General features: G+C 64.7%; 50 protein-coding genes (2 of these 50 only partly in view). 33 read left to right on the forward strand and 17 right to left on the reverse strand.

Annotated features, from left to right (window positions below; translation table 11 throughout):
* Positions 1-664 carry the 5' portion of a LysR family transcriptional regulator gene (locus ABWW33_RS02915; RefSeq protein WP_353398662.1) on the reverse strand. 275 nt of this gene lie to the left of the window's left edge, so only the first 664 of its 939 coding nucleotides appear in the window; it begins with the start codon at positions 662-664; its stop codon lies beyond the left edge, outside the window.
* Between the two features lie 222 nt (positions 665-886).
* On the opposite strand from ABWW33_RS02915, the gene ABWW33_RS02920 reads away from it, so the two are divergent.
* From ABWW33_RS02920 to ABWW33_RS02935, 4 genes are all read left to right on the forward strand, one after another.
* Entirely contained in the window at positions 887-2,137 is a 1,251-nt protein-coding gene (locus ABWW33_RS02920) for a urate hydroxylase PuuD (protein ID WP_353398665.1), read from the forward strand.
* A gap of 14 nt (positions 2,138-2,151) precedes the next feature.
* A complete protein-coding gene (locus ABWW33_RS02925; RefSeq protein WP_176650786.1) occupies positions 2,152-3,777 on the forward strand; it encodes an HAL/PAL/TAL family ammonia-lyase in 1,626 nt (541 codons plus the stop codon).
* 211 nt (positions 3,778-3,988) lie between these two features.
* A complete protein-coding gene (locus ABWW33_RS02930) occupies positions 3,989-5,290 on the forward strand; it encodes an NCS2 family permease (protein WP_176650787.1) in 1,302 nt (433 codons plus the stop codon).
* A gap of 92 nt (positions 5,291-5,382) precedes the next feature.
* Positions 5,383-6,246: an outer envelope protein gene (locus ABWW33_RS02935; protein ID WP_353398668.1), complete on the forward strand. Its 864-nt coding sequence runs from the start codon at positions 5,383-5,385 to the stop codon at positions 6,244-6,246.
* Positions 6,247-6,252: 6 nt separating this feature from the next.
* Here ABWW33_RS02935 and ABWW33_RS02940 read toward each other — a convergent pair whose 3' ends face one another.
* A complete protein-coding gene (locus tag ABWW33_RS02940) occupies positions 6,253-7,065 on the reverse strand; it encodes a beta/gamma crystallin-related protein (protein ID WP_353398671.1) in 813 nt (270 codons plus the stop codon).
* A 160-nt stretch (positions 7,066-7,225) separates the two neighbouring features.
* Between ABWW33_RS02940 and ABWW33_RS02945 the strand changes: the two genes are divergently transcribed.
* Both ABWW33_RS02945 and ABWW33_RS02950 read left to right on the forward strand, forming a co-directional pair.
* A complete protein-coding gene (locus ABWW33_RS02945; protein WP_353398674.1) occupies positions 7,226-8,728 on the forward strand; it encodes an Lcl domain-containing protein in 1,503 nt (500 codons plus the stop codon).
* 110 nt (positions 8,729-8,838) lie between these two features.
* A complete protein-coding gene (locus ABWW33_RS02950) occupies positions 8,839-9,681 on the forward strand; it encodes a transposase (RefSeq protein WP_353398677.1) in 843 nt (280 codons plus the stop codon).
* A gap of 48 nt (positions 9,682-9,729) precedes the next feature.
* On the opposite strand, the gene ABWW33_RS02955 is transcribed toward ABWW33_RS02950, so the two are convergent.
* The gene (locus ABWW33_RS02955) at positions 9,730-10,188 is read right to left on the reverse strand and encodes an Lrp/AsnC family transcriptional regulator (RefSeq protein WP_176650792.1); all 459 of its coding nucleotides are present in this window, start codon (positions 10,186-10,188) and stop codon (positions 9,730-9,732) included.
* Between the two features lie 126 nt (positions 10,189-10,314).
* Between ABWW33_RS02955 and ABWW33_RS02960 the strand changes: the two genes are divergently transcribed.
* Positions 10,315-10,599: a hypothetical protein gene (locus ABWW33_RS02960; RefSeq protein WP_176650793.1), complete on the forward strand. Its 285-nt coding sequence runs from the start codon at positions 10,315-10,317 to the stop codon at positions 10,597-10,599.
* Here ABWW33_RS02960 and ABWW33_RS02965 read toward each other — a convergent pair.
* Positions 10,589-11,887, reverse strand: coding sequence for an NCS2 family permease (locus tag ABWW33_RS02965; RefSeq protein WP_176650794.1), 1,299 nt, complete (start codon positions 11,885-11,887; stop codon positions 10,589-10,591). The two genes, ABWW33_RS02960 and ABWW33_RS02965, sit on opposite strands and share 11 nt — an antisense overlap.
* A gap of 123 nt (positions 11,888-12,010) precedes the next feature.
* Between ABWW33_RS02965 and ABWW33_RS02970 the strand changes: the two genes are divergently transcribed.
* From ABWW33_RS02970 to ABWW33_RS02980, 3 genes are read left to right on the forward strand one after another with little or no spacing between them, the layout of a single operon-like run.
* The gene (locus tag ABWW33_RS02970; RefSeq protein ID WP_176650795.1) at positions 12,011-12,364 is read left to right on the forward strand and encodes an STAS domain-containing protein; all 354 of its coding nucleotides are present in this window, start codon (positions 12,011-12,013) and stop codon (positions 12,362-12,364) included.
* Positions 12,361-13,329 (forward strand): MBL fold metallo-hydrolase, encoded by a 969-nt coding sequence (locus tag ABWW33_RS02975; protein WP_176650796.1) that lies wholly within the window; start codon positions 12,361-12,363, stop codon positions 13,327-13,329. Before ABWW33_RS02970 ends, ABWW33_RS02975 begins: the two co-directional genes overlap by 4 nt.
* A gap of 8 nt (positions 13,330-13,337) precedes the next feature.
* Complete coding sequence (locus tag ABWW33_RS02980; RefSeq protein WP_353398683.1) at positions 13,338-15,464, forward strand: CHASE2 domain-containing protein; 2,127 nt, start codon at positions 13,338-13,340, stop codon at positions 15,462-15,464.
* Here ABWW33_RS02980 and ABWW33_RS02985 read toward each other — a convergent pair.
* The gene (locus tag ABWW33_RS02985; protein WP_353398686.1) at positions 15,461-16,048 is read right to left on the reverse strand and encodes an OmpA family protein; all 588 of its coding nucleotides are present in this window, start codon (positions 16,046-16,048) and stop codon (positions 15,461-15,463) included. The two genes, ABWW33_RS02980 and ABWW33_RS02985, sit on opposite strands and share 4 nt — an antisense overlap.
* A gap of 3 nt (positions 16,049-16,051) precedes the next feature.
* Positions 16,052-16,489 (reverse strand): FecR family protein, encoded by a 438-nt coding sequence (locus ABWW33_RS02990; protein ID WP_176650799.1) that lies wholly within the window; start codon positions 16,487-16,489, stop codon positions 16,052-16,054.
* A gap of 40 nt (positions 16,490-16,529) precedes the next feature.
* Here ABWW33_RS02990 and ABWW33_RS02995 point away from each other — a divergent pair, with 40 nt between their 5' ends.
* From ABWW33_RS02995 to ABWW33_RS03020, 6 genes are all read left to right on the forward strand, one after another.
* Complete coding sequence (locus ABWW33_RS02995; protein ID WP_176650800.1) at positions 16,530-16,949, forward strand: ATP-binding protein; 420 nt, start codon at positions 16,530-16,532, stop codon at positions 16,947-16,949.
* Between the two features lie 27 nt (positions 16,950-16,976).
* The gene (locus tag ABWW33_RS03000; RefSeq protein ID WP_353398688.1) at positions 16,977-17,618 is read left to right on the forward strand and encodes an FABP family protein; all 642 of its coding nucleotides are present in this window, start codon (positions 16,977-16,979) and stop codon (positions 17,616-17,618) included.
* A 5-nt stretch (positions 17,619-17,623) separates the two neighbouring features.
* Positions 17,624-18,280, forward strand: a complete 657-nt coding sequence (locus ABWW33_RS03005) for an HAD family hydrolase (protein WP_353399243.1) — start codon at positions 17,624-17,626, stop codon at positions 18,278-18,280.
* A 3-nt stretch (positions 18,281-18,283) separates the two neighbouring features.
* Positions 18,284-19,495 (forward strand): glycosyltransferase, encoded by a 1,212-nt coding sequence (locus ABWW33_RS03010; RefSeq protein ID WP_353398690.1) that lies wholly within the window; start codon positions 18,284-18,286, stop codon positions 19,493-19,495.
* 147 nt (positions 19,496-19,642) lie between these two features.
* A complete protein-coding gene (locus ABWW33_RS03015; RefSeq protein ID WP_353398692.1) occupies positions 19,643-27,133 on the forward strand; it encodes a two-partner secretion domain-containing protein in 7,491 nt (2,496 codons plus the stop codon).
* Between the two features lie 107 nt (positions 27,134-27,240).
* Complete coding sequence (locus ABWW33_RS03020; protein ID WP_353398694.1) at positions 27,241-27,477, forward strand: hypothetical protein; 237 nt, start codon at positions 27,241-27,243, stop codon at positions 27,475-27,477.
* Here ABWW33_RS03020 and ABWW33_RS03025 read toward each other — a convergent pair.
* The gene (locus tag ABWW33_RS03025; RefSeq protein WP_353398697.1) at positions 27,452-28,882 is read right to left on the reverse strand and encodes an aldehyde dehydrogenase family protein; all 1,431 of its coding nucleotides are present in this window, start codon (positions 28,880-28,882) and stop codon (positions 27,452-27,454) included. The two genes, ABWW33_RS03020 and ABWW33_RS03025, sit on opposite strands and share 26 nt — an antisense overlap.
* A gap of 188 nt (positions 28,883-29,070) precedes the next feature.
* Positions 29,071-29,706: a LysE family translocator gene (locus ABWW33_RS03030; protein ID WP_353398699.1), complete on the reverse strand. Its 636-nt coding sequence runs from the start codon at positions 29,704-29,706 to the stop codon at positions 29,071-29,073.
* Between the two features lie 83 nt (positions 29,707-29,789).
* On the opposite strand from ABWW33_RS03030, the gene ABWW33_RS03035 reads away from it, so the two are divergent.
* A complete protein-coding gene (locus ABWW33_RS03035; protein WP_353398701.1) occupies positions 29,790-30,752 on the forward strand; it encodes a helix-turn-helix transcriptional regulator in 963 nt (320 codons plus the stop codon).
* On the opposite strand, the gene ABWW33_RS03040 is transcribed toward ABWW33_RS03035, so the two are convergent.
* The gene (locus ABWW33_RS03040; RefSeq protein ID WP_353398703.1) at positions 30,749-31,165 is read right to left on the reverse strand and encodes a hypothetical protein; all 417 of its coding nucleotides are present in this window, start codon (positions 31,163-31,165) and stop codon (positions 30,749-30,751) included. The genes ABWW33_RS03035 and ABWW33_RS03040 overlap by 4 nt on opposite strands.
* 18 nt (positions 31,166-31,183) lie before the next feature.
* The gene (locus tag ABWW33_RS03045; protein WP_353398706.1) at positions 31,184-33,886 is read right to left on the reverse strand and encodes a 2-oxoglutarate dehydrogenase E1 component; all 2,703 of its coding nucleotides are present in this window, start codon (positions 33,884-33,886) and stop codon (positions 31,184-31,186) included.
* Between the two features lie 183 nt (positions 33,887-34,069).
* Between ABWW33_RS03045 and mug the strand changes: the two genes are divergently transcribed.
* From mug to ABWW33_RS03065, 4 genes are all read left to right on the forward strand, one after another.
* Positions 34,070-34,618 carry a G/U mismatch-specific DNA glycosylase gene (gene mug, locus ABWW33_RS03050; protein WP_353398709.1) on the forward strand — a complete coding sequence of 183 codons (549 nt, stop codon included), beginning with the start codon at positions 34,070-34,072 and terminating at the stop codon, positions 34,616-34,618.
* Positions 34,619-34,625: 7 nt separating this feature from the next.
* A complete protein-coding gene (locus tag ABWW33_RS03055; protein WP_353398712.1) occupies positions 34,626-35,411 on the forward strand; it encodes a DNA/RNA non-specific endonuclease in 786 nt (261 codons plus the stop codon).
* Complete coding sequence (locus ABWW33_RS03060; RefSeq protein ID WP_353398715.1) at positions 35,408-35,668, forward strand: hypothetical protein; 261 nt, start codon at positions 35,408-35,410, stop codon at positions 35,666-35,668. The genes ABWW33_RS03055 and ABWW33_RS03060 overlap by 4 nt, the downstream gene beginning before the upstream one ends.
* Positions 35,669-35,741: 73 nt before the next feature.
* Entirely contained in the window at positions 35,742-37,415 is a 1,674-nt protein-coding gene (locus tag ABWW33_RS03065) for a DUF4214 domain-containing protein (RefSeq protein WP_353398718.1), read from the forward strand.
* Positions 37,416-37,419: 4 nt separating this feature from the next.
* On the opposite strand, the gene ABWW33_RS03070 is transcribed toward ABWW33_RS03065, so the two are convergent.
* A complete protein-coding gene (locus tag ABWW33_RS03070; RefSeq protein ID WP_353398721.1) occupies positions 37,420-38,406 on the reverse strand; it encodes a sensor domain-containing diguanylate cyclase in 987 nt (328 codons plus the stop codon).
* Positions 38,407-38,435: 29 nt separating this feature from the next.
* The gene (locus ABWW33_RS03075) at positions 38,436-39,242 is read right to left on the reverse strand and encodes a sensor histidine kinase (protein ID WP_353398723.1); all 807 of its coding nucleotides are present in this window, start codon (positions 39,240-39,242) and stop codon (positions 38,436-38,438) included.
* A 165-nt stretch (positions 39,243-39,407) separates the two neighbouring features.
* Here ABWW33_RS03075 and queE point away from each other — a divergent pair, with 165 nt between their 5' ends.
* From queE to ldcA, 5 genes are all read left to right on the forward strand, one after another.
* On the forward strand, positions 39,408-40,043 hold the full coding sequence (gene queE / locus ABWW33_RS03080; protein WP_176650816.1) for a 7-carboxy-7-deazaguanine synthase: 636 nt from the start codon (positions 39,408-39,410) through the stop codon (positions 40,041-40,043).
* Between the two features lie 13 nt (positions 40,044-40,056).
* A complete protein-coding gene (gene queD, locus ABWW33_RS03085) occupies positions 40,057-40,503 on the forward strand; it encodes a 6-carboxytetrahydropterin synthase QueD (RefSeq protein WP_176650817.1) in 447 nt (148 codons plus the stop codon).
* Positions 40,496-40,981, forward strand: a complete 486-nt coding sequence (gene tadA / locus ABWW33_RS03090; RefSeq protein ID WP_353398727.1) for a tRNA adenosine(34) deaminase TadA — start codon at positions 40,496-40,498, stop codon at positions 40,979-40,981. The genes queD and tadA overlap by 8 nt, the downstream gene beginning before the upstream one ends.
* A gap of 74 nt (positions 40,982-41,055) precedes the next feature.
* Positions 41,056-42,000, forward strand: a complete 945-nt coding sequence (locus ABWW33_RS03095) for an alpha/beta fold hydrolase (protein ID WP_176650819.1) — start codon at positions 41,056-41,058, stop codon at positions 41,998-42,000.
* A gap of 10 nt (positions 42,001-42,010) precedes the next feature.
* Positions 42,011-42,931 carry a muramoyltetrapeptide carboxypeptidase gene (ldcA, locus tag ABWW33_RS03100; RefSeq protein WP_353398730.1) on the forward strand — a complete coding sequence of 307 codons (921 nt, stop codon included), beginning with the start codon at positions 42,011-42,013 and terminating at the stop codon, positions 42,929-42,931.
* An 11-nt stretch (positions 42,932-42,942) separates the two neighbouring features.
* Here ldcA and ABWW33_RS03105 read toward each other — a convergent pair whose 3' ends face one another.
* A complete protein-coding gene (locus tag ABWW33_RS03105) occupies positions 42,943-43,455 on the reverse strand; it encodes a hypothetical protein (protein WP_353398733.1) in 513 nt (170 codons plus the stop codon).
* Positions 43,456-43,687: 232 nt separating this feature from the next.
* Between ABWW33_RS03105 and ABWW33_RS03110 the strand changes: the two genes are divergently transcribed.
* The 4 genes from ABWW33_RS03110 to ABWW33_RS03125 all read left to right on the forward strand — a co-directional run bounded on the left by ABWW33_RS03110 (position 43,688) and on the right by ABWW33_RS03125 (position 48,290).
* Positions 43,688-45,289: an ABC-F family ATPase gene (locus ABWW33_RS03110; protein ID WP_176650822.1), complete on the forward strand. Its 1,602-nt coding sequence runs from the start codon at positions 43,688-43,690 to the stop codon at positions 45,287-45,289.
* 82 nt (positions 45,290-45,371) lie between these two features.
* The gene (gene nadA, locus ABWW33_RS03115; protein ID WP_353398736.1) at positions 45,372-46,517 is read left to right on the forward strand and encodes a quinolinate synthase NadA; all 1,146 of its coding nucleotides are present in this window, start codon (positions 45,372-45,374) and stop codon (positions 46,515-46,517) included.
* Entirely contained in the window at positions 46,514-47,380 is an 867-nt protein-coding gene (gene nadC / locus ABWW33_RS03120) for a carboxylating nicotinate-nucleotide diphosphorylase (protein WP_353398739.1), read from the forward strand. The genes nadA and nadC overlap by 4 nt, the downstream gene beginning before the upstream one ends.
* Before the next feature lie 115 nt (positions 47,381-47,495).
* Positions 47,496-48,290: a PEP-CTERM sorting domain-containing protein gene (locus ABWW33_RS03125; protein WP_353398742.1), complete on the forward strand. Its 795-nt coding sequence runs from the start codon at positions 47,496-47,498 to the stop codon at positions 48,288-48,290.
* Here the strand turns inward: ABWW33_RS03125 and ABWW33_RS03130 are convergent.
* Together ABWW33_RS03130 and nadB are read right to left on the reverse strand one after the other, a co-directional pair.
* Positions 48,287-48,826 (reverse strand): GNAT family N-acetyltransferase, encoded by a 540-nt coding sequence (locus ABWW33_RS03130; protein ID WP_353398745.1) that lies wholly within the window; start codon positions 48,824-48,826, stop codon positions 48,287-48,289. The two genes, ABWW33_RS03125 and ABWW33_RS03130, sit on opposite strands and share 4 nt — an antisense overlap.
* A 9-nt stretch (positions 48,827-48,835) precedes the next feature.
* Complete coding sequence (gene nadB, locus ABWW33_RS03135) at positions 48,836-50,449, reverse strand: L-aspartate oxidase (protein ID WP_353398748.1); 1,614 nt, start codon at positions 50,447-50,449, stop codon at positions 48,836-48,838.
* Positions 50,450-50,646: 197 nt separating this feature from the next.
* On the opposite strand from nadB, the gene ABWW33_RS03140 reads away from it, so the two are divergent.
* Genes ABWW33_RS03140 through prsR form a run of 3 tightly spaced genes read left to right on the forward strand, consistent with a single transcriptional unit; the run spans position 50,647 to position 55,380 of the window.
* A complete protein-coding gene (locus ABWW33_RS03140; protein WP_353398751.1) occupies positions 50,647-52,029 on the forward strand; it encodes a TIGR03013 family XrtA/PEP-CTERM system glycosyltransferase in 1,383 nt (460 codons plus the stop codon).
* The gene (prsK, locus tag ABWW33_RS03145; RefSeq protein ID WP_353398754.1) at positions 52,029-54,014 is read left to right on the forward strand and encodes an XrtA/PEP-CTERM system histidine kinase PrsK; all 1,986 of its coding nucleotides are present in this window, start codon (positions 52,029-52,031) and stop codon (positions 54,012-54,014) included. Before ABWW33_RS03140 ends, prsK begins: the two co-directional genes overlap by 1 nt.
* A 19-nt stretch (positions 54,015-54,033) precedes the next feature.
* Positions 54,034-55,380 (forward strand): PEP-CTERM-box response regulator transcription factor, encoded by a 1,347-nt coding sequence (gene prsR / locus ABWW33_RS03150; protein WP_176650829.1) that lies wholly within the window; start codon positions 54,034-54,036, stop codon positions 55,378-55,380.
* 2 nt (positions 55,381-55,382) lie between these two features.
* On the opposite strand, the gene ABWW33_RS03155 is transcribed toward prsR, so the two are convergent.
* Both ABWW33_RS03155 and ABWW33_RS03160 read right to left on the reverse strand, forming a co-directional pair.
* Entirely contained in the window at positions 55,383-56,012 is a 630-nt protein-coding gene (locus ABWW33_RS03155) for a tetratricopeptide repeat protein (protein WP_176650830.1), read from the reverse strand.
* Positions 56,009-56,904: the 3' portion of a glycosyltransferase gene (locus ABWW33_RS03160; RefSeq protein WP_353398759.1), read on the reverse strand. 355 nt of this gene lie beyond the right edge of the window; 896 of the gene's 1,251 nt are visible here — the last part of the coding sequence; its start codon lies off the right edge, out of view — the gene reads right to left on this strand; the stop codon is at positions 56,009-56,011. The genes ABWW33_RS03155 and ABWW33_RS03160 overlap by 4 nt, the downstream gene beginning before the upstream one ends.

Consider the following 56,904-nt stretch of genomic DNA (forward strand, 5'->3'; position numbering starts at 1 on the left):
CCAGGAAGCTGTCGATCACGCCGTGGAAGCCGGGCAGCGTGGGCGAGGGCGCCACGTGGGGCAGGCTCAGATAGTCGGCCAGTGTCATGTCGTCCGGGCCGGTGCGCTTGGCGTAGGGGGCGTCCGCGCGCATGGCGCAGATAATCGGGTCCTCGAACAGGCGTGACAGGTGCAGGTGCTCCGGCGGCTGCTCCCAGTTACCGATCAGCAGATCGAGCTCGCCGTCGGACAGCATGCGGATCGAGTCCACTTCCGCGCCCAGGCTGTGGATGATGATGCGGCTCTTGGGCGATTCGCGTCGCAAGCGCGCCACGACGTTGGGCAGGAACTGGATGTCCAGGTAGTCAGGCGCGCCGATGCGGAAGGTACGGCTTTCCTCCTTGGAGGCGAAGGGCGTCTTGTGCAGGAACAGCTGTCCCACTTCGTCGAGGATGCGCTTGGCCGGTTCCTTCAGGCTTTCGCCATGCTGGGTCGGCACCATGCCGCGGCCGCCGCGCACCAGCAGCGGATCGCCTGTGAGCTCGCGCAGTTTTTGCAGCGAGGCGGAGATAGAGGGTTGCGTCTGATCGAGCTTCATCGCCACGCGGGAGACGTTTTTCTCGCAGAGGAGCATGTACAGGATGCGGATCAGATGCAGGTCTAAGTGGTCGGGAAGTTGTGCCATATGGGTCTATCTATAACGGTGAGCCTATTTTTAATATACGGCTACTGCCATACGAAAAGCCAGAATTAGTTTTATCGTTCGTCTCACACCATGCGTGACCTGCGCGTGGTTTTCAATCGGTCGCAGCGGAGCTTTCAACAGTTCGCGGCCAAAAGGGAAATCATCCCAATCGTCTGGAGCGCCCGCGGTGGCAGACGAGCTTAATCCAATCATGGGGACAACATGGAATTGCTCGCTTACGGCGTGGACTGGCTCAATCTATTGGTGCGCTGGCTGCATCTGATCACGGGGATCGCGTGGATCGGCGCATCCTTCTACTTTGTTTGGCTGGATAACAGCATTCGTCCTCCGAAGCCGGGTTCCGACCTGGCCAGGAAGGGCGTGTCCGGCGAGTTGTGGGCCGTGCATGGTGGCGGTTTTTACAACCCGCAGAAATACCTGGTGTCGCCGGCCGAACTGCCGTCGGACCTGCACTGGTTCAAATGGGAGGCATACGCCACCTGGATCTCCGGCTTCTCGCTGCTGTTCATCGTCTACTACTTCAACGCCTCGGCGATGATGATCGATAAGTCGGTCGCGGACCTGACCCAGTTGCAGGCGATCGGCGTGGGCCTCGGCTCGCTGCTGGTGGGCTGGATCTTCTACGACACGCTGTGCCGCTCGCCGCTGGGCCAGAAGGACGGCCTGCTGGGCGTGATCATGTTCGTCTTCATCGTGGCCATGGCCTACGTGCTGACCAAGTTCCTGAGCGGCCGTGCAGCCTACATCCACGTCGGTGCCATGATCGGCACGATGATGGTCGGGAATGTGCTGATGCTGATCATCCCCGGCCAGCGCAAGCTGGTGGAAGCGATGGAGCAGGGCAAATCGCCGGATCCTATCCACGGCAAGAAGGCCAAGCAGCGCTCCGTGCACAACAACTACTTCACGCTGCCTGTGCTGCTGATCATGATCAGCAACCACTACGCGATGACCTACAGCCACGCCTACAGCTGGGCGCTGCTGGGCGCGATCATCGCAGCCGGCGTGCTGATACGTCACTTCTTCAACCTGCGCCACCATGGCAAGACCGCATGGCAGTTCCCGGCGGCGGGCGTCGCCATCCTGGCCGCGGTGGCGGTGGTGATCGCGCCGCGTCCGGCCGCTGCTCCTGTACCTGCGGCTTCGGCGGCGGTTGCCGGCGATGCCGCCGGCGAGGTACATGCCAGCGTCGCGGCTCCGGACTTTACTCGCGTGCAGGCCATCGTCAACCAGCGCTGCGTCAGCTGCCACGCCGCGCAGCCTACACAACCCGGCTTCGCCACCGCGCCTGCCGGCATCAAGTTCGACACGCCTGAACTGATCCGCCAGAACGCGGCCAAGATCAATCAACAGGCCGTCGTGCTGAAGGCCATGCCGATCGGGAATATGACCAACATCACGCCTGAAGAACGCTCCGAGCTCGGTGCGTGGTTCGCCGCCGGCGCCAACTGACAAGAAGACAGATCATGACTACTACCACCATCAATGGTTTCAACCTGACGGCCGCGCAGGTCGTCGCCGTCGCCCGCAACCCGGCCATCGAAGTCAACCTGGCCGCCTCGTCGCGCGCCGCGTTGAAGGAAAGCCGTGATTACATCGAGTCGACCTGGATGCACGACGAAGCGCCGATGATGTACAGCTTTAACACCGGTGTCGGCATGCTGAAGGACACCCGCGTCAAGGTGCAGGACATCGTCCTGTTCCAGACGCAGCTGATCAAGGCCCACGCCTGCGGCATGGGCGAGCCGTTCTCCGAAGAGGTGAGCCGCGCCACGATGCTGTTGCGCGCCAACGCCTTCGCCAGCAACTACTCGGCGCCGCGCGTCGAAGTGGTGGACCGCCTGCTGGCCTTCGTCAATGCCGGCATCCACCCGATCATGCCGCAGAAGGGCTCCGTCGGCGCCTCGGGCGATCTGGCGCCGCTAGCCTACCTGGCCGCCGCCATCGCCGGCTTCGACGAGGCGGAAGTGATGTACAAGGGACAGCGCATGTCGGCTCCCGACGCGATCCGCGCTTCCAACGTCGGTCCGGTCGTGTTCGAGCTGAAGGCCAAGGACGCGTCGGCGCTGATCAACGGCTGCACCGTCTCGCTGGCGGTGGCGCTGCTGGCTGCGGAAGACGCGCGCAACATGCTGTCCGACGCCTGCCTGTCGCTGGGCCTGACGCTGGAAGCGATGCGCGCCGAGATGTCGGCCTTCGATCCACGCATCCACGAAGCGCGTCCGCACGCCGGCCAGATCAAGACCGCCGCCATCATCCGCGACCTGCTGCAAGGGTCGACCCGCACCACACACGAAGCGCGCGCCGTGCAGTTCCCCGAAGAGCTGCGCCGCACCGATATCCCGTACACGGCCCGCATCCAGGACGTGTACTCGCTGCGTTGCGCGCCGCAGGTCTATGGCCCGGTGTTCGATGCGCTGGACTACATCGACACCATCCTCGACAAGGAAGTGAATTCCGCCACCGACAACCCGCTCATCTTCGGCAAGGACGGCGGCGGCTTCGAGATCATCTCGGGTGGTAATTTCCACGGCCAATACCTGGCGCAGGCGATGGACCTGCTGGCGATGGCCGTCGCGGACCTGGGTAGCATCGTCGAGCGCCGCGTCGCGCGCCTGATCGACCCGACCTTGTCGTGGGGCCTGCCGCGCAACCTGATGTCCGGCGTGCGCGGCGTGAACACCGGCTACCCGGTGATGCAATGCTCGCTCAGTTCCCTGGTGATGGAGAACCGCACGTTGTGCATGCCGGGCAGCGTCGACTCGATTCCGGCCAAGGGCAACAGCGAAGACCACGTATCCAACTCCACCTGGTGCGCGCGCAAGGCCGCCACTGTGGTGTCGAACACACAGTACATTGTCGGCGTTGAAATGTTGTTGGCCTCCCAGGCGCTGACGATGACGGAAAGTCTGCTGCCTGGCTTTGTGCTCGGCAAAGGCACCCAGGTGGCGTATGAGGCGGTGCGCAGCCAGATCCCGGCCTGCCTCGACGGCGACCGCTGGCTGCACAACGACCTTGAAGTGGCGCGTTCCTTCATCACCACCGGCTCGGTGCGCAAGGCGGTCGTCGCACAAATAGGTGAATTCGTCTAAACCGGAAGGACCTCTGACCAGAGGAGGGTAAACATAGGGCTACGCCGTAATGAAAATACGGCGCGCCCGACTGTTATAGGCCATAACAGATAGCAGGTATGCCACCACAGCGATTTCAAGAAGTGGCCCCTGAGATAAGGTCTATGCCGATTGTTCCCATGTTTAATCGGCGGACGACACATAAGTAGTCAAAATAGAACACGGAGACATCATGTTAATTCTAGAGAAGTTCTTTAAGCTGAAAGAGAACGGTACCGACGTGCGCACCGAATTGGTCGCAGGCCTGACTACCTTCCTGACGATGGCTTACATCATCTTCGTCAACCCCTCCATCCTCGGTGACGCCGGCATGCCCAAGGGCGCGGTCTTCGTCGCCACCTGTATCGCGGCAGCGCTGGGCTGTCTCATTATGGGCCTGTATGCAAACTATCCGATTGCCATGGCGCCGGGCATGGGGTTGAACGCCTACTTCGCTTACGTCGTGGTCAAGGGCATGGGCATGCCCTGGGAAATGGCGCTGGGAGCGGTCTTCATCTCCGGCTGCCTGTTCGTGTTCGTCAGCGTATTCAAGCTGCGCGAGATGATCGTCAACGGCATCCCCCATTCGATACGCACCGCCATCACCGTCGGCATCGGCCTGTTCCTCGGCCTGATCTCGCTGAAAAGCGCGGGCATCGTCGTCAGCAGCCCTGAGACGCTGGTGCGCGTGGGCGACCTGCACAAGGCGCCGACATTGCTGGCCATCGTCGGCTTCTTCATCATCGTCGCATTGGACCGCCTGAAGGTAAAGGGCGCGATCCTGATCGGCATCCTGGCCGTGACGGTGCTGAGTTTCTTCGTCGGCGGCAACCAGTTCAACGGCATCGTCGACACGCCGCCGTCGCTGGCGCCCACCTTGTTCAAGCTGGACCTGATGGGCGCGATCTCGGTCGGCCTGCTGAACGTGGTGCTGGTATTCTTCCTGGTCGAGCTGTTCGACGCCACCGGCACGCTGATGGGCGTGGCCAACCGCGCAGGCCTGCTGGTCAACGGCAAGATGGAACGCCTGAACAAGGCGCTGCTGGCCGACAGCTGCGCCATCGTCACCGGCTCGCTGCTGGGCACCTCCAGCACCACCGCCTACATCGAAAGCGCCGCCGGCGTGCAAGCGGGCGGCCGTACCGGCCTGACCGCCGTCGCCGTCGGTGTGCTGTTCCTGGCCTGCTTGTTCATCTCGCCGCTGGCCGGCGTGGTGCCGAGCTACGCAACGGCGCCCGCGCTGCTGTACGTGTCGTGCCTGATGCTGCGCGAATTGGTCGACATCGACTGGAGCGACACCACCGAATCCGTGCCCGCGGCAATCGCGGCACTGACCATGCCGTTCACGTACTCGATCGCGCTTGGCGTGGCTTTCGGCTTCATCTCCTACGCGGTGCTGAAGCTGTTGACCGGCCGGGTGCGCGAAGTGCGTCCAGTGATCTGGGCGATCGCTTGCGTGTTCACCTTCAAGTTCGTCTACCTCGGCGCTGGCTGAGGAACCAACTCTTCTTCTCCCGATTGATCTCTGTCCGGCGCCCGCAATGGCGCCGGCTGGGACGGTCACGTTCAAAAATATGGAAAACTAAAATGAAAACGAGACAAATTCCACAACTGCTGTGCATCGCCTTCCTGAGCCTGGCCGGTTCTGTCAACGCCGCCGACTGGAGCGACACCTCCGTCAGCTGGCGTTACGGCACCGACTACCGCGAGCCGTTCAACAGCCAGGACATCGCCAAGAACATCGTGGCGCTGACTCACGTCAGCGGCTACAAGTACGGCACCAACTTCTTCAACGCCGACTTCCTGATGTCGGATAAAAACGATCCGGCGTCGCTGACGCAAAAGTCCGGCGCCAACGAAGCCTATATCCTGTACCGGAACACCGTGGACCTGAGCAAGGTGACCGGCACCGAATACAAATTCGGCCCGGTGCGCGGCCTGGGGATCACCGGTGGTTTCGACGTCAACACCAAGAACGACGTAGGCTACAACTCGCGCAAGCGCATGTTCGTGCTGGGACCGACCTTCATGTGGGACGTGCCGGCCGGCCATTTCAACACCAGTCTGTTGCTGATCAACGAGAGCAACGCGCCGAGCGGCGCCTTCCCTCCGATCTCCACCGTCACTGGACGTTATACCTACAAGACGCATGCAATGCTGTCGTCGGAATGGGGGATTCCATTTGGTTCGTTGTGGGCGTTCGAAGGCTATGCGAACTTTATCGCGTCGAAGGGCAAGGACGAAGTGGGCAACGATACCGGCGCAGAGACCAATATCGACATGCAGGTGATGTTTGATGTGGGGGCCGCGATGGGCCACGCGAAGAACACCTTCCGAATCGGCGTCGAGTATCAATACTGGCGCAACAAGTTCGGCAACACCTCGGCCACCACCGGCGGTCAAGGCTATGTCGCCAAGACGCCGATGATACGGGCCGAGTACCACTTCTAGACTACATTAAATCCGGGGTTCGCCAGTGCTGCTGTTGACGGAGATGGAGTTCCCCGGTGGCGCGGTCATTTGCACGCGGTGCTCCTGGCCGCGATAGTTGTAGGTTACGTCCCAGTATTGCGGCTTCTGGTTTTCGACGTTTTCGCAGCGGCGCACATCGCGCTCGGAGGTCTGCGTGCTATTACGGTTGGCCACATTGTTGCCGATGGCCGCGCCGGCGATCGCGCCACCGGCGGTGGCGACATCGCGTCCCGTACCGCCGCCGACCTGGTGGCCGAGGATGCCGCCGATCAGCGCACCGGCGATGACGCCGCCGGCACTGGTGCCGCTGCGCGCGGGCTCGGTCACCTGCTGGCGCTCGACCCAGCAGCGTTGCTCAGGCGTGCCGACCACGGCGTGCACCGAGGTAATCGGCACTTCGATAATGCGCTCGCTCGGACGGCGGCGATATTCATTGGTAGGTTGCGGCAGCGGCTCCGGCGCTTCATTTTCATAGCGGTCGCGGCGGCCGAGCGGGCGTACCGACGAGATGCGGTCATTCATGCCCATGCCGCTCAGCGACTCGTAGCTGCCGCGACGCAGCACCATGCAGTGGCCGCGGAAGTTGGAGTCATCGCACACTTCCCACTGGCCGCGATCGACCACCACCGACGAGGCGCGATCGTTGAAACCGTTGCGGGTAAAGTCCCGCACTTGTTTGTTGGCGGTGAAGGCGCGGCCGCGCCAGCCGTCGTGTTCGTAGAAGGTGATTTGTGCAAAGGTTTGCGTGGTCATGCCCAGCGCTGCGAAGGCTATGGCGATTTTCAGTTTGTTATTCATTTTTCTTCTCCGTTGTGGATGGTCTTGAGGCGCTGCCAGCATGAGCCGTTTGTGACGTACGTTCTGTGCGCTTGTGCACATAAAGCATATTTCCAATATAAAAATTCTATTACCTGAAGGGAAAACTGGAGGATACTTGGCGTTAAAGGGGAGAGCGGCCATGATTCGTCATCGTTATTGGATGTTTGCGCTTGTATGGGGCCTGCTGGCGGGGTGCGGTGGCGGAGGAGGCGGGGGCGCCAGTCCTGGCCCGACGGTGGTCGCGACGACGCCGAACGCGCCGCTGACGGCAAGCGTGGCCGGCAAGGTGACGGTCAAGGGCGGCGCGCCGCTGGCGGGTGTGGTGGTGACGGCCTACCAGACCAATAACCACACCTCGGTGCAGGCGACCACGGACGCCAACGGCAACTACAGCTTCAGCGGCCTGATGACGGGTACCCAGACGCGCTATGAAATCTGGGCCACCAAGGCGGGCTACGGCTTCTATCCGGTGCCGGCCAACGGCAGCGCCACCGCGCTCAAATCCGATCACAACGCCCTGTACCGGATGGTGCTGTCATACATGGCCACGTCCGGCAGCAACGTCACCGGCGGGAACTTCGACGCTTATGACGGGGGCAACCGACTGCTGAACCTGGCCGCCAGCGGACAGCAGACCAGCTACGCCGCCGGCGACGACGGCGCGTTGAAAAACGGCCTGGCGTGGCCTACAGGGCGCTTTGTCGATCTGCAGAACGGCAGCGTCAGCGACAAGCTGACGGGATTGGTCTGGACCCGCAACGCGGCTTGCTTCAGCGCCCGCAACTGGCTGGACGCGCTGGCGGCGGTCAAGCAGATGGCCAACGGCATGTGCGGCCTGAGCGACGGCTCCAAGGCCGGCGACTGGCGCTTGCCGAATGTGATCGAGTTGGAAAGCCTGGTCGATATCTCGCGCAGCAATCCGGCACTGGCTGGAGGGCACCCCTTCCTCAACGTGGCCGGGCCTTACTGGAGTTCGACCACTTACCGCGGCGTCACCGAAGAAGCGTGGGTGATCGATTTCAAGGACGGCCGCTATATCAACGATTTGCTGAACAATCTGAAGGCCAGCTCTCCCAATGGCGTGTGGGCGGTGAAGAGTGGCGGCAGCGGCAGCGTGAATTTGATGGCCACCGGCCAGTTCATCGTCTACGCTGCTGGCGACGACGGCGATGTTCGCAGCGGCGTGGGACAAACCTCGCTGCGCTTTGTCGACGGGGGTAACGGTACTGTCAAGGATACTGTAACGGGGCTGGTGTGGCTGAAGCAGGCCAACTGTATCCGTCAACCGTGGGCCGGTGCGCTGGCCGCTGTACGGGCGCTGTCGCAGGGACAGTGCGGGTTGACCGACGGATCGAGCGCAGGCAGCTGGCGCATGCCGAACCGCGCCGAGATGTTGAGTCTGGCCGACCGCGCGGAAACCAATATGGCTTTGCGCTTCAACTCCGTGTTCCAGAACGAGGAAAAGACGGCGATAGAGCAGGCGGCGGTATTCAACAACTTCGTCGAGCTGGAGTTCTACTGGACTTCCAGCACCGACTTCGCCGACCCGACGCAGGCCTGGACGGTATTCAGCTGCGACTACGGCGTCTACAGCATCCTGAAAGGCAACACCGGCTACACGCTGGCGGTGCGCGGTCCGTAAAAAAAAGCGGGGTCAGTTCCGGCATCGTGCCACGTACGCCAGAGGCATGATTGAATCCGCAATTGAGTTAAATCAGCGTATGTCGAGGCTGGCGGGACTAGGGTGTGTGAATGACACGTCCACTCCGCATAGAGTTCGCCGGTGCGCTGTATCACGTTACCTCACGTGGTGATCATGGCGAAGCAATTTATCGTGACGACGCCGATCGAATGGCGTGGCTCGATATTTTTGCGATCGTCTGTAAGCGATTCAATTTTGTCATCCATGCGTATTGCCAAATGACGAATCATTACCATGCGGTCGTTGAGACCGTCGAGGGTAATCTGTCGCAGGGAATGCGGCAGTTGAACGGCTTATACACTCAGCACTTCAATCGTCGGCATCGTCTGTCGGGACACCTTTTTCAAGGGCGCTACAAAGCAATTTTGGTTCAAAAGCAAAGCTATTTGTTGGCGCTGTCACGGTACGTGGTGCTCAATCCGCTTCGAGCCCACCTGGTGCAGTTGCCGGAAGAGTGGGTATGGAGCAGCCATCGATATCTGATGGGGATGGGCGATCGGCCAGAGTGGCTCGACACAGAATGGTTGTTGGGGCAGTTTGGCTCGACGCGCAGCCTGGCCATAGCGCGGTATCGTCAGTTTGTGATGGATGGGGTGGGGCTGGATAGTCCATTGAAGCGAGTCTGCCATCAGCTTATGTTAGGCGACGAGTCTTTCGTCGAACACCATCGAAGCTGTTTTGGGGACGCGTCTTTGCGAGGTGTTTCCAAAGCCCACCGACGGGCGGCCGCTCGGTCACTGGAAGAATATCGGCTTCAATTTTCAGACAGGGATCAGGCGATGGCGAACGCGTATTTTTCTACCGTATTCACCATGGAGCGAATTGGCGAGTTCTTCGGCGTTTCTTTGAGAACGGTGAATCGCGCGGTAAAGAAATATGACGGTAAGCTCTGACGTGGCAGGTTGCCGGAACTGACCCCGCCTTTTTTAGAGTCCGCTGTCTTATGGCTCCACCGAATGGGCGCGCTTCAGGCAGCGCAGCACGAAGGTGGAGCGGCTGTGGCGCAGGCCGGGCAGCTTGTAGAGTTTGCGGCGCAGGAATTCTTCGTAGCCCGCCGTACCGGCTACAGCCACCTTGATCAGGTAGTCGTATTCGCCGGTCAGTAGATACGCCTCCATCACTTCCGGCAGATCGGCCAGGGCCTGGCCGAATTTTTCGAAGATGTCGTCGTCGTGCCGGTCCAGCGTCACTTCGATGATGACCGTGTCCGGGTAGCCCAGCGCCTTCTGGCTGAGTAGCGCCGTGTAGCCTTCGATCATGCCGCCTTCCTCCAGCGCGCGCACGCGGTTCCAGCACGGCGTGGTCGACAGGCCGACCTTTTCGGCCAGCTTGGTGTTGCTCAGGCGGCCGTCCTGGCGCAGTTCACGCAGGATGCGGCGATCGAGTTCGTCAATTTCCATGGGATAGTTCCGCAAAAGATGAATATCCCATATATTCTATATTATTCGGGACGTCGTCCTTTAAATTTACATAAGCGAAGCAAATTCAGGAAGCCTATTTTGACGCTTCCCGGATATTCTGGTGGCATGAATACCACACAAAAAAGCTACCGTTTTTGCATAGAGCCGGACGATCCGATCGCCACGCTGGAAGCCGTGCTGGCGATTGTGCGGCGGCTGGGGATAGAGTTGCGCAGCCTGCGCACGACGGCCACCGCGCAAGGGGTGGACGTGCAACTGCGGCTGGCGGCGGCGGAGGAAGATCCGCTGACGCTGTGCCGCATGCGGCTGCACAACGTCATCGGCGTGCTGGCGATACGCGAAATGCCCACCTTGGTGGCATCCCGCGAGAGGACAGCAGTTAGCCAGTAAGGTAAGCGTATTTGAACAGGAACACGCCGGCGATCACCCACACCACCGGCTTGACCTCGCGCGCGCGGCCGGTCAACAACTTCAGGCCGGCGTAGGTGATGAAGCCGAACGCGATGCCATGGGCGATCGAATAGGTGAACGGGATCACCAGCGCGGTGATGGCCGCCGGCACGCTCTCGGTGGTCTCGTTCCAGTCCACGTCGACCAGGTCGCGCAGCATCAGGCAGGCGACGAACAGCAGCGCCGGGGCGGTGGCGTAGGCCGGCACCACGCCGGCGATGGGGGCGAAGAACAAGGCCGCCAGGAACAGCAGCGCGACCACCAGCGCCGTCAAACCCGTACGGCCGCCGGCCTGCACGCCGGCCGCGCTTTCGAGATAGGCGGTGGTGCTGGAGGTGCCGAGCATCGAGCCGGCCACGATGGCGCAGCTGTCGGCCAGCAGCGCCTTGTTCAGGCGCGCCATCCGGCCGCCGACCAGCAGCCCCGCGCGGCTGGCCACGCCCATCAAGGTGCCGGTGGCGTCGAACAGTTCAACCAGGAAGAACACCAGCACCACATTGAGCAGGCCGATGTTGGCGGCGCCCTTCAGATCCAGCTGGAGCAGCGTCGGCGCCAGCGAAGGCGGCATCGACATGAAGCCGTGGAAGGTATTCCCGCCGTAGAAAAAGCTCAGCACCGTCACGGCGATAATGCCGATCAGCAGGGCGCCCGGCACCCGCAGACGGTCCAGCGTAACGATCAGCAGGAAACCGGCCACCGCCATGATGGTCTGCGGCTTGTGCATGTCGCCCACGCGCACCAGCGTCTCGGGGCTGGCGACCACCAGGCCGGCGCTCTTCATCGCGATCAGCGCCAGGAACAGGCCCAGGCCGACGGTGATCGCCACCCGCAGCGAGTGCGGAATGCCGTTGACGATCTGCTCGCGCACCTTGAACAGGGTCACCAGCAGGAACAGGCAGCCCGAGATGAACACGGCGCCCAGCGCCGACTGCCACGGCACGCCCATGCCCAGCACCACGGCATAGGCGAAGTAGGCGTTGAGCCCCATGCCCGGCGCCATGCCGATCGGGTAGTTGGCGTACAGGCCCATGATGATGGTGCCCAGCGCGGCGGCCAGGCAGGTGGCGACGAAGACGGCGTCCTTCGGCACGCCGGCGTCGCCCAGGATCGCGGGATTGACGAAGATGATGTAGGCCATCGTCAGGAAGGTGGTGATGCCGGCCACCACTTCGGTGCGGACATTGCTGCCGTGCTCTGCGAGCTTGAAATATTTGTCGAGCGGCCGCATACGTTCCCCCTGGGAATTGCTTCTTGCACAAAAAAGATGCGAAAATACCAAAATAACTACTGATATTTGGTACACTTTAACCCTTAATCAGTATCTCACGAGCACGGAGCACGGGTCATCAACATGGAACTTCAGCCACGACAAGAGGGGCGCACGCTGGTGCTGAGCCCAGCCGGCCGCATCGATCATACGCACGCGGATGCCTTCAAACTGGCGCTCGATCCGCATCTGCGCGACTGCACCAGGGATGGCGCGCCGATGGTGATCGATTTCGCCGGCGTCAATTACATCAGCAGCATCGGCTTGCGGGCGCTGATGGTGGCCATCAAACAGGTCAAGGCGCAGGGCGGCCGCATGGTGCTCGCGGCGCTGCAGCCGCTGGTGCTGGAGGTGTTCACCATCAGCCGTTTCGACATGCTGTTCGAGATATTCCCGGACCGCCCCGCAGCGCTGGCCGCCGTTGGCGGCGCTTCATGAAGGCCCGCATCTGGGGTGCGCGCGGTTCGCTGCCGGTCGCGCTGAATCACAAGCAGATCCGTTCCAAGCTGGTGAAGGCGCTCGAGGGCGCCATCGGCCGCAATCTCGACACGCCGGAAAAAGTGGCGTCGTATATCGACAACGACCTGGGCTTCGACGTGCGCGGCACCTACGGCGGCAACTCCAGCTGCGTCGAGGTGGAAGTGTGGGATCCGGACACCGTGCACGAGCACATCATCCTCGACCTGGGTTCCGGCGTGCGCGCGCTGGCCGGCGCCAAGCTGGCCAAGTATGGCCCCGCCAAGCCGCAAACCTACCATGTGTTCATGTCCCATCTCCATTGGGATCACATCATGGGCTTCCCGTTCTTCACGCCGGCCTACATACCTGGCAACCGCATCATCATCTACGGCTGCCACAAGGAGCTGGAGACGGCGTTCCGCCGCCAGCAGGAGCCCATCAGCTTCCCGGTCGGCTTCCATCAACTGGGCGCCACCATCGAATTCGTCACCATGGAGCCGGGCGTGCCATTGAAACTGCACGACGTGACCGTGACGGCCAAGCTGCAGCTGCATGCCGGCGACTCCTACGGCTACCGCCTTGAGCACGGCGGCAAGAGCATGATCTACAGTACCGATTCCGAGCACAAGCTGGATAACGCCGCCGAGCGCGTGGCCTTCGTCGATTTCTTCCGCGACGCCGACCTGGTGATCTTCGACGCCATGTATTCGCTGGCCGATTCCATTTCGGTCAAGGCCGACTGGGGGCATTCCAGCAATGTGGTCGGCGTCGAGCTGTGCCAGCTGGCGGGCGTTCACCAGCTTTGCCTGTTCCATCACGAGCCTATTTACGACGACGCGCAGATCGCCAGCGTGCTGGCCGAAACGCGCCGCTATGCCGAGATCACCGGCGAGGCGCCGCTGGAAATCGTCTCCGCCTACGACGGCATGGAAATCGAACTGTAAGCGCGGCCATGCTGCAACGCTTGCAAACCCGGGTCCTGGGCGGCCTGCGCGCGGGCCAGGGGCGGCCGTTGGCGCTGGTTCTGGCGGGCCTGCTGGCGTTGGCCTTGTCCATCGGCGGCGACGGTCCGCTGCCGCAGCTGCGGCAGGCCCTATTCGACGCCTATCAGGTCCATCTGCCGCGCCAGCGCGCGTCCGGACCGGTCCAGATCATCGCCATCGATGAAGCCTCGCTGAAGCAATTCGGCCAGTGGCCATGGCCTCGCACGCGCCTGACGGAACTGATAGAACGCATCGATGCGCAGCGGCCGCTGGCTATCGGGCTGGATATCCTGATGCCGGAGCCGGACACCACGTCGCCGGAAGCGCTGGCCGCCCGCCTGCCAGCGGGCGCGTTGCGCGATGGCCTGGCCGCGCTGCCGGCCTACGACGACGTGCTGGCAACGGCCATGCGGAGGGCGCCGACGGTGCTGGGCGCGGCCGGCTTCGCCCATCCCGAGCCGGGTACCAGCGATGCGCTGCGCGTCTGGCCGGTGCACGTGAACGGCATGAGTGCCGCGCCGCTGCATGTGATGACGCATGTGATGAGATTCCCGCAAGCGATGTCCAGCCTGCCGTTGCTGCAGGCGGCGGCCAAGGGGCAGGGCTTGTTGTCGGTGAACCTGGAGAAGGGCATCGTGCGGCGGGCGCCGCTGGTAGGCGCGGTCGGCGAGACGCTGGTGCCGGCTTTTTCGATGGAGCTGCTGCGCGTGGCCACCGGCGCCAAGGCACTCGAAATCGAAGCCGGTTCCGACGGCGTGCACAGCGTGTCGGTAGGCGACCTGCGGGTGCCGACCTTGCTCGACGGCGCGGTCTGGGTGAATTTTTCCGCGCCGGCGATGGACCGCTACATCTCCGCGCTGGACCTGATGCAGGACCGTCTCGACCCGGCCGCGCTGCAAGACAAGATCGTCATCGTCGCGATGACCGGGCTGGGTCTGACCGACTACAAAACCAACGCACGCGGCGACTTCATGCCCGGCGTCGACACGCACGCGCAGATGATCGAGAGCTTCTTCGACGGCGCCTTCCTGCGCCGTCCCGGCTGGATGCGCGCCGCCGAGGTGGCGTCGTTCGGCATCTTCAGCCTGCTGCTGGTGTGGCTGATGCCCGGCTTGCGGCTGCGCGTATCGGTGCCGATAGGGGCCGTCATTGCGCTGGGCATGTTCGGCGGCGGCGCGCTGCTGTTCGCGCGCGCCGGCTTGCTGTTCGACGCCGCCGCCGTGGACTGCGGCCTGGCCCTGGTCGCTCTCAGCCTGTTGACCAGCATGCTGGCGGCGGCCGTGCGCGACCGCAAGCTGAGCGAGCACGCGCTGCAGGCGGCGCGTGTGTCGGCCGCGAAGACCGCCGGCGAACTGGGCGCCGCCCGCCGCATCCAGATGGCGACGCTGCCGCAGGCCGCGCAGTCCTTCCCCGGCGAGCGCCGCTTCACGCTGGATGCCTTGCTGGAACCGGCGCGCGAGGTGGGCGGCGACCTGTATGACTTTTTCATGCTTGACCGCGACCGCGTCTTCTTCATGGTCGGCGACGTGTCGGGCAAGGGTCTGCCGGCCAGTCTGTTCATGGTGGTGGCGAAGGCGCTGTCCAAGAGCGTCGCGCTGCGCGGCACCGATGGCATGGCCGCCATCATGAACGGCGCCAACCGGGAGCTGTCGCGCGAGAATCCGGAGATGCTGTTCGTGACCAGCGTGGCCGGCATCCTCGATGCCTCCACCGGCCAGGTCCTGCTGTGCAACGCAGGCCATGACGCGCCGCGCCGGTTGATGGCCGATGGCCGCATCGAGCTGCTGCGGCCCGCCGATGGGCCGCCGCTGTGCGTGATGGATGATTTCGAATACCCGGTCCAGCAATACCAGCTGCAGGCGGGAGAGTGCCTGTGCCTGACCACCGACGGTATCAACGAGGCGATGGACGAGGCGGGGAATTTGTATGGCAACGAGCGGCTGGACCGGCTGCTGGGCGGCATGCCGACGGCGTCGCCGCCGGCAGCGGTGGTGCAGGCGGTGCGCGACGATGTGCGCCGGCACGTGGGCCAGGCCGAAGCCTCGGACGACCTGACCTTGCTGGTGCTGCGCTGGGACGGCGCGGCGACAAGCTAACGGACGCGGATCTCGACGCGGCGGTTGCGCGGCTCGTCGACGCCGTCGGCGGTCGGCACCAGCGGCTCGCGTTCGCCCCGGCCTTGCACCACGATGCGTTCTTCGTCGATGCCGGTTTCCACCAGCATGCGCTTGACCGCGGCGGCGCGGCGCAGCGACAAGGCATCGTTGTATTCGCGCTTGGCCACGGTATCCGTATGGCCGATGACGATGATCTCGGGAGCAGGGCGCGACCCCAGTTGCGCCTTGACGTCCGCCAGCCGCGCCGCCGATTCGGGCACCAGGTCGTCGGTGTCGGTGGCGAAGTAGAGCGTGAACACGGCCGCGCGCTGCGGCATCGCCGACAGCACTGTCTCGTAGCGGCTCCTGATATCGGCCATGTCGCCGATGCTGACGGTAGCGCCTTTGCTATCGATGGCGGCGACCTGGTACGGCTTGTCTAGCACCGTATCGGCGCCCGCCGTGGAGATGATCACCGCGCTCGGCTTGCCGTCCTGGTTGGGCAGCAGCGTGATTTGTTCGGCGGGTGTGCGTTGTTGCGAGACGGCGGCGATCAGGCAGGCGATCCAGATTAACATCGCCATCGATTATTCTCCGTCCTTGACGTCGATGACGAATTCGGTGCCGCGCACTCCGAGGATGGACGTCGGCGTGCGGAACTGCACCGCGCCCGGCGATTGCTTGGGCAGCTTGCCGGAAATGACGCCCAGCGTGCCGCGTTTGACGGTGGCGTCCAGCGTGCCCTCGTGCGAAGTCGGGTCGAAGGCGTATTTTTCCAGCCACACGTTGCTGTTTGGCCCCACCGCCAGCAGCGTCTCGTCGCGCAGCGTGATGCCGACGCTGCCGTCGGCGCCGGTGATCACGCGGTCGCTGGGCATCAGCGACGCACCGGCGCTTGCCGGCGACTGCTTGCCTTCGCGTTCGATAGTCGCTTTGCCCTTGGTGGTCTTGACCATGCCGGCGGGCGGTTCGGCGGCATGGGCGGAAGCGATGACCAGGACCGCTGCCAGTGCGGCTTTCAACATGTTTCTTCTCCTTGGATGATCAATCCGATAATATATTGATATGGAGAAAAAAGAAACCGATACCGCGCACATGCTGCAGTTTCCGGCGCGCCTGGACGCGGTGCCCAGCGCGATGGCGTTCGCCGCGCTGGCGCTGCAGCACGCCGGCCTGGCGCCCGGCGTCGTTGCCCGCGCCGAGCTGATACTGGAGGAGCTGCTGCGCAACAGCATCCTGCATGGCTACGGTGGCGACAGCGCGCATTCGGTATGGGTCGGCGTGGACGGTGCGCGGCTGGCCTACGAGGACGAGGCGGCGCCATTCAATCCGCTGACCGAAGGACCTGCGCCGGCCGATCCGCTGCTGCCGGTCGAGCAGCAGAAGGTCGGTGGCGTCGGACTGCTGCTGATACGCCAACTGGGCGGCGCGGTGGCCTATTCCAGAAGCGGGGGGCGCAACCGCATCGAGATCGCCTTACAATAGCGTCATCACCAACCAACAGGATTTTGCATGAGCGAGTTTTCCAGCGATATTTACACCGAACCGTCCGCGATCGACGTCAACACCCTCGACAACCTCGGCCCGCTGGCGCCGATGGCGGGAATCTGGAAGGGTGAGCGCGGCCTCGATATCAAGCCGAAGGCGGACGGCCCGCGCAAGCAGGCCTACGTCGAACGCATCGAGCTGCAGCCGATCGATCCCGTGACCAACGGCCCGCAGCTGTTCTACGGCCTGCGCTACCTGATCATCATCAACAAGCCGGGCCAGGCCAAGACCTACCACGAGCAGGTCGGTTACTGGCTGTGGGAGCCGGCCACCAGCACCGTGATCCAGACGCTGGCCATCCCGCGCGGCCAGATCGCCATGGCGTCGGCCGTGGTGGCGCCGGACGCGAAGGAGTTCGAACTGGTGGCGCGGCTGGAGTCCGACACCTACGGCATCCGTTCCAACCCGTTCCTGGAATACGGCTTCAAGACGGTGGAGTACCGCATCAAGGTCACCATCAACGACGACGGCACCTGGGGCTACGAAGAAGATACGGTGATGATGATACGCGGCCAGGATGAGCCGTTCCATCACGTCGACCGCAACCTGCTGAGCAAGGTCGCCGAACCGCTGGCCAACCCGATGGCGAGCGGCGTTCCTGCGTGAACGAGATGAAGCTGCGGGCGATTTTATGGGACAACGACGGTGTGCTGGTGGATACCGAGCGCCTGTTTTACGAGGCGAACCGGGATCTGTTCCTGCCACTGGGGTTGGCCCTGAGCGAGCAGCACTTCTTCGACTGGTACCTGGCCGACAACTGCGGCGCGTGGCACCTGATCGAGCCGCGCCTGAGCCAGGCGCAGATCGAAGAATGGCGCAACGACCGCAATCGCCGCTATGCCGCCCGACTGGCTTCCGAGCACATTCCCGCCATCGAAGGCGTGGCCGACGTGCTGGCCAGCCTGTCGCCGCGCCTGCGCATGGGCGTGGTGACCAGCGCCAACCGCGAGCACTTCGAGATCATCCACGACCGCCTGGCGCTGATGCCGCATTTTGAATTCGTCCTCACGCATGAATCCTACGCCAGCAGCAAGCCCTCGCCGGAGCCGTATTTGCTGGGGCTCGAGCGGCTGCAGCTGAACGCCGCCGATTGCCTGGTGGTGGAGGATTCGCCGCGCGGCCTGCAGGCGGCGACGGCGGCCGGCATCCGCTGCATCATCCTGCGCAACGCGCTGACGCGTGGACACGACTTCCCCGGCGCCTATCGCGTGGTCGACACCATGCCGCAGCTGCTGGACGAAATCGAGCAGCTGATGGCGGAAGGCTGAACCATGGCCCACCTGCACCTGTGCTGGGAGCTGGGCGGCGGACTGGGTCACGCGGGACGCCTGAAAATGCTGGCGCAGGCGCTGCTGGCGCGCGGCCATCGCGTCACCCTGAGCTTGCGCGACCTGGCGCACACGCGGTCCTTGCTGGCCGACCTGGACGTGCCGAAATTCCAGGCGCCGGTGTGGCAGCAAGGCAGCAGCGGCCTGCCGCCGACGCAGGGCAACCTGGCCGAGATCCTTTTCCTGTTCGGCTATCTGGATGCGGCACCGCTGCGCGGCATGGTCGACGGCTGGCGCGCGCTGTTCGGGCAGTTGCGTCCTGACCTGGTGGTAGCCGATTTCGCGCCGACGGCGATCCTTGCCGCCCGCAGCCTGGGCTTGCGCAGCGCTTCGGTCGGCAGCGGCTTTTACAGCCCGCCGCCGGGCAAGTCGCTGCCGCCGTTGCGCGACTGGGAGCCGATCCCCGCGCAGCGCCTGTCGTCGTCCGAAGCCCGCGTGGTGGGCAACGCCAACCTGCTGCTGCCGTCGATGGCGGCGCCTTTCGAGCACGGCGCGGAGCTGTTTCTGGGCGACGTTGCCGTGCTGTGCACCTGGCCGGAGCTGGATCACTACGGCCGCGCCGAACACGAGGCCGCGCACTGGGTCGGCCCCAGCCTGTTGTCGCCGGGCGGATTGGCGCCACACTGGCCACCGGGTGAGGGGCGCAAGGTGTTTGCCTACCTGAAGGCCGGACATGCGTCGCACCGCGCGGTGCTGCAGGCGCTGGTGGATGAGGGCTGCCGCGCGGTGGTGTATCTGCCGGACGTGGCCGGCGGCGCGGCGCCGCCGGTCATCAGCCCGCAACTGCATTACGCGGACGCGCCGGTCGACCTGACGCTGGCGCTGGCCGAAGCCGACCTATGCATTTCCCACGGTGGCGTCGCCACGCTGGCGCAAGCGCTGTTGGCGGGTGTGCCGCTGCTGATGCTGCCGATGCAGAATGAGCAGTTTTTGATCGCGCGCCAGGTGGCGCGCTCCGGCGCGGGCTACAACGCGGCCTTGCTGCAGCCGGATGGCGACTGGCGCGGCGCCGTGCGGCGGGTGCTTGAACAGGACAGCTATCGCTTGGCGGCACGCTCATTCGCGGCACGCCGCCGGGGCTTCGATCCAAAGCGGATGAACGACGAAATCGCGGCGCTGCTCGAGCGGCAAATGGCCTCTACGCAACAAAGCTGAGATTTCCTCGCCCTAACGCGGATGTCAGGCTGAAAAATTCCAATCAGTAACATAAACGGCGCTACACTCTCTCCAGCAGATTCATCCCGTAGTTATTAAAAACACATGACGTGGCGCTGGACGCCGCACACCGCGATTGGGGAACTGATGATGAACAGCCGCTCTTCCTGCCCGACGATCGGATCACTGCGTCCCAAATGGTTGCCCTTGCTGGTAGCCGCCTGTTTTGGCGGCGCCCAGGCCACGCCGACCCTGCCGCAAGTGGTGGCCGGCCAGGCGACATTCGGTCAACAGGGCAATGTGTACTCCATCACCAACACGCCCAACACCATCATCAACTGGCAGAGTTTTTCGGTCGGTGCCGGCGAGGTGACCCGCTTCATCCAGCAGAACAGCTCAAGCAGCGTGCTGAACCGCATCCTGGGGCAGGATCCCAGCCAGATTTTTGGCGCCCTGCAGTCGAACGGCCGCGTGTTCCTGATTAATCCCAACGGTGTGATGTTCGGCCGCGACTCGCGGGTCGACGTGGCCGGTCTGGTCGCGTCCAGCCTGAACCTGTCCAACACCGACTTCCTGGCGGGCAGGAACAACTTCACCGCGGTCGCCGGCGCGGGCGCGGTCAGCAATGCCGGCAGCATCACCACGCCGTCCGGCGGCCAGGTGTTCCTGGTGGCGCCGAACGTGGACAACAGCGGCGTCATCACCTCGCCCCAGGGGGATGTGATCCTGGCGGCCGGCCATGCTGTGCAATTGGTCGAGGCGGGCAATCCATCGGTGCAGGTGGTGGTCAGCGCGCCGGACAACGCGGCACTGAACCTGGGCCAGGTGATCGCGCAGGGCGGCCGCATCGGCATCTACGGCGCGCTGGTCAACCAGCGCGGGCGTTTGAACGCCAACAGCGCGGTGGTGGGCGAGAACGGCAAGATCGTCCTCAAGGCCAGCCGCGACACGCTGCTGGAAGCGGGCAGCGTGACCAGCGCCACCGGCGCCGGGCAGGGAGGGGACGTGTCCGTGCTGGGGCAGCGCGTGGCGCTGACCGGCGACGCGCGCATCGATGCCAGCGGCCAGACCGGCGGCGGCACCGTGCTGGTCGGCGGCGACTATCAAGGCAAGAACGCGGCGGTGCAGAACGCGCAGCAAACCGTGGTAGGGGCCGACGCCCGCATCCAGGCCGACGCGATCGCGCGCGGCGACGGCGGCAAGGTGGTGGTCTGGGCCGACGGCGCCACGTCGATGGCCGGGCAAGTGTCGGCGCGGGGCGGGGCGGCCGGAGGCAATGGCGGCATCGCCGAGTCGTCCGGCAAGCAATTCCTCGATTTTCGCGGCACGGTCGACCTGCGCGCGGCCCGGGGCAAGATGGGCACGCTGCTGCTGGATCCGAATAATATTTCCATCACCACCGGCAGCGACACCTACATCACGCAAACCGGCGGCTCGCCTTTCGTCTACGAGGCCAACAATACTCCGGCCGTGCTGACGCCGTTGACGCTGACGAACCAGCTTGCCATATCGGACGTCAACGTCTACACTGGCACCGGCTCCATCACGGTGCTGAGCCCGGTCAGCTGGTCCAACTCCAGCGAGCTGACCTTGTCTGCCACCACCGGCATCGCGATCAATTCGCAGGTGACCAATACCGGGGGCGGCAAACTGTCGCTGTACACGACGGGCGGCAACATCACCCAGACCTCGGTGATCTCGGTGCCGACATTGGCGGCGATCGCAGATACCGGCAGCGTGACCCTGACCCACAACGGCAACACCGTCGGCACCCTGGCCGGTTCGGGCGCCACCGGCTTCTCCTATCACGACGCCGACGCGTTGACGATCGGCACGGTGGCGGGCGGCGCGATCCCGACGCAGGTCGGCGTCAGCTCCAGCGGTGGCTCTGTCGAGATCATGACCGGCGTGGCCACCGTCACCGGCGGCCTGGCCATCGACTCGATCGTGTCGGCGCCGTCCGGCACCCTCAATTTCCGCGACTACAAGGGCGACATCACCCAAACCGCGGAGATCAGCGCGCCGTCGGCGCTGATCATCGCCGACGAGGGCGCGGTTACCCTCAATCACACTGCCAACAATCTGACTACCCTGGCCGGTTACAGCAATGCGCCGTCGGGTTTTAGTTTCGTCAATTCCGGCGCCTTGACGGTCGGCGTGGTCAGCGGTTCGCACGGCGTGCTCAGCTTCGGCACCGCGCCCCTGAGCCTGACGGCGCTGACGGGCGACCTGACGGTATCGGACACGACCTACGGCGTCACGGCCGGCAATTCGGGAGTCTCCGCGCTGACGCTGACCGCCACCAGCGGGCAGGTGCTGGGCAGCGGCATCGTCAAGGGCGGCGCCACCGTCATCAACAGCGCCACCGGCACCAACCTGGCGGGAACGCAAAATGAGATCGGCTCGCTGACCGCCGGCGTCACCGGCACCGGCAACATCACGCTGGTCAACAACCGTGCATTGTCGATTGCCTCGGTCAGCACCGCCGCGTCCAACGCGGCGGTCGACATCTCGACCACCGCGGCTTCCGCCTTCGGCATCGAGGTGGCCGGCACGATCAATGCCGGAGCCTCGGGCTACGTCGCGCTCAATGCCGGCGGTACTGGCGCGATCACGCGCACCGGCGCCTCCAGCGTCATCAGCGCGGACAGCATCATGCTGCAGAACAGCAGCACCGGCGCGATCGGCACCTCGGGCCTGCCTTTGCTGACCAACGCGCTCAACAGCGATACCACCGACTTCCATATCGGCGCCTCGGCTGCCGGCCCGCAAGGCTTGTACCTGGCGCACACCGGCAGGATGAGCCTGAACTCGGCCTCGCACTACGGCAGCAACGCCGCCATCAGCATCGGGGCGACCAACGACCTGACCATCGCCGGCAACCTGAGCGCCGGCACGGCGAATTTGACGCTGGACACGTCCGGCAGCCTCGCCAGCGACACCAGCTCCATCCTCACCGGCGGCACCGTGAACCTGCTGGCGACGCAGAATATCAACCTGGGCAGCGTGGTCTCGTCCACCGGCAGCATCAGCATGGTGGCCCAGCAGGCGTTGACGGCGCGCGGCATCAGCACGGCCGCGCTCAACGCCGGCAACGTCACGCTGACCGCCAACGGCGGCGACATGATACTGGGCGCCGACAGCGCGCTCGACGCCCGTTCGAGCTCAGCCGGAGGCAACGGCAGCGTGTCGCTGACCAGCGCCGGCGCGATCCAGATGCTGAACAGCAACGTCATCAAGGCCGGCGCGCTGGACATGAAGGCCGCCACTGGTATTTACGGCGCCAGCAATTCTGTCCCGCTCGCGATCATGAGCGACAGCGTGCAGGCGCAAAACACGTCCTCGGGAGTGATACGGCTGTCCAACAGCGGCACCAATTTGTCGGTGGGCGGGGCCAGCAGCTACGGCATCGATCAGCAAGGCGCCGGCCTTGTGTATCTGGACAACGCCAGCGGCTACACGACGAGCATCAACAAATCCATCACCAGCGCCGGCGGCAGCATCGCGGTCTACGGATCGGGCGGGATTTCGCTGGTGGCATCGCAGCCTATCGCCAGCAACGGCGGCGGCATCCAGCTGTTCGCGTTCGACACCAACGCCCAGCTGACCATGCCGGCCAGCTCCAGCGTCAGCAGCGGCGGCGGCTTGATCAACCTGAAGGCCGACGCCATGTCCTTCACCGGCAGCGCCTTGCATGCGGGCAGCGGCGGCGTCGCCATCGGACCGGGCAGCGGCGATACGCTGATCCGCGCGGGCACGGGCGCCACCGATGTCAGCGGCGCGCCCGGCACGCGGGTGCTCGGCCTGACCGAGGCCGAACTGCGCACCATCGACACCACCGGTTACATTTATCTCGGCAATGGCTCGCAGACCGCCGACGTGACCATCGCGGGCGCGCTGGATCTGTACAACGGCGGCGCCCTGAACGGCATGCTCTCGCTCAACGGCGGCAGCGGCAACGTGTTCATCAACGACGTGCTGACGACGGGACAGGCGACCATCGCCAACGCCAACGCATCGAAAACGATCACGATCGGCAATGGCGGTCAGCTGCAGACTCACGGCACAACCGTGTTCAACGCGCTGGGCGGCGTGGTCATGAGCGGCAATGGCAGCATCGCCACCAATGGCAGCGTGCTGTACATGCAGGGCACGACCGGCGTCACCCTCAATGGCACCTCCAGCATAGCGACGGCGGGCGGCGGGCTGACCATCGATGCCGGCAGCGTGGACGGCGTGTTCACCACCCAGGCCGGCACTTCGATTTCCAGCGGCGGCGCGACGCCGCTGATCACGGCCGACAACATGAGCCTGGCGGGCACCATCACCAGCACCAGCGGCGTCGCCCTGGCGCCGCACACCGCCGGAGTATCGGTCAAGGTGGGCGCGCTGGCGGCCGACAGCAGCGGCGTGCTGCGCCTGACCAGCAGCGAACTTAACGGCGTGAACGCGCCCATCCTGCGCATCGGCTCGTCCACTTCCGGCGCGGTCGCCATCGAATCGGCGCTGGGCAATGGCAGCGGCGGCGCGTTCGAGCACGTCGGCTCGGCTTTGCATCTGACCTCCGGCGGCGCCATCACGCAGAGCGCCGGCGCCACCATCGGCGGCATCACCAGAGTCGCGTTCACCGGCACCGACGTCGCGCTGGACCAGGCCAACGGCACCGGCCGCATCGCCGGCTCCACCAGCGGTTCGTTCGCTTACCGCTCCGCCAACCAGATCTCGGTCGAGACGGTCGACGGCGTCAGCGGCGTCACTTCCGGGGCTGGCCAGACTATCAAGCTCAAGTCCGACGGCGCCGGCATCAGCCAGAACGTCGGCGCGCCGCTGATCGTATCCAGCGGCACGCTGGTGCTGGAGGCGGCGGGACCGGCCGAGCTGAACCTGATCACCAATAGCTTCACCGCCTTGGGCGGAGCGCTGAACCAGGGCGGCGCCGGCGTCAAGGGGCCGTCGGAAATCTATGTCGCCAACAACCTGACCGTCGGCAGCGTGACCGCCATCGATGGCGTGACCACCATCAACGGACTGTCGACCAATAACCAGGACCTGGAACTGTCGACCGGCTTCATCACCCATTCGCTGATCATCAGCAAACCGGTCGACGTCGGCACCGCCAGCGCGTCGCTGGAGACGGACAACCTGACGCTCAACGACACGGTCACCGGGAACACCGTGGTGCTGCAGCCGCACACCACGGGCCGGCCGATCACGGTGGGTTCGGCCACCTGCCAGGTGGGCGGGGTGGGCGGCTGCCTGGCGATCACCCGGCTCGACCGCGTGGTCGCGCCGAATATCGGCATCGGCCGCCGTTACGGCGACTCCGAAGCGCCGGGAGATCTCTATGTGGCCGGCATCACCACCGCCGGCACGGCCGTCGCGACCGACATCAATCCGGTCACCACGATGATCGGCCTTGGCAGCGGCGGCACCATCACCCAGGGTGGGCCTATCGTGGTCAACACGCTGGGTCTGTCGGCGGGCGGGATCGTCACGCTGGGTGACGCGGGCAACCTGATCTCGACGCTGGCGGCAGAAACCAATGGCACGGCCATCTCGTACAGCAATAGCGCGGGCTTCACGGTCGGAGTGTTGCCGGCCAATACGCTGATCGAGTCGGGTGGCGGTTCCTTGAGCGGCGTGCACACGATGGGCGGCAATGTGGCGTTGACAGCCGGCGGCGGCGCCACCAGCGAACTGACCATCTCTCAACTGATCAACGCCGGCAGCGGCGATGTCGGACTGACTTCGCACGGGGCCGTGTACGGCGGTACTGGTACCAACGATATCACCGCCGGCACCCTCAGCGTCACGGCCAACGGCACCTCCACGCGCGGCGCGGGCATCGGCGCCATCGATGGCGCCGGCGGCTTGCATACCACCGTGCCGCGCATCGCCTCGCTGACGGCGCCGGCGGCCGGCATCCGCGTCGCCAGCCTGTCGAACCTGGTCGTTGGGCCAGCCTCGGCGGCGTCGGGCGACGTCGTGACCACCACCGGTACGCTGGCGCTGAGCACGGCCACCGGCCATCCGTTGACTATCAATGGCGACCTTGCCGCGACCGGCAATATCGACCTGACGGCCGGTTCCGCCGGCTCCAGCAATTCCCTGGACCAGATTAATTTCGCGCAGAACGTCACCTCCAGCGGCGGCAATATCACCATCAACGCGAACGGCGTCACCGGCGCGCACGTGCCGGCCGGCGGCAACGCCAGCTCGCACCTGTTCGTCCCGTCGACGCAGGTACCGCCACCGACCGTGGCCGCCTGCATCGCCAATCCGACGTTGAGCGGTTGCTCCAGCGTCCTGCCCAGCCTGGCCGTCTGCACCAGCGCACCGACGACAGAAGGTTGCTCCGTAGTGTTGCCAGGCCTGGCCGTTTGCACCGCAGCGCCGACGACCGCCGGCTGTTCAGCCGTATTGCCAGGCCTGGCCGTCTGCGTCAGTGCGCCAACGACGCCCGGCTGTTCGGCCGTCTTGCCTGCTCTAGCCGTCTGCATGACCGATCCGACCACCGCCGGTTGCAGCGCGGTGCTGCCGAGTGTGAGCGTATGTGTTGCCGCGCCGACCACGGCCGGTTGTTCGGCCGTGCTGCCGACTCTCGCCGTGTGCGCTGCCGCGCCGACCTTGCCGGGATGTTCTGTCGTGCTGCCTACCGTGGCCGCTTGCGCTGCGGCAACGACGCTGCCTGGTTGCTCGGCTGTGCTGCCGACCGTGGCCGCCTGCACTGCGACGCCGACACTGCCGGGTTGCTCGGCCGTGCTGCCGACCGTGGCCGCCTGCGCTGCCGCGCCGACGCTGCCTGGTTGCTCGGCCGTGTTGCCGACCGTGGCCGCTTGCTCCGCCGCGCCGACACTGCCGGGTTGCTCGGCCGTGTTGCCAACGGTGGCGGCTTGTTCGGCCGCACCGACCTTGCCGGGCTGCTCGGCTGTGCTGCCGTCGGTGGCGGCTTGCACGATCACGCCGACGTTGACCGGTTGTTCCGCTGTGTTGCCAGGCCTGGCGGCATGCGTCGCCACGCCGACCCTGGCCGGTTGCTCGGCCGTGCTGCCGCCGCTGAGCGTCTGCGTGGCGGTCCCAGGCACGGCGGGCTGCTCGGCGGTCCTGCCTGACCTGGCTGTTTGTGTCGCTACGCCGAGCGCCGCCGGTTGCTCCGCCGTGTTGCCATCGCTGGCAACCTGCAGCAGCGCGCCGACCACGGCCGGCTGCAGCGCCGTCCTGCCGACGCTGGCACAGTGCACCAGCACGCCGACGCTTGCCGGTTGCAGCGTCGTGTTGCCGCCTGTGAATGTGTGCTTGAGCAACCCGAACGCCGCCGGCTGCGTGGTGGTCGTGCCGCCGGTCCAGTCCCAGTCTGATGGGCCGATCGCGCAAGCGCTCAACACCACCATCAACGTGATCAACGCGGTGACGCCGGCCGGCGGCGCACCAGTCGTGCCGATTGTGGCGCGGACTTCCAGCGGTGGCGGTAGCGGCAGCAGCGGTAACGACTCGGGCACCACGTCGTCGACCGGCGGCCCGGCCGCGACGTCCAGCACGCCGGACGACAGCGAGAAAAAAGACGTCAAGAAAGAAGACGTCGTCGCGCAAAAGACTGAAACCAAGAAAGAGGTGCAGAAAAAGACCTACTGCAATTGATGCGTGTTGGCGGCAGGATGGCGGCGATAACGGGGCGCAGGCGTGCGCCGTTGTCGCCGTTGCCAGTTTACGATGGTGACATCCGAGTCCAATGCAGGGAGACCATCATGCCCAGAGGAGCGAGTCCCAAGCGCGAACGGGAATACAAGGAACTGGAGCACAAATTCGAGGAAGAAGGGCGCTACAAGGGCCGCGAGGAGGAAGTCGCGGCCCGCATCGTCAACAAGCAGCGCGCCGAGGCCGGAGAGACCAAGGAGGCCAAGGATACCCGGCCTCCCCGAACCGGCACCGGCCACCGGCGCAGCAATACGACGCGCGCTACACGCCGCAGTAAGCCGTCTTGACGGTGGTAAAGAACTCGGCCGCGTAAGTGCCTTGCTCGCGCGAGCCGTAGCTGGACGCCTTGCTGCCGCCGAACGGCACGTGATAGTCGACACCCGCCGTCGGCACGTTGACCATCACCATGCCGGCCTGCGCGTGGCGTTTGAAGTGCGTCGCGTGCTTGAGCGAGGTGGTGACGATGCCGCTCGACAAGCCGAACTCGGTGTCGTTGGCCAGGAATAGCGCATGCTCGTAGCTGTCGGCCGGAATTACGCTGGCAACCGGGCCGAAGATTTCCTCGCGGCTGATGCGCATGTCGTTGCTGGCGTCCGTCAGCAGGGCGGGGCGCAGGTAGAAGCCGGGCGACGGGCCATCCAGGCGTTCGCCGCCGTAGGCCAGGGTCGCGCCTTCGTCCTTGCCGATGCGGATATAGTTCATGTCCTGTTCCAGCTGGTTGGCGTCGACCACCGGGCCGATGTCGGTGCCGGCGGCCAATGCGTCGCCGACCGCCAGCTTGGCCAATTCCTGCTTGACCGCCTCGACGAAGCGCGGATAGATGTTCTTGCCGACGATTAACCTACTGGATGCCGTGCAGCGCTGGCCGGTGGAGAAATACGAGCCTTGCACCGCGCAGTAGACGGCGGTGGCGAGGTCGGCATCGTCGAGGATGACCAGCGGATTCTTGCCGCCCATTTCGATCTGCACCTTGGCCAGCCGGCCCATCGCCGCCATCGCCACCTTCTTGCCGGTGGCGACCGAGCCGGTGAAGCTGATGGCTTTGACGCGGCGGTCGTTCAGCAGCGCGGCGCCGACCACGGCGCCATGGCCCATGACCAGGTTGAACACGCCCGGAGGCAGGCCGCCGCGGCTGATGATCTCGGTCAGCGCCCAAGTGCTGCCCGGCACCAGTTCGGCCGGCTTCATCACCACGCAGTTGCCGTAGGCCAGCGCCGGCGCGATCTTCCACGATGGAATCGCGATCGGGAAATTCCACGGCGCGATGATGCCGACCACGCCGACCGGTTCGCGCGTCACTTCGACGTCGAGGTTGGGGCGTACCGACGGGATCTTGTCGCCGCGCAGGCGCAGGCATTCGGCCGCAAAGAACTTGAAGATATTGCCGGCGCGGACCACCTCGCCGATGCCTTCCGGCTTGGTTTTTCCTTCCTCGCGCGACAGCAGGATGCCCAGCTCTTCGCGGCGGGCCAGGATTTCGCTGCCGATCTTGTCGAGCGCGTCGGCGCGCATCTGGATGTTCGACAGCGCCCAGCCGGGCGCGGCGGCAGCGGCGGCGGCAATCGCCAGCTCGGTCTGCTGCGCATCGGCCACCGCATAGTGGTCGATGATGTCGTTGGTATTGGATGGGTTGATGTTGGCTGAACTGCTGGCGCCGTCCAGCCAGGCGCCGTTGATATACAGTTGTTTCATGGGCTCCGCTTTACATGATGAGGTGGGGAAGCAGCATTATCCTCCGTTATCAAAATTTTTACCTGCTGGTCACAATCTGATGTAAAATAGTAACTAGTGTTGTAAGAAATGATAGCTTTGAAACATTGCCTCTGGTAGGGCGGATGTCGGAAAGGCCGGACCTCGACGGGGTCCGGCCTTTTTTGTTGTCAAGCCATGGCCCAGGCCTGGCTCGCGCTGAGCACGGCGGTCAGCATCAGCAATGCGCCCATGACGCGGGCTGCGACGGTCGAGGCCGCGGGATGCGCGGCAAACCAGCCGCTGGCACCGCTGGCGGCATAGGCCAGCGCACCGTAGACGCCCAGCTGCGTCAGCGCCGTGATGCCGCCCAGCACGCCCGACTGCACCCACAACGGCCCCTGGCCCGGCTTCAGGAATTGCGGGAAGATCGCCAGCATGAAGATGTAGGCTTTCGGATTCAGCAGGCTGGTGGTCAGCGCGCGGCGGAAGATGACGGCGTCGGCCATCGCTTCGGCGCCCGGCGCCGGATGGAACACGCTGTCGCTGCGCAGCAGGCTCCAGCCCATCCAGGCGATGTAGACGGCGCCCGTCAGCAGCATGATCTTGAACAGCGGCGGCCAGTATTGCAGCACCATGGCTACGCCCAGCGCGCCCATGCACAGATGGCAAAAGCCGGCGGCGATGATGCCGCCCACCGCCGCCATGCCGGAACGGCGCCCGCCCAGCATCGAACTGCCCATGACGAAGGCCATGTCCAACCCCGGCAGCGCGATGACGCCGAAGACCACGACAAAATACAACCAGAGATTGGCGGTTTGATTCATTGCATGCTCCTGTGGTGACGTTTTATGCAGTTTAAAGATCAATCAGGGCAGATTTGGCCCTAATAAACTGCTATCTTTACCTCATGTACCATCCAACCACACGTGTATTGGCAGTGCTGGAACTGCTGCAGACTCATGGCCGCATGAGCGGCGCCGACATGGCCGGGCGGCTGCAGGTGGACGGCCGCACCTTGCGCCGCTACATCGTCATGCTGGAGCAGATCGGCATCCCGATTACCACCGAGCGCGGCCGTCACGGCGGCTACGCGCTGATGCCGGGTTTCAAGCTGCCGCCGATGATGTTCACCGACGACGAGGCGCTGGCTTTGTCGCTGGGCTTGCTGGCGGCGCGTGGACTGGGCCTGGCGGAGGCGGCGCCGGCGGTGGCCAGCGCGCAGGCCAAGTTGGAGCGCATCATGCCGGCCGGCTTGCGCCAGCGGGTCGGCGCCATCGATGAAACGGTGCGGCTGGACTTGCGCACCGGTCCCGGGCAGGCGGGGGCCGAGCCGAACAACGCTGCGCTGAGCGCGCTCAGCGTGGCGGCCAAGGCGCGCCGGCGTGTGCATCTGCGTTACCGCGCCGGCGGCGCGGACACCGGGCGCGACTTCGATCCCTACGGCCTGGCTTACTATGCCGGCTACTGGTACACCGTCGGGCATTGCTATCTGCGGCGCGACTTGCGCACCTTCCGGCTGGACCGCGTGCTGGCGGTTGAGCCTGCCGACGGCGGCTTCACGCTGCCGCCGGGCTTCGATGCGCTGGAGCATCTGCGGCTGTCGGTGGCGGCGCTGCCGCGCAAATTCGCCGCCAGGATCCTGCTGCACACCGACCTGGCCACGGCGCGCCGCTCGATGATGGACACCATCGGCCTGTTCGAGCAGACGGGCGATGGCGTGCTGCTGCACAACCAGTCCGACGAGCTGGGCTGGCTGGCGCGCCAGTTGGCCGCCGCGCCGTTCGATATTACGGTGCTGGAGCCGCCTGAGCTGCGGGCCGAACTGGGCGCGGTTGCGGCGCGCCTGTTGCGCGCGGCCGGCGCTCGTTAGGAGACGGCCGCTTCCTCAGGCATCGCGCCGGCGTGGACACGCGCATACTGCTGCAGGCAGGCAAGCATCTTGGCTGACCAGGGATTCTCGATTGCCGCGTTCGCCAATGACTCATGGGCGAAGACTTCGACCAGGGGCCGGCCGGGACCCGCCTGCACCCGCTTGAAGGGTTCAAAGCCCGCTTCCAGCGAATACTCCAGGAAGCGCAGGTGGAATTCGCCGTGCCGCATGCCGTCTACCGACAGTATCTGGAACGACGGCCCGTTTCCTTCGTTGTAGGCGTGGGCGCCGGCCGTCGCCAGCACGCGCAGCGCCGGCCAGTCGAATTGTTCCGGCTTGTCTTCCCATTGCTCCTGAAGGTCCAGGAACCGGCCCACGAGTTGATTGATGTCACTGGGTTTCTGCATAGTCATAGCTGCCTCCGTCGCGAATCAAATCGCAAAAGCTTGTTGAACTACCGCGGCTTGCTGCTGCTGGTGCAGCGACGCATAGCCAGGTGCCGTGGATGAGGACGCGGCGCGGCAAGCGTCATGAATTTCCGCCATGACTGGTACCACGGCCCGAAGATCTTCTTCAAGCACTTTCCAGGCGCCCTGGTTGCGGGCTTCCTCCTGGCACCAGACGACTTTCTTCAGATTCGGATAGCGGGCCAGTTCCGCAGCCAGTTGCCCGGCCGGGAATGGATACAGCTGTTCCAGGCGTATCAATGCGACGTTGTGCAAGTCGTGTGTCCGGCGATATTCCAGCAGGTCGACGTAGACCTTGCCGGAGCAGATAATCGCGCGTTCGATTTCCGCCCCGTTCGACATGTCGCCAAGCACCTCATGGAACGTTGTTCCGTCGGCCAGGTCCTCCAGGCTGCTGACGGCATCCGCGTGACGCAGCAGCGATTTGGGCGTCATCACAATCAGCGGCTTGCGGTCGACCGCAAGCGCCTGCCTGCGCAACAAATGGAAAAACTGGGCGGGCAGGGTGGGCTGGCAAACCTGGATATTTTCCTCCGCGCACAGCTGCAGATAGCGCTCCAGCCGTGCCGACGCGTGCTCCGGACCTTGTCCATCCTGGCCGTGCGGAAGCAGCAGGGTGACGCCATTGCTTTGGCCCCACTTGGCGGCCGCCGCCGAAATGAAGTTGTCGATGACGACCTGGGCGCCGTTGGCGAAGTCGCCGAATTGCGCTTCCCACATCACCAGGGAGTCGTCGCGGATCGCCGAATAGCCATACTCGAAAGCCAGCACGGCGGACTCGGACAGGATGGAGTTATTGACGCTGAATTGTCCCTGTCCGGCAGCGAGGTGGTTCAACGGCACGTATTTTCCTTCGCCGCGCACTTGCCGGTTCTGGTTGTTCAGCACCGCATGGCGGTGGCTGAAGGTGCCGCGCTCGCTATCCTGGCCGCTCAGCCGAACGTGGGTGCCGGTGGCGAGCAGCGAGGCAAACGCCAGGTGCTCGGCCATGCCCCAATCGAGCGGCCTGGCGCCGTCCGCCATGTCGCGGCGGCTGCCGACGACCTTGGTCACCAGCGGGTGCAGGGCGAACGTTTCGGGCACTTCGGAAATCTTGTGCGCAAGCTCACGGATGGCGTCCAGCGACGGCGCGGAGTACCTGATATTTCGACTTGCTTTGTTCGCTGCGAGCGGCGCCGGAATGACAGGCTCCTCGGCCTGGGCCAGGGTATCGCGATACGCGTTGGCGTATTCGTCGACCTGTTCCTGCGTCAGCACGCCGGCATCGACCAGCTTCTGCGCATAGATGACACGGGCGCCGGGATGGCCTGCGATCGAACGGTACATCAGCGGTTGCGTGATGCTGGGCGAGTCCTGCTCCTGGTGGCCATGGCGGCGGAAGCAGACCAGGTCGATCACCACGCTGCGCTTGTAGGTGGTCCGGTATTCGATGGCCAGTCGAACCGCCTCGACGACGGCCTCGGGATCGTCGGCGTTGACGTGCAATACCGGCGCTTCGATCAGCTTGGCGATGTCGGTGCAGTAGAAGGTCGAACGGGTTTCGCCCGGGGCCGAGGTGGTGAAGCCGATCTGGTTGTTGATGACGATATGGATCGTGCCGCCGGTGCCGTGGCCCTTGGTGTAGCTCAGGTTCATGGTCTCCATCACGATGCCCTGGCCGGATATCGCGACGTCGCCGTGGATCTCGACCGGCAGCACGCCGCCTTCTTCCAGCACGCCCATCCGTTCGGCCTTGGCGCGGGCCATGCCCTGGACCACGGGATTGACGATTTCCAGGTGCGAGGGGTTGAAGGCGAGTACCACTTCGAGCGGCCCGTCGTTGGTCTCCATGGTCCCGGTGTAACCCTTGTGATATTTGACGTCGCCGGCCGGCAGCAGGTGGGCGGTCTTGCCTTCGAATTCGTCGAACAGCATCTGGGCCGGCTTGCCGATGGTGTTCACCAGCACGTTCAGGCGGCCCCGGTGCGCCATGCCCAGCACCGCGCTTTTGATGCCGTGGGCGGCGCCGCGACGCAGCAGTTCGTCCAGCAGCACGATCAGCGCTTCGCCGCCCTCCAGCGAGAAGCGCTTCTGGCCGACGTAGCGGGTGTGCAGGTATTTTTCCAGGCCCTCCGCCGCCGTCAGCCGTTCCAGGATGTGCTTGCGCTGCCGGTTGCTGAGCTGCGGTTTCGAGTGCGCCGCTTCGAGCCGCATCTGCCACCATTGGCGCTGGCCGGCGTCGGCCAGGTACATGTATTCCGCACCGAGCGTTCCGCTGTAGGTTTCTTCGAGCGCCGTGACGATGTCCTTCAGCGATGCCGAATCGCCGTCCTGGAAGTAGGTGCCGGCGCTGCTGAAGTGGGTGTCGAGGTCGTTTTGCGACAAGCCATGGTAGGCCGGCGTCAGCTCGGGCAGCGGTGGCACGGGGTTCCATTGCAGCGGGTCGAGTTGCGCCTGGCGGGCGCCGATCATCCGGTAGGCCGCGATCAGCGACTGCACCGCGACCTGCTTTCTGGCCAGCGATAACGACGCGCCGCCGCCCGCCGGCGCCAATTGCAGCGATTCGAAGTATGAACGCCATTCCCGCGAGACGGAATCGGCATCGCCGAGGTAGGACTCGTAGAGCTCCTCGATATACGGCACGTTTTCTCCGAAGAGGAAGGATGTTCTCCAGTGTTGCTTCATCATGATGAATTACTCCTTGGCCTGGCATGGGCGCCTGGCTGGCCCCATCGATAATTCAGTATGGTATTCATCAGTAATAAAGGGAATTCCTGAGTGCATCACTCCGGAGCCAAACAGCATCGTTTTGGGGACATCGGGGGCAAGCCTGGGTTGATCAGGCAGGCGCGCTGATCCATACTGCGCGGCATGTATCCCACCGACCAGCAAGCGCTTCCCGACATCCTTGGACCTGGATTGGAAATTGTCTTTTGCGGCATCAATCCCGGCGCCGGCGCGGCGGCGGCCGGGCATCATTTTCTCGGCCGCGGCAACCGCTTCTGGCCTGTGGTTCACCTGGCCGGGTTCACGCCCCGCCAGCTGGCGCCGGAGGAAGACCGGAGCGCTCTCGACTTTGGCATCGGCCTGACGACCGCCGTCGAACGTCCGACCAGCCGCGCCAGCCAGGTCCATGCGCAGGAGTTCGAGGATGCCGCGTCGGCATTGGCCGCCAAGATCGCGTTCTACCGGCCCCGTTGCATCGCCTTCCTCGGCAAGGCGGCCTATGCCGGCATCATGCGGAAAAGAACGGTGGAGTGGGGCGAGCAGGCGGAGCGCTTCGGCGGCGCCAGGGTGTGGATCCTGCCCAATCCCAGCGGGTTGAATCGGGGATTTTCGATGGAAAGGCTGGTGGCGGCTTATTCGGTGTGCCATCGCGCGCTGTTGTCCGCTAGAATGCCGCCACCACATTCTGCCTGAAAGAAATATGCATCTGATTCAACGATCCGTCGCGGCCGCCGTAGTGGCTTGCGGCTTGTTCGGCAGCGCCGCCTGGGCCGGCGCCTGTCCTGCCCACTATGTCGACGGCCGCCTGCCGGAAATTCGCAATCCCAAGATGAGCAGCGCCACCACCGAGCTGTGCTATGGCGTGTTCGGCGTCATGCATTCCGGAATCACGCGCACGCCGCTGTGGTCGGCCGAACACCTGACCGCCGATAATCTGGAAGCGGCCAAGACGCTGTCGCGCGAGAATTCCTTCCACAGCGAATCGCTGCTGCCGGCCAGCCGGCGCGCCGAGTTGTCCGATTACGCGCGCAGCGGCTACGACCGCGGCCACATGGCGCCGAACGGCGACATGCCCGACCGCGAAACCCAGCACCAGAGCTTCACCCTGGCCAACATGGTGCCGCAGGATGCCGACAACAACCGCCATGTGTGGGCCGGCATCGAAGGCGCCGTGCGCAAACTGGCGCAGAAGGAGGGCGACCTGTACGTGCTGACCGGTCCCGCCTTCATCGGCGGCAAGCTGCAAAAGGCCGGCAACGTGCTGGTGCCGACCCACCTGTATAAACTGGTGTACAGCCCGCGCCAGCGCGCCGGCGCCGCGTTCTTCATCGAGAACCGCGCCGATGCCGAATATGAAACGCTGAGCATCGAGCAACTGGAAAGCCGGGTCGGCATCGATTTGCTGCCGTCGCTGTCGGCAGCCCAAAAAGAGACAATGTTGCGCTTGCCTAAGGTAAAAATTCGTAAATCCCGGAGTCAATCATGAGCAAATTCGTACCCTATGCGAACGAGTCCGACGTGCTGAACATCGGCCATCTGGCGATCGAAAACCGGCTCGACCGCGTCACCCTCAGCGGCGACGTCGACCTGACCGCCGACCGGGCAGGCTTGGCCGACGCCCGCGCACTGCACAAGCTGCTGGGCGACGTGGTGGCCCGGCTGGAGGCGCAGGAGCTGCCCGCCAGATTGCCGCCGCCGCCCACGGAGACTGTGGACAACCCGTTTGACGGAGGCAACACTTGAGCCTGGCGGCCGCGCGCCCCTGCTATTCTGATGTTACTATGGCGCAATCGTAATCATCGGCCCTGACAGCATCATGACCTTCTTCACGACTGGTAACAATTCGATCGACTCCCTGGTCTACAGCAGTTGGGCCAGCGTCCCCGGCAAGTCGGTGTCGCTAACCTACAGTTTCATGAACACGGTGCCGGGTGATGCCAGTGCCGACGATGCCAACGGCTTCGTGCCGATGTCGCTTACCCAAAAAGCAGCGGTGCGCGCGGCGCTGGCGACGTGGTCGGCTGTGGCCAATGTCAAGTTCACTGAAGTGGGCTTGAATGGCGATATCCAGCTGGGCACCAACGACCAGGGCAACCAGAGCAGCGGCTACGCCTATCTGCCCAATGGCCACGACGCCACTTACCTGTTCACCAACAACGTCGACAGCTTTAACTCGGTCTTCACGCCGGGCAGTTATGGACCGTCGGTGCTGATACATGAGCTGGGCCATACGCTGGGTCTCAAACACCCTGGCAACTACAACTCGACAGGCGGCGATATCGACGGCCCGTTCCTGCCGGCTGCGACCGACAATCTGGACTACAGCCAGATGTCGTATAACCAGGGTTCGGGCTACGCGCTGGAGCACAAATATGGCGTGACACCGATGCTGTACGACATCCAGGCGATGCAGTATTTGTACGGCGCCAACATGACCTATCACACCGGCACCGACAGCTACAATTTTACCGACGGTTCGCCGCTGCAATGCATCTGGGATGCCGGCGGTGTCGACACCTTCAATTTCGCCGGCTGCACGTCGGCGGTGACCATCAACCTGAACGCGGGCACCTTCAGCTCCACCGCGCCAGGCTACAACAATATTTCCATCGCTTATGGCGTGACCATCGAGTCCGCCATCGCGGGCAGCGGCGGCTCTACCATTTATGGCAACGCCGCCGACAATGTCATCACTGGTGGCGCGGGCAGCGACACGGTGGTGTTTGGGCGCGCGTTCGCCGATTACCTGGTCAATGGCGCGAACGGCAACCTGACGGTGATCGGTGACGGTACCGACAGCTTGAGTGGCGTGGAAACGCTGCAATTCAGCGACCGCACGATCCAGCTGACGAATTTTACGCAGGTCATCGGCAGCGGCGCCGCCGACGACACCTTGCAGGCCGGCGTGGGCAACGAGTTCATCAGTGCCGGTGCGGGTTTCGATACGGTGAAATTTGCCGGGGCGCGCGCCAACTACACGGTGGCGGCCGGCAGCGGCGGCGATTTTATCGTCAAGGATAATGTCGGTAGCGGCGGCCAGGACACGCTGGTCGGCGTCGAGCGCCTGAGCTTTGACGACGGCCATGCGATCGCCTTCGATATCGGCGGCCACTCAACGGCGGGCGAGGCTTACCGGCTGTATCAGTCGGCGCTCAATCGCGCGCCGGACCTCGAAGGGCTGGGCTACTGGATCAAGGCGCTGGACGCCGGCATCCCGCTGGTCGACGTTACCGCCGCTTTCCTCGGCAGCGCGGAGTACGCGCGCACCTATGGCACGAACCTGAGCAACGAGCAGATGATCACCCAGCTGTACCACAATATCTTGCACCGGGCTCCGGACGCAGAAGGCGGCGCCTATTGGCTCAACGCGCTCAACATCGGCGTCAGCCGGGCGCTGGTGATGAGCGAAATGTCGGAATCTCCTGAAAATGTCGCCGCCATCATAGGCAGCATCGCCAACGGCATCGACTACGTGACTTACAAGGCCTAGGCGCTTACTGATCCGGCAGGCTGATGCGGTTGCGGCCCATGTGCTTGGCGCGGTACAGCGCCGAGTCGGCGGTCGCCACCAGCTGGCTGGGGTCGTTTTCCGCCGCCGCCAGCGCGGTCGCCGCGCCTATGCTCACCGTCACCACATGCTGCTGGCTGCCCAGGTTGGGCAGGTGCAGCTGTTCGACGCGGCAGCGTATCCGCTCCGCCACGATGGCCGCCCCCTTGAGCGACTGGTTGGGCAGGATCACGGCGAACTCCTCGCCGCCGTAGCGCGCCACCAGGTCGTTGGCACGCATCTCGCTCGACACCGCGCTGGCGATGCGCTGCAGGCATTCGTCGCCGCCCAGGTGACCGTAGGCGTCGTTGTATTGCTTGAAATTGTCGACGTCGACCATCAGCAGCGACAGCGGCTGCTGCTGGCGCAGCGCGCGCTGCCACTCGGCCTGCAGCGTGTCGTCGAAGCAGCGGCGGTTGGCCAGGCCGGTCAGGCCGTCGCGCCTGGCCAGCTGTTCCAGCGCCACCTGGGCGCGCTTTTCGTCGGTGACGTCGCGCAGCGTTTCCACCACGGCCACCAGCTTGCCTTCGGCATCGAAGATCGGGCTGGCGTCGACCTCCAGGTAGCGGCGCCGGCCGACGCGCGGCATGTCGCACCAGTTTTCCGCACGCAGGTTGTGGTCGCCGTCGTTGCTGCGCGCATGCCGGTTGTACAGCGCGTTCAGGTCGCCGGAGCGGCCCTGGATCACCAGGTCGGCCAGGGTCGGGCGCTGCTCGTGATAAAAGCATTTCCAATGGTCGCCGGTGCCCAACACCTCCCAGGCGTAGACGCCGGTCAGGCGTTCGCAGGCCTTGTTCCAGATGATCACCTTGCCGTGGATGTCGACCACGAAGGTCGGAATGACCAGCAGCTCCATCAGTTTGAGGGCGAAGCCGTGCTGCATGTCGGCCTGCGAAAATTCCATCAGGTGCTGGATTTTTTGCGTGTTGTGCATGGACGGTCTGCTTTCTTGTCGTTTTCTTGTTATTGAATCGGAAAGGACATGGTCAACGCCGTCCCGTGGCCGGGTTCGCTGGAGATGTCGAGGCGGCCGCCGGCTTCGGCCACGCGCTGGGCGATGCCGCGCAGGCCCAGGCCGCTCCGCGCCGGCGGATCGGGCAGGCCGATGCCGTTGTCGCGCACCGTCAGGCTCAGGCTGTTGGCGCCGCGGCACAGGCCGATGCAGACTTCGGAAGCCTGGGCGTGGCGGGCGATGTTGCTCAGCGATTCTTGCAGGACGCGGTACACCACCGCATCCATGACGGCGCCGTCGCCGGACTGGGGGACAAAGGCCGCCGGCTCGGCCTCGAGCCGGCAGGGAATGCCGCTGAGGCGGGAAAATTGCTCCATCTGCTGCTGGAGCGCGCCCTGCAATCCATCCTCCAGCGCCTCGGGCGGCAGGTCGCGGATGATGGTGCGCAGCGAGCGGGTGGCGCTGTGCAGCCGGGCCTCGACCTGGGCCAGCGGCTCGGCCAGTTGCGGATGGCGGATGGCCAGGCGGGCGACCTCGAAAGTCAGCGCCAGCAGGTGCTGGCCCATGTCGTCGTGCAGGTCGCGGGCGATGCGGCGCCGCTCGGCGTCGCGCAGCGACTGCTGGCTGGCGTTCAGGCGGTGGATTTGCTGGCGGGTCTGGACCAGCGCCTGTTCCGCCAGTTCGCGGCTGCCGCGTTCCATGTCCAGCCGCTGGTGGAGTTCGGCCAGCACGCGGCGCAGCCGGTGCTGGCGCCACAGCAGCGCCAGGGCGATGGCCGCCAGCGCGACCCCGCCGGCAACGATGATATCAATTTCCAAGTATGTTGCACTGTAGCGCATGCTGTATCTTCTCCGGATGGGTGTCCACCGGGTCAACATATCGTGGTTGCCTTGCAGTAGCATTGTGCTAAGTCAACTTTGGAAGGCATAGGCCGAAAACAGCGGTGTGAGATATAATTGAGGGTTGTCCAATCAGGAACCGCCGTGACTTACAGTATCAAAGAGATTTTTTACACGCTGCAGGGTGAGGGCGCCCATGCCGGGCGTCCCGCCGTGTTCTGCCGCTTTTCCGGCTGCAATTTGTGGACCGGGCGCGAGATCGACCGCGCCAGCGCCGTTTGCCAGTTCTGCGATACCGACTTTGTCGGCACCGATGGCGAAGGCGGCGGCAAGTTCAAGACGCCGCAGGAGCTGGCCTCGACCATCGACGCGCTGTGGCCGCAGACCTACGCCGCCAGCAAATACGTGGTGTTCACCGGCGGCGAGCCGCTGCTGCAGCTCGATACCGCGCTGATCGATGCGATGCATGCGGTCGGTTTTACGATCGCGATTGAAACCAACGGCACGCTGCCGGTGCCGGCCGGCGTCGACTGGATCTGCGTCAGCCCGAAGATGGGCTCGCAGCTGGTGGTGACCAAGGGTAGCGAAATCAAGGTGGTGATCCCGCAAACGGGGCAGGACCTGAGCGCCTACGAGCAGCTCGATTTCGAGAATTTCTACGTGCAGGCGATGGACGGCCCGCTGGCCGAGTTCAATACCAAACTGGCGATCGAAACCTGCAAGCGCAATCCGAAATGGAAGCTGAGCTTGCAAACACATAAACTTTTACAGATACCCTGAGTACCCATACATAATGCTGACCATTACCCGCAAGCTGGAATTCGACGCCGGCCACCGCATCCCCGACCACAAGAGCCAGTGCCGCAACCTGCACGGCCACCGCTACACGCTGGAAATCACGCTGACCGGCAACATCATCACCGCCGAAGGCAATTCCGACAACGGCATGATCATGGACTTTTCCGACATCAAGGCGCTGGCCAAGGAACACCTGGTCGACGTCTGGGACCATTCCTTCATCGTCTACGAGAAGGATGCGGCGGTGCGCGATTTCCTCGCCACGCTGCCCGGCCACAAGACGGTGGTGATCGACCGCATTCCCACCGTGGAAAACCTGGCCCACGTGGCGTTCGAGATCCTCAAGTCCGCCTACAAGGACCGCTACGGCACCGGCCTGCACCTGCACAAGCTGGTGCTGCACGAAACCCCCAACTGCTGGGCAGAGATCACCGATGCCTGAGGCAATCGATTTTATGCGGCTGGCGCTGGAGCAGGCGCAGCACGCGTGGGATCTGGGCGAGGTGCCGGTGGGCGCCGTCGTCGTCAAGGACGGCGTGGTGATCGCCCGCGGCTACAACCAGCCGATCGGCAGGCATGATCCGACCGCGCACGCCGAGATCGTCGCCCTGCGCGCGGCGGCGGAGGCGCTGGGCAACTACCGCCTGCCCGGCTGCGAGCTGTACGTGACGCTGGAGCCGTGCGTCATGTGCTCGGGCGCGATGATGCACGCGCGCCTGGCCAGGGTGGTCTATGGCGCCACCGACCCGAAGACCGGCGCCTGCGGCTCGGTGCTCAACCTGTTCGAGCAGGAACAGCTGAATCATCATACCGACGTCGCCGGCGGCGTCATGGCCGAAGAGTGCGGCGACATGCTCAAGAGTTTCTTCGCCGCCCGCCGCGCGGCCGCCGCGGCAGCCCGCAAAAGCACGACTGACTAGCGGCGGTTTTCCTGGCGCCGGCAAAAATGGTATGCTGAAGCCAGTGTTTATCCGGACCATCCAGGGAGACTGCTTTGGCCACCGCACAAGCAAACGGCATTACCATCGCCTACGAGGCCAGCGGCAATCCGCTGGACACGCCGGTGCTGCTGATCATGGGGCTGGGCATGCAGCTGGTGGCCTGGCCGCAGGACTTTGTCGATGGCCTGGTCGAGCAGGGTTACTACGTGATCCGTTACGACAACCGCGACATCGGCTTGTCCAGCAAGTTCGAACACCACAAGAAACCCAATCTGCTGCTGGCCTACCTGAAGTCGCTGGTGGGCTGGAAGCAGTCCACCGCCTACACGCTGAACGACATGGCCGACGATGCGCTCGGCCTGCTCGATGCGCTGGGCATAGGCAAGGCGCACGTGGTCGGCGTATCGATGGGCGGCATGATCGCGCAGATTTTCGCTTCCCGCTTCGCCAACCGCACGCTGAGCCTGACCTCCATCATGTCCAGCAGCGGCCGGCGCGGCTTGCCCGGCCCGACGCCGGCGGCGCGCAACGCGCTGATGCGCGCGCCGGCCGATCCGGCCAACCGCCAGGAAGTGGTCGACCGCATGGTGTCGGTGTACCGCGTGATCGGCAGCCCGTCGTTCCCGACGCCTGAACGGCAGTTGCGCGCCAACATCGAACGGGCGCTGGACCGCAGCGTCTACCCGGCCGGCATGATGCGGCAGATGGTGGCCGTGGTGGCGTCCGGCGACCGCACCGCGCTGCTGCGCAAGATCCGCTGTCCGGCCCTGGTGATACACGGCGCGGCCGACCCGCTGGTGCCGCTGGCTTGCGGCGCCGATACGGCGGCCGCCATCCCGAACGCCAGGCTGCAGGTGATCGAAGGCATGGGCCACGACCTGCCGCCGCAGCTGATCGAACGGCTGCTTGCCTTGCTCGACCATCACCTGCGCGGTAATATGGCGGCGGACATTCCTCCGCTGAGACCGCATCGGGCGGGCAGCGGCACCCATCAATGACAGAGACATTTTGAGCACATCCAATATCGGCATCGCGATTGCCGCTCCGGGCGGCTACGCGCCCGACAACGCGGCACTGCAGGCAGGCATCGCGCGCCTGCGCCAGCAAGGCCACCTGGTCCACAATTACTACGACGACGACAAGAAATTCCAGCGCTTCGCCGGCACCGACGCCGGTCGCCTGGCGCAGCTGAACGCGGCCGTCGCCGATCCGGACGTGCAGGTGGTGGTGGCGCTGCGCGGCTCCTACGGCATGAGCCGTTTGCTGCCGCAGATCGATTTCCGCGCGATGGCCGACAGCGGCAAGCTGTTCGTCGGCTACAGCGACTTCACCGCCTTCCAGATGGCGCTGATGAAGCAGACCGGCCGCATCAGCTTCGGCGGGCCGATGATGTGCGACGATTTCATCCGCGAACAGCCGGTGGACTACACGCTGAACCAATTCTGGGATTGCCTGCGCGGACCGGTGCACACGGTGCGCGGCGCGGTGGCCGAGGGCGGCGCCGACAACCCGCTGGTCGACGTCAGCGGCAAGCTGTGGGGCGGCAACCTGGCGATGATGGTCAGCTTGCTGGGCACGCCGTATTTCTCGTCGCTGGACCAGGGCATCGTGTTTTTGGAGGATATCAGCGAGCACCCGTACCGCGTCGAGCGCATGGTGCTGCAGCTGTTCTACGCCGGGGCGCTGGAAGGCCAGCGGGCGCTGGTGCTGGGCGATTTCTCGGGCTACAAACTAAGTCCGTACGACAACGGCTACGACTTCGAGACGATGCTGGCCTATCTGCGCGAGCGGCTGCCGATCCCGGTGCTGACCGGGCTGCCGTTCGGCCATATCAAGGAGCGCGCCACGCTGCCGTACGGCGGCATGGCGCATCTGGTGTCGACGGCGCGCGGCTTCGACCTGACGATCAGCGACTACCCGACGCTGTGATTACGCGGTGATCACTGCACCCGGCGCACGCGCGGCGCCTGGTTGCTGCCTTCGATTTCCAGGAATATGGTGCCGAGCAGGTTGCGGGTGATCTTGATTTTCGGGTTGTCGATTTCGTTGACGTTGCCGCTGCTGTCGTCGTTCACGCGCCAGGACTGGCCGTTGGCAAGGCGGAACGTGGTGTTCGGCCCCCAGCCGTCGATGCGGCCGATCAGCGTACTCTGGATGAAGGTGGGCGAGTCCGGCTTGCGCATCTGGGTAGCGGTCAGACCGAAGTTGCGCTCGGCTTCCTCGGCGGCGCTGATGGCGGCCGGCGCGGCGGCGGTGGAAGCAGGCACGGCTGCGGCAACGGTTGGAACGGCCAGGGCGACCGGCCGCGCCGGCGCGGCGCCAACCGGAATCGCATCGTAACAGGCCACGCGGCCGGCGACGTCGGCGATGGCGCGGCAGCGCAGCAGGGCGGCGTCGTCCGCGACGGCCGAAGCGGGTACGGACACCGCCAGCAAAACAAACAAAGCTTTCATCGGGCTCTTTCCAGGTTGTGGGCGCCGCTAGCCGGGTGCCGACTGGACTGGATTATAGATCACCTCGGGTGCGGTGGCGCTGGCTGGGCTCAGCTTGGGACGGGCGCCGCAATGACCCTATGTGCCTCAAGTCGCTGTAAGTGCTTGTTTTATATAGGGGATCCCACGAAAATCCTCGACTGCTGTATAATCTCGCCTTTCCGCGTTACCTTTCTCAAAGTCCAATTCCAATATGCTCAGCACAGCAAACATCACGATGCAATTCGGCGCCAAGCCGTTGTTTGAAAACATTTCCGTCAAATTCGGCGATGGCAACCGCTATGGCCTGATCGGCGCCAACGGTTGCGGCAAGTCGACGTTCATGAAAATCCTGGGCGGCGACCTGGAACCGTCGGGCGGCAACGTGATGCTGGATACCAACGAACGCCTGGGCAAGCTGCGCCAGGACCAGTTCGCCTTTGAAGAAATGCGCGTGCTGGACGTGGTCATGATGGGCCACACCGAAATGTGGGCGGCGATGCAGGAACGCGACGCCATCTACGCCAATCCGGAAGCGACCGACGACGACTACATGAAAGCCGCCGACCTGGAAGGCAAAGTCTCCGAATACGACGGCTACACCGCCGAATCGCGCGCCGGCGAGCTGCTGCTGGGCGCCGGCGTGGCCATCGACCTGCACCAGGGGCCGATGAGCAATGTGTCGCCAGGCTGGAAGCTGCGCGTGCTGCTGGCGCAGGCGCTGTTCTCGAATCCGGACATCCTGCTGCTCGACGAACCGACCAACAACCTGGACATCAACACGATCCGCTGGCTGGAAGATGTGCTCAACGAGCGCAACTCCACCATGATCATCATTTCCCACGATCGCCACTTCCTGAACCAGGTCTGCACCCACGTGGCCGACATGGACTACGGCACGCTGAAGATCTACCCGGGCAACTACGACGAGTACATGTTCGCGTCGACCCAGGCCCGCAACCAGCAGCTGGCCAACAACGCCAAGGCCAAAGAGAAGGTCGCCGAGCTGCAGGACTTCGTGCGCCGTTTCGCCGCCAACAAATCCAAGGCCCGCCAGGCGACGTCGCGCGCCAAGCAGATCGAGAAGATCAAGGTCGACGACATCAAGCCGTCGTCGCGCGCCTATCCGTTCGTGCGTTTCGACGGCGAGAAGAAGCTGCACCGCCTGGCCGTCGAGGTGGACAGCATCGCCAAGAAATACGATCGCCAGCTGTTCAACAATTTCAGCATCATGGTGGAAGCGGGCGAGCGCATCGCCATCATCGGCGCCAACGGCGCCGGCAAAACCACGATGTTGCGCTGCATCGGTGGCGACGACATCGCCGGCCTGCACGCCGACCACGGCATGGTCAAGTGGGCGGAAAACGCCAACGTCGGCTACATGCCGCAGGATCCGACCGAGGAATTCGCCAGCGACATCACGCTGACCGACTGGATGGGCAACTGGACCAAGGAAGGCGACGACGACCAGGCCGTGCGCTCCATCCTGGGCCGCCTGCTGTTCGGTGGCGACGAGGTGAAGAAGTCGGTCAAGGTGCTGTCCGGCGGCGAGAAGGGCCGCATGATGTACGGCAAGCTGATGCTGGGCCGCCACAACGTGCTGCTGCTCGATGAACCGACCAACCACATGGACATGGAATCGATCGAGTCGCTCAACATCGCGCTGGAAAAATATGCCGGCACGCTGATCTTCGTGTCGCACGACCGCGAATTCGTGTCGTCGCTGGCCAACCGCATCATCGAGATCAAGGAAAACGAAGTGGTCGATTTCCGCGGCAACTACGAAGACTACCTGACCAGCCAGGGCATCGATTAAACCAGAAAAGAATCCCGCCCCAAGCGGGATTTTTCGCAATGTGCCATAGTCTAGTCTCACGTTTTACGAATAACCGAACAATATGCAAACCATAGAGATCAAAGCCGTCGAGTACGAGCATCCGCAAGACGGCGCCAGCTGCACCGCCCACGCCTGGGCGCGCACGCCAGCCACGCCATCCGCCGAGCAACGCGTCGCCCTCAAGGAACGCATCAAGCGCCTGCTGAAGGAAAAGCAGGCGGTGCTCGTTTCCCACTACTACGTCGACGCCGACCTGCAAGACCTGGCCGAGGAAACCGGCGGCTGCGTCTCCGATTCGCTGGAGATGGCGCGCTTCGGCCGCGACCATCCGGCCAAGACGCTGGTTGTCGCCGGCGTGCGCTTCATGGGCGAAACCGCCAAGATCCTCAGCCCGGAAAAACGCATCCTGATGCCGGACCTGGACGCCACCTGTTCGCTGGACCTGGGCTGCCCGGCCGACGAATTCGCCGCCTTCTGCGACGCCCACCCGGATCGCACCGTGGTGGTGTACGCCAACACCAGCGCCGCCGTCAAGGCGCGCGCCGACTGGATGGTGACCTCGTCGATCGGCCTGGACATCGTCAAGCACCTGCACGAGCAGGGCAAGAAAATCCTGTGGGCGCCGGACAAGCATCTCGGCGGCTACATCCAGAAGCAAACCGGCGCCGACATGCTGCTGTGGCAGGGCTCCTGCCTGGTGCACGACGAATTCAAGGGCGTCGAGCTGGAACTGCTGAAGGCCCAGTACCCGCACGCCAAGATCCTGGTGCATCCCGAATCGCCGGCCAACGTGGTGGCGCTGGCCGACGTGGTCGGCTCGACCACGCAGATCATCAACGCCGCCGTCGAATCGGACGCGGACACCTTCATCGTCGCCACCGACAACGGCATCCTGCACAAGATGCGCGCCGCCGCGCCGGGCAAGCGTTTCATCGAAGCGCCGACCGCCGGCAACAGCGCCACCTGCAAGAGCTGCGCGCACTGCCCGTGGATGGCGATGAACGGCCTGCAAAACCTGGCCGACGTACTGGAAAACATGGACAGCAGCAGCGCCAACGAAATTCACGTCGATCCGGAAGTGGGCAAGCAGGCCGTCACCTCGATCAACCGCATGCTCGATTTCGCCGCTGCGAAAAAAGCCCGGGTGCAGCCCGGCGCCGACCTGGCGAAAGAAGCTAAACTGTTTTCGGGAATCGGTCCGGCATGAGTACTCTGGTGAATAAATTCGCGCCGTTCGACGACGCGCTGAAATCCGCTTTCGAAGCCAATCTGCTGGCGGCGCTGCTGGAGGACGTCGGCAGCGGCGACCTGACCGGCCTGCTGGTGCCGGAAGGCGGCCGCGCCACCGCGCGCGTGATCGTGCGTGAAGAGGCCGTGCTGTGCGGCGCGCCGTGGTTCGAAGGCGTCATGAACTGCATGCAGACCGGCATCGAGATCGACTGGCAGTACGCCGAAGGCGATCTGATGAAGGCCGACAGCCTGGTCTGCACGATACAAGGCCCCGCGCGCGCGCTGCTGACGGCCGAACGCGGCGCGCTGAACTTCCTGCAGCTGCTGTCGGGCGTGGCGACCGTCACCCGCAAGTATGTGGACGTGATCGCCGGCACCCGCGCCGCCATCCTCGACACGCGCAAGACCATGCCCGGCCTGCGGCTGGCACAGAAGTACGCGGTGCGCGTGGGCGGCGGCCAGAACCAGCGCCTGGCGCTGTATGACGGCATCCTGATCAAGGAAAACCATATCGCCGCGGCCGGCGGCATCACCAACGCGGTGCTGGCGGCCAAGCGCCTCGACAAGGGCGTGACGATACAGGTGGAAGTGGAAAACCTGGAAGAGCTGAACGAGGCGCTGGAAGCGGGCGCCGTGTCCATCCTGCTGGACAACTTCAGCCTGGACATGATGCGCGAAGCGGTGCGGATCAATGCCGGCCGCGCCTTGCTCGAAGGTTCGGGCGGCGTCAATTTCGACACCGTGCGGGCCATCGCCGAGACCGGCGTCGACCGCATCTCGATCGGCAGCCTGACCAAGGATGTCCGCGCCACGGATTATTCTTTACGCATTGTTGGTTAATCCAGTTTCATTGTTGAAACCACCCGCGCACGATTGAAATTATCAAAAAATAATGATTTAAAAATAATATACTCTCGCTTGTTTTTTTGGCATCAACAACCATGGAGCGAGAGAGATGAAATTGAAATTCATTGCGGGTGTAGTGGCAATGCTGGGCCTGACCGGCGCGGCGCAGGCGGGTGGCTTCATCAACGGAGCCTTCGAAACGGGTACCACTGCCGGTTGGACCACCGGCGGCGGCTATCGTTACGGCAGTTCGAACACCGACCTGTCGCCGGCGGACTTCCTGCCGGGCGGCAGCCTGAACTCGGATGACGGCGTCCGCGGCGCCGTCATCGACCAGAGCTACGTCGACCCCAATCTGGGCAGCCTGATCGGCACCACCGTGTACAGCGGCAAATATGCCTACCGCGCGGAAGACACCACCGACGGCGGCCTGGCCACGGTGATCAGCCAGAAGGTCAACAACTACACCGACGCCAACATCTTCTTCGCCTGGAAAGCGGTGCTGCAGAACGGCGGCCATAGCGAGGACGAATCGGCGGTGATGAAGCTGACGCTGACCGATAACACCACCGGCAACCTGCTGATCAGCCGCAGCTACAACGCCGGCTACACCGGCGGCGGCGTCGATGCGCGCTTCTCCTCGGAAGGCGATCTGTTCTACACGCCACAGTGGCAGGTCGAGCAGCTGAGCATCGACAAATCGCTGTCCGGCCACAGCTTCACGCTGTCGCTGCTGGCGGCCGATTGCGAGCCGACCGCACATACCGGCTACGCCTATCTGGATGGTTTTGGTTCGGTGGCGCCACCGGTGCCTGAGCCGACGACCTACGGCATGATGCTGGCGGGCCTGGGCTTGCTGGGCTACGTCAAGCGCCGCAAGCAAGCCGGAAAGAAAAGCGCCTAAGCGGCGATAGACTTGCGCATCCGGGCCAGTGGCACCTGCACCTGGTCCGGCAGCGTGATCTCGAAGCGTTCCGCCACCTCGAATCCGCAGGCCAGGTACAGCGGCACGCCGGGCATGGTGGCGGCCAGTTCCAGCGTATGGAAACCGCCGGCCGCGGCCGCGTCGGTGCAGTGGGTCAGCAGCAGGCGGCCCAGTCCCCGCCTGGCCGCCGACGGATCGACAAAGAAGGCGCGGATGCGGGCCGGCTCGGTCGCCGGATCCAATAAGGGGTCGGCGCCTTGCTTGGTGCGGTCGGCGCCGAACAGCGTGCTGCGCTTGCTCCAGCCACCGCAGGCCAGCAGCTTGCCGGCATCGTCTTCAATCAGGAAGTAGGTCTGGTCCGCGACCAGCTGGGTGTCGACGCCGAACACATGCTGCGTCACCGCCTGCGCTTGCCTCTTGGTGTAAAACCCTTCGCTCAACTCGATGCCGGAACGCGCGATCAGCGCCTCCATGGCGGGTATGTCGGCCGGCGTGGCCAGGCGCACTGTGGGCATGGGGCTCTCCTATTTGCGGCGCGACGGAGTCAGGATGCTCGGCAGGGCTTTCGGCAGCGTCTCCGGATAGTCGCGGCTGAAGTGCAGGCCGCGGCTCTCGCGCCGCTGCAGCGCGCTGTTGACGATCAGGTTGGCCACGTCAACCAGGTTGCGCAGCTCCAGCAGGTCGTGCGTGATGCGGAAGTTCTGGTAGTACTCGTCGATTTCTTCCTTCAGCAGCGCGATGCGGTGCTGAGCGCGTTCCAGCCGCTTGGTGGTGCGCACGATGCCGACATAATTCCACATGAAGCGGCGCAGCTCGTCCCAGTTGTGGGCGATCACCACTTCCTCGTCGGCGTCGGTGACGCGGCTTTCATCCCAGTCCGGCAGGTAGGGTACTTCGCCTTTTTCCTTAGCCGCGATATCGGTGGCGCAGGCGCGGCCGATCACCACGCATTCCAGCAGCGAGTTGCTGGCCAGGCGGTTGGCGCCGTGCAGTCCGGTGCAGGCGGTTTCGCCGACCGCGTACAGGCCGGGCAGGTCGGTGCGGCCCATCAGGTCGGTGACCACGCCGCCGCAGGTGTAGTGCGCGGCCGGCACGATGGGAATCGGCTGCTTGGTGATGTCGATGCCCAGTTCCAGGCAGCGCGCGTAGATGGTCGGGAAGTGCTCGATCAGGAACTCGGCCGGCTTGTGGCTGATATCGAGGTGCACGTAGTCGAGGCCGCGCTTCTTGATCTCGAAGTCGATGGCGCGGGCCACGACGTCGCGCGGCGCCAGTTCGGCGCGCTCGTCGTGGGCCACCATGAAGCGGAAACCGGCAGCCGCGCCGGCTTCCGGCGGCAGCTTCAGCACGCCGCCTTCGCCGCGTATCGCTTCGGTGATCAGGAAGGACTTGGCGTACGGGTGGTACAAGCAGGTCGGATGGAACTGGATGAATTCCATGTTGGACACGCGGCAGCCGGCGCGCCAGGCCATGGCGATGCCGTCGCCGCTGGCGGTGTCCGGATTGGTGGTGTACAGGTAGACCTTGCCGGCGCCGCCGGTGGCCATCACCGTGTGCTCGGCGGCGAAGGTGTGGACCTGGCCGCTGAGCTCGTCCTGCACGTACAGGCCGTAGCACTTGGGTTGGGCGTTGCCTTTTTTGACAGGATGCAGCTTGTCCGAGGTGATCAGGTCGATCGCGCAGTGATGTTCGAACAAGGTGATGTTCGGATGGGCGCGCACCTTTTCTTCCAAGGTGACCTGTACCGCGTGACCGGTGGCGTCGGCCGCGTGGATGATGCGGCGCTGGCTGTGGCCGCCTTCGCGGGTCAGGTGGAATCCCATCTCGGCCGATTCGTCGCGGGTGAAGGGCACGCCTTGCTCGATCAGCCATTCGATCGCCTCGCGGCCGTGCTCGACGATGAAGCGGGTGGCGCTCTCGTCGCACAGGCCGCCGCCGGCGATCAGCGTGTCGTCGATGTGCTGGGTGTGGCTGTCGCCGGAATCTAGCACGGCGGCGATGCCGCCCTGGGCCCAGTTGCTGGCGCCGTCCAGCAGCGCGCGCTTGGAAATGATCGCGACGGTGCGCGTTTCGGCCAGATGCAGGGCGACCGACAAACCGGCCAGTCCACTGCCAACAATTGCGACGTCAAATTTCATGATTACGTGTTGGATACGGTAAAGAACCATGACTATAGACCATTTGTCATGAGCGCGTCATATATGCGCTGTTTTTCACCGTATTGAGGCAGAACTGTACAGCGATTGTGGCGGCTCAACACGTGCGCTCCGACTGTTCAGCATCATCTTGGTTACGCCGCTTAGTTACAACGGTTCCCAGGCGCAGGAGAGAGATTGTGATCAGGATATTCCACCACTATGTGTCCAAGATAGCCTTCATGCTGTTGTTGCTGGAGTTGCTGGTGCTGTTGACGGCCGCGGTCGCCAGCGCGCCGCTGTGGCTCAAGGGCCGACACGGCCCCGACCAGCTGTACCTGCCGGCGCTGGCGTTTGCGCTGGTCGTCGTGCTGAGCATGGGCACGCTGGGCATGTACCAGCACAACCAGTCCAGGGAGGATATCAAGAGCACCTTGCTGCGCATCCTGCCGTCGTTTGTGCTGGGCTTCGGCCTGCTGAACCTGCTGGCGAGCATGGTGCCCGAGGCGCAGTTCGGCCGGCTCGGCAGCGTGGTGTTCGTGCTGGGCGGGGCGGCGGTGCTGCTGGCGCGGCTGCTGGTGTTCACCTCGGCGCAGTCGAGCATGATGGAGCAGCGGCTGATCGTCATCGGCGACGGCGCCACCGCGCGCCAATGCTGGGAGCTGGCGGCGTCCAGCGTCGGCTTCCACCAGTTCAAGGTGGTCGGCTTCGTGCCGGTGGCGGGCGAGCTCTCCAGCGTGCCGCCGGCCATGCTGCTGCCGGCCGACCTGTCGCTGCTGGCCCTGGCGCGGCGCTATGCGGCCGACGAAATCGTGGTCTCGGTCGGCGACCGCCGCAATGGCGCGTTTCCGGTGCGCCAGCTGCTGGAGTGCGCGCTGGGCGGCGTGCCCGTCACCGACGCCGCCAGCTTCTTCGAGCGCGAGGCCTGCCAGATCCGCATCGATTCGCTGCAGCCCAGCTACCTGATCTTCGGCGGCGGTTTCGACCAGAGCTTGTTGCGGGCGGCGGTCAAGCGCGCCTTCGACCTGGTGGCCAGCGGCGCCATCTGCCTGGCCTCGCTGCCCATCATGCTGCTGACCGCGCTGGCGATCCGCATCGAGGACGGCGGGCCGGTGTTTTATCAGCAGGAGCGCGTGGGGCGCGACAACCGACTGTTCAAGGTGCTGAAGTTCCGCAGCATGCGGCTCGACGCCGAGCAGGACGGCAAACCGAAATGGGCGTCGGTCAACGATCCGCGCGTCACCCGCGTCGGGCATTGGATACGCAAGCTGCGCATCGACGAATTGCCGCAGATGCTGAATGTGTTCAAGGGCGAGATGAGTTTTGTCGGCCCGCGTCCGGAGCGGGCTTATTTTGTCGAGCAGCTGTGCAGCGAGATCGCCTATTACAACGTGCGGCACAGCATCAAGCCCGGCATCACCGGGCTGGCGCAGGTGCGCTACAGCTATGGCGCCTCGGTCGACGACGCCGTGCGCAAGCTGCAATACGACCTGTACTACGTCAAGAACAACAGCCTGTTTCTCGATTTGCTGATACTGCTCGATACCGTGCAGGTGGTGTTGTTTGGAAAGGGCAGCCGTTGATGACCTGGCAGCAGGTTTCCGCCATCAGTCATGGATGTGCGGTGCTGGCGTATCTGATCCTGGCCTCGCTGCTGTTGCGCGGAGGCTGGCGCAAGCGGCGCCATGCCGGCGCCTTCGGCGGCGCCTGCCTGCTGACCGCCGCCTGGGCCGGCGCGGCGGCGGCCGGCGTCAACGCATTGGAGGCCTTGCGCACGGCGGCATGGCTGGTCCTGCTGCTGGTGCTGGCCGGCGCCGGCTGGCGCCAGCGGGCCTGGCTGATCGCCGTGGCCGCGCTGGCGGCGCTGGAACTGGCGGCGGGCTATGGCCGGCACATGCTGGCGGTGATCGCCATCCGGCTCGGGCTGGCGGTGCTGGGCATGCTGCTGGTCGAGCATTTGTACCGGGACACGCCGGACAACGCGCGCTGGGGCATCAAGTTCGCGTGCCTCGGCATCGGCGCCTTGTTCGCCTACGATTTCTACCTGTACAGCGAAGCCTTGCTGTTCCGCCGCATCAATGAAGATATCTGGGCCGCGCGCGGCGCCGTCAACGCCTTGAGCGCGCCGCTGCTGGCGGTGGCCATCGCGCGCAACCCGGCGTGGACGGCCGGCCTGCAGCTGTCGCGCCAGATCATGTTCCGTTCGGCTGCGCTGCTCGGTTCGGCGTTGTACCTGGGGGCGATGGCGGCCAGCGCCTGGTACCTGCGCTTCATCGGCGGCGTGTGGGGCACGCTGATGCAGCAGGCCTGTCTGTTCGGCGCCGGGCTGCTGCTGGCCGGCGTGCTGTTTTCCGGCACCATGCGGGCGCGCCTGAAGGTCTTCATCAGCAAGCATTTCTACCAGGGCCATTACGATTACCGGCAGGAATGGCAGCGCTTCACGCGGGCGCTGGGCGAGCACGGCGACGTGTTGCCGGAGCGGGCGATACAGGCCGTGGCCGAGTTGGTGGAAAGTCCGGCCGGCATTTTGTGGCTCCGCCGCGACGAGATGCATTATCAGGCCGTGGCGCGCTGGAACATGCCGCTGCCGGAGAACGCCGAGCCGGCCGGCGGCGCGCTGTGCGGCGTGCTGGCCTCGCGCGGCTGGGTGATCGACCTGCAGGAATGGCGCGACGCGCCGCAACGCTACGGCGGCCTGCCGCCACCAGCCTGGCTGGCCGGCGACGAGCGCATGTGGCTGGTGGTGCCGCTGATGCTGGAGCGCCGGCTGTTCGGCTTTGTCTGCCTGGCGCAACCGCGCACCAGGCAGCTGATGAACTGGGAGGTGCGCGACGTGCTCAAGATCGCCGGCAGCCAGGCCGCCAGCTACCTAGCGCATCGCGAATCGGCGGACAACCTGGCGGTGGCGCGGCAGTTTGAATCGTTCAACCGGATGTCCACCTTTGTCGTGCACGACCTGAAGAACCTGGTGTCGCAGCTGTCGCTGCTGCTGGTGAACGCGGAGCGCCACAAGAACAATCCGGCCTTCCAGGAGGACATGCTGGAGACGCTGTCGCATTCGCTGGCCAAGATGAAGACGCTGCTGCTGAAATTGCGCCGCGACGACGCGCCCGATCCCTGCGCGCCGCTGCAGCTGGACAGCCTTCTGGTGCAAACGGTGCAGGCGTGCGCCACGCTGGAGCCGCGCCCGGCGCTGGACTTGCGCGCGTCTGGCCTGATGGTGCTGGCCAACCGGCAGCGCCTGGAACGGGTGATCGGCCACCTGATCCAGAACGCGGTGGAAGCCACGCCGCGCCACGGCAGCGTGGCGGTGCGGCTGCTGCGCAACGACGCCTTCGCCGTGATCGAGCTGAGCGACACGGGACAGGGCATGAGCGAGGAATTCATCCGCGAGCGGCTGTTCCGGCCGTTCGAATCGACCAAGACCGCCGGCATGGGCATAGGCGTGTTTGAGAGCCGGGAATATGCGAAGGAAATCGGCGGCCGGCTGGAAGTGAGCAGCGCGCCGTCGCTGGGCACGACTTTTCGGCTGATCTTGCCGCTGCACGCGGAAGCTGCGGCGGCCTGAACAATAAGGTAGCGAGTATATGGGCAAGCAAAAATTGCTGGTGATAGAGGACGATACCGGCCTGCAAAAGCAGCTGCGCTGGAGCCTGGACGCCTACGAAGTGGTGGTGGCCGACGACCGCGAATCGGCGATGGCGCAGCTGCGCCGCCATCAGCCGGCGGTGGCGACGATGGATCTCGGCCTGCCGCCGGATCCGGACGGCGCCACCGAGGGCCTGGCGCTGCTGCAGCAGATCCTGGCCGCCGCGCCGGACACCAAGGTGATCCTGTTGTCCGGCAACCAGGACCGCGCCAACGCGCTGAAGGCGATCGCCGCCGGCGCCTATGATTTCCACCAGAAGCCGCTCGACGCCGATACGCTGGCCCTGGTGATCGAGCGCGCCTTCTATCTGCACGCCTTGCAGCAGGAAAACCGGCGCATGATGCAGATCCAGTCTGATTCGCCGCTGGCCGGCATCATCAGTCGCGATCCCGGCATGTTGCGGGTGTGCCGCAGCGTCGAGCGGGTGGCGCCGTCGTCGGCCACGGTGATGCTGCTGGGCGACTCCGGCAGCGGCAAGGAGCTGGTGGCGCGCGGCGTGCATCGCTTGAGCCCGCGGCACGACAAGCGCTTCGTCGCCATCAATTGCGCGGCGATTCCTGAGCATTTGCTGGAGAGCGAGTTGTTCGGCTACGAAAAGGGCGCGTTCACCGGCGCCCAGCGGCAGACGCTGGGCAAGCTGGAGCTGGCGCACGGCGGCACCTTCTTTCTCGACGAGATAGGCGACATGCCGCTGCCGCTGCAGGCCAAGCTGCTGCGTTTCCTGCAGGAGCGCGTGATCGAGCGGGTGGGCGGGCGCAGCGAGATCAGCATCGACGTGCGCATCGTCTGCGCCACGCACCAGAACCTGAAGGCGCTGGCCGAGTCCGGCCGCTTCCGCGAGGATTTATATTACCGGCTCAGCGAAATCGTGCTGTCGATACCGCCGCTGCGCGAGCGCGTCGGCGACTGCGCGCTGCTGGCCCACCATTTCAAGAACAAGTTCTGCGCCAGCGAGTCGCGGCAGATATTGAGTTTCAGCCCGGACGCGCTGGCGGCGATCGAATCCTACCAGTGGCCGGGCAATGTGCGCGAGATGGAAAACTGCCTGCGGCGCGCCGTCATCATGGCGGACGGGCCGCAAATCACGCCGCAGGACCTGGGGCTGCCGGACAGCACGGCCGACGAGCCCAACGTCAACCTGCGCCAGGCGCGCGAGGCGGCCGAGTACCGCGTCATGGTGCAGGCGCTGGCGCGGGTCGACGGCAATATCGTCAGGGCGGCGGAATTGCTGGGTGTGAGCCGGCCGACCTTGTACGACTTGATGAACCATCACGGCTTGAAATAAAACTAGTCGGACTCGCGCCATTTGCCGGCCGCCACCAGCTGGTTTTTCAGGCCCGGCAGCGGGAATCCCATGCCGTAGGCCTTGTGCGCGTTGACCAGCGCGCGGTCATAGTCCTTACGTTTCATGAACAACAGCCCGAGGTTGTAGTAGGCCGTGGCGTTGGACGGTTCCAGGCTCGCCGCCTGCTGCAGCTGCTCCAGCGCGGCGTCGTTCTGCCCGAGCGCCAGCAGGTAGCCGCCGTAGATGGAGTGCACGCGCGCGTCGTCCGGCCGGAAGCGCAGCGCGCGGTCGAAATAGCAGTCGATCGTGTAGTGGGCGCCGTAGGGCTTGCGGTTCTTGTCGCGCAGCGACAGCTTGGTCATCGCGGTCAGCGCGCGGTGATGGTTGGGGAAGTGGTCCAGCACATAGCCGATGTCGGCGCCCAGCGAACCGGTGGCGCCGCGCACCAGGCGCTCGACCTCCGGCGTGAAATGGTATTGCTCGACCACCACCAGGCCTTCGCGGTCGGCCGGATTGGTGTAGTCGCCGCCGGGATCGTGCTTGACGTAGGTGCCGCAGTCCTCGGCGGCCGCCATGGCGGTATGCGCGGCCGTCAGTAGCGCCGCGCAGAGTAGATAGTGGCTAGGTTTCATGACTGCTCCTTATATAGGGTACGGTCCAGCAGGGTGGCCAGCTCGCCGGTGCGGGCCCCGCGCGAGTGGCTGGCGATCAGCGCCGGCGCAGCTACCGGCGCCCTGCGTTCGCGGCACAGGCGCAGGAAGCGCATCAGCGAACCGGCGATGTCGGCCGCGTTGTCGAGCTTGCCGATGGTGTCGATGCCGGCCCGGCGCAGGGCGGCGGCGGTGTCGCCGGCCGGATCGGTCAGGGCCAGCAACGGACGCCGGGCACGCAGGTATTCGTACAGCTTGGCCGGGATCTGGCCATTGCAGTTGGCGGCCTGCAGCAACAGCAGGCCGTCCATCTCCAGCATTTCGGCCAGCGCCTCGCGGTAAGGCAGCGGCGGCGCCAGTTCGACCAGTTCGGCGACACCGTGATGCCGCCGCATCAGGTCGCGCAGATGGTCGTCGTGGGCGCTGGCGCGCAGCACCAGCCGGAAGCTGGCGGGGTTGATGTATTGGTCGGCCTGCAACCGGGCCAGGGCGGCGAACAGCGGCGCCGGATCGCGCTCCGACGGATAGATCACGCCACTGTGCAGCAGGCGGAACTGCCCGGCGGGCGCAGGCGGGCGCGGCGCCGCGAGCTCCGCCGCGATGAAGCTGCCTTCGTCGTAGCCGTTTTCAATCAGCGCGATGCGCTTGCCGTCCATTTGCGGATGACGCTGCCCCAAGGCACTCAAGGCGCCGGGCGTGGTGCAGACCACGGCGGCGGCGCGCGTCGCTGCCTGCCGCTCGATCCAGTGATGGATGTTGCGGCGGCGCACGTCGGGCGGATAGTCGAGGTCGACCATGGGGTCGCGCTGGTCGGCGACCCACGGAATGCCGCTGAGCCGGTGCAGGCTGAGCGCGATCAGATGCGCGGTGGCGA

This window comes from Duganella hordei (assembly GCF_040369125.1).
Classification (GTDB): domain Bacteria; phylum Pseudomonadota; class Gammaproteobacteria; order Burkholderiales; family Burkholderiaceae_D; genus Rugamonas; species Rugamonas hordei.

Excerpts from the sequence above, each read along its gene's own strand:
- ABWW33_RS03020 (WP_353398694.1), top strand. The coding sequence starts at position 27,241 with ATGCCCAGAGGAGCGAGTCCCAAGCGCGAACGGGAATACAAGGAACTG.
- ABWW33_RS03155 (WP_176650830.1), bottom strand. The coding sequence starts at position 56,012 with ATGAAACCTAGCCACTATCTACTCTGCGCGGCGCTACTGACGGCCGCG.
- ABWW33_RS02930 (WP_176650787.1), top strand. The coding sequence starts at position 3,989 with ATGTTAATTCTAGAGAAGTTCTTTAAGCTGAAAGAGAACGGTACCGAC.
- prsK (WP_353398754.1), top strand. The coding sequence starts at position 52,029 with ATGACCTGGCAGCAGGTTTCCGCCATCAGTCATGGATGTGCGGTGCTG.
- ABWW33_RS02970 (WP_176650795.1), top strand. The coding sequence starts at position 12,011 with ATGGAACTTCAGCCACGACAAGAGGGGCGCACGCTGGTGCTGAGCCCA.
- ABWW33_RS03070 (WP_353398721.1), bottom strand. The coding sequence starts at position 38,406 with ATGCACAACACGCAAAAAATCCAGCACCTGATGGAATTTTCGCAGGCC.
- ABWW33_RS02965 (WP_176650794.1), bottom strand. The coding sequence starts at position 11,887 with ATGCGGCCGCTCGACAAATATTTCAAGCTCGCAGAGCACGGCAGCAAT.
- ABWW33_RS03065 (WP_353398718.1), top strand. The coding sequence starts at position 35,742 with ATGACCTTCTTCACGACTGGTAACAATTCGATCGACTCCCTGGTCTAC.
- ABWW33_RS02945 (WP_353398674.1), top strand. The coding sequence starts at position 7,226 with ATGATTCGTCATCGTTATTGGATGTTTGCGCTTGTATGGGGCCTGCTG.
- ABWW33_RS03040 (WP_353398703.1), bottom strand. The coding sequence starts at position 31,165 with ATGACTATGCAGAAACCCAGTGACATCAATCAACTCGTGGGCCGGTTC.
- ABWW33_RS02980 (WP_353398683.1), top strand. The coding sequence starts at position 13,338 with ATGCTGCAACGCTTGCAAACCCGGGTCCTGGGCGGCCTGCGCGCGGGC.
- ABWW33_RS02975 (WP_176650796.1), top strand. The coding sequence starts at position 12,361 with ATGAAGGCCCGCATCTGGGGTGCGCGCGGTTCGCTGCCGGTCGCGCTG.
- ABWW33_RS03025 (WP_353398697.1), bottom strand. The coding sequence starts at position 28,882 with ATGAAACAACTGTATATCAACGGCGCCTGGCTGGACGGCGCCAGCAGT.
- ABWW33_RS02925 (WP_176650786.1), top strand. The coding sequence starts at position 2,152 with ATGACTACTACCACCATCAATGGTTTCAACCTGACGGCCGCGCAGGTC.
- ABWW33_RS02990 (WP_176650799.1), bottom strand. The coding sequence starts at position 16,489 with ATGTTGAAAGCCGCACTGGCAGCGGTCCTGGTCATCGCTTCCGCCCAT.
- ABWW33_RS02995 (WP_176650800.1), top strand. The coding sequence starts at position 16,530 with ATGGAGAAAAAAGAAACCGATACCGCGCACATGCTGCAGTTTCCGGCG.
- mug (WP_353398709.1), top strand. The coding sequence starts at position 34,070 with ATGTATCCCACCGACCAGCAAGCGCTTCCCGACATCCTTGGACCTGGA.
- ABWW33_RS02950 (WP_353398677.1), top strand. The coding sequence starts at position 8,839 with ATGACACGTCCACTCCGCATAGAGTTCGCCGGTGCGCTGTATCACGTT.
- ABWW33_RS03015 (WP_353398692.1), top strand. The coding sequence starts at position 19,643 with ATGATGAACAGCCGCTCTTCCTGCCCGACGATCGGATCACTGCGTCCC.
- ABWW33_RS03000 (WP_353398688.1), top strand. The coding sequence starts at position 16,977 with ATGAGCGAGTTTTCCAGCGATATTTACACCGAACCGTCCGCGATCGAC.
- ABWW33_RS02935 (WP_353398668.1), top strand. The coding sequence starts at position 5,383 with ATGAAAACGAGACAAATTCCACAACTGCTGTGCATCGCCTTCCTGAGC.
- ABWW33_RS03030 (WP_353398699.1), bottom strand. The coding sequence starts at position 29,706 with ATGAATCAAACCGCCAATCTCTGGTTGTATTTTGTCGTGGTCTTCGGC.
- ABWW33_RS03035 (WP_353398701.1), top strand. The coding sequence starts at position 29,790 with ATGTACCATCCAACCACACGTGTATTGGCAGTGCTGGAACTGCTGCAG.
- ABWW33_RS03105 (WP_353398733.1), bottom strand. The coding sequence starts at position 43,455 with ATGAAAGCTTTGTTTGTTTTGCTGGCGGTGTCCGTACCCGCTTCGGCC.
- ABWW33_RS02940 (WP_353398671.1), bottom strand. The coding sequence starts at position 7,065 with ATGAATAACAAACTGAAAATCGCCATAGCCTTCGCAGCGCTGGGCATG.
- ABWW33_RS03110 (WP_176650822.1), top strand. The coding sequence starts at position 43,688 with ATGCTCAGCACAGCAAACATCACGATGCAATTCGGCGCCAAGCCGTTG.
- ABWW33_RS03010 (WP_353398690.1), top strand. The coding sequence starts at position 18,284 with ATGGCCCACCTGCACCTGTGCTGGGAGCTGGGCGGCGGACTGGGTCAC.
- ABWW33_RS03060 (WP_353398715.1), top strand. The coding sequence starts at position 35,408 with ATGAGCAAATTCGTACCCTATGCGAACGAGTCCGACGTGCTGAACATC.
- nadB (WP_353398748.1), bottom strand. The coding sequence starts at position 50,449 with ATGAAATTTGACGTCGCAATTGTTGGCAGTGGACTGGCCGGTTTGTCG.
- tadA (WP_353398727.1), top strand. The coding sequence starts at position 40,496 with ATGCCTGAGGCAATCGATTTTATGCGGCTGGCGCTGGAGCAGGCGCAG.
- ABWW33_RS03125 (WP_353398742.1), top strand. The coding sequence starts at position 47,496 with ATGAAATTGAAATTCATTGCGGGTGTAGTGGCAATGCTGGGCCTGACC.
- nadC (WP_353398739.1), top strand. The coding sequence starts at position 46,514 with ATGAGTACTCTGGTGAATAAATTCGCGCCGTTCGACGACGCGCTGAAA.
- ABWW33_RS03130 (WP_353398745.1), bottom strand. The coding sequence starts at position 48,826 with ATGCCCACAGTGCGCCTGGCCACGCCGGCCGACATACCCGCCATGGAG.
- ABWW33_RS03005 (WP_353399243.1), top strand. The coding sequence starts at position 17,624 with ATGAAGCTGCGGGCGATTTTATGGGACAACGACGGTGTGCTGGTGGAT.
- ABWW33_RS02955 (WP_176650792.1), bottom strand. The coding sequence starts at position 10,188 with ATGGAAATTGACGAACTCGATCGCCGCATCCTGCGTGAACTGCGCCAG.
- ABWW33_RS02920 (WP_353398665.1), top strand. The coding sequence starts at position 887 with ATGGAATTGCTCGCTTACGGCGTGGACTGGCTCAATCTATTGGTGCGC.
- ABWW33_RS02960 (WP_176650793.1), top strand. The coding sequence starts at position 10,315 with ATGAATACCACACAAAAAAGCTACCGTTTTTGCATAGAGCCGGACGAT.
- ABWW33_RS03045 (WP_353398706.1), bottom strand. The coding sequence starts at position 33,886 with ATGATGAAGCAACACTGGAGAACATCCTTCCTCTTCGGAGAAAACGTG.
- queD (WP_176650817.1), top strand. The coding sequence starts at position 40,057 with ATGCTGACCATTACCCGCAAGCTGGAATTCGACGCCGGCCACCGCATC.
- ABWW33_RS03055 (WP_353398712.1), top strand. The coding sequence starts at position 34,626 with ATGCATCTGATTCAACGATCCGTCGCGGCCGCCGTAGTGGCTTGCGGC.
- prsR (WP_176650829.1), top strand. The coding sequence starts at position 54,034 with ATGGGCAAGCAAAAATTGCTGGTGATAGAGGACGATACCGGCCTGCAA.
- nadA (WP_353398736.1), top strand. The coding sequence starts at position 45,372 with ATGCAAACCATAGAGATCAAAGCCGTCGAGTACGAGCATCCGCAAGAC.
- ABWW33_RS02985 (WP_353398686.1), bottom strand. The coding sequence starts at position 16,048 with ATGGCGATGTTAATCTGGATCGCCTGCCTGATCGCCGCCGTCTCGCAA.